Origin of the sequence: Flagellimonas oceanensis (assembly GCF_003992595.1) — a bacterium.
GTDB classification, from domain to species: Bacteria; Bacteroidota; Bacteroidia; order Flavobacteriales; family Flavobacteriaceae; genus Flagellimonas; species Flagellimonas oceanensis.
Genome location: NZ_RZNA01000013.1, coordinates 57,672 through 103,412, shown reverse-complemented (window position 1 = coordinate 103,412; position 45,741 = coordinate 57,672). Strand labels below are relative to the sequence as shown.

Annotated in this window: 41 protein-coding genes, 1 tRNA gene and 1 pseudogene (1 of these 43 cut by a window edge); 27 read left to right on the top strand and 16 right to left on the bottom strand. The window is 41.8% G+C overall.

Annotated elements, in window-relative coordinates; genetic code table 11:
- Window positions 1-49 precede the first annotated feature (49 nt).
- The 4 genes from EO132_RS04475 (at window position 50) to EO132_RS04460 (ending at window position 4,095) form a co-directional block, all read left to right on the top strand.
- Window positions 50-325 carry a transposase gene (locus EO132_RS04475; protein ID WP_072882405.1) on the top strand — a complete coding sequence of 92 codons (276 nt, stop codon included), beginning with the start codon at window positions 50-52 and terminating at the stop codon, window positions 323-325.
- 23 nt (window positions 326-348) lie between these two features.
- Complete coding sequence (locus EO132_RS04470) at window positions 349-1,167, top strand: IS3 family transposase (protein ID WP_127136440.1); 819 nt, start codon at window positions 349-351, stop codon at window positions 1,165-1,167.
- A 456-nt stretch (window positions 1,168-1,623) separates the two neighbouring features.
- A complete protein-coding gene (locus EO132_RS04465) occupies window positions 1,624-2,316 on the top strand; it encodes a hypothetical protein (RefSeq protein WP_127136776.1) in 693 nt (230 codons plus the stop codon).
- A 156-nt stretch (window positions 2,317-2,472) separates the two neighbouring features.
- Entirely contained in the window at window positions 2,473-4,095 is a 1,623-nt protein-coding gene (locus EO132_RS04460) for an RNA-directed DNA polymerase (protein WP_127136775.1), read from the top strand.
- A gap of 866 nt (window positions 4,096-4,961) precedes the next feature.
- Here EO132_RS04460 and EO132_RS04455 read toward each other — a convergent pair.
- Window positions 4,962-6,191, bottom strand: coding sequence for a site-specific integrase (locus EO132_RS04455; RefSeq protein ID WP_127136774.1), 1,230 nt, complete (start codon window positions 6,189-6,191; stop codon window positions 4,962-4,964).
- Window positions 6,192-6,442: 251 nt separating this feature from the next.
- A tRNA-Ser gene (locus EO132_RS04450) sits at window positions 6,443-6,527 on the bottom strand.
- A 153-nt stretch (window positions 6,528-6,680) separates the two neighbouring features.
- On the opposite strand from EO132_RS04450, the gene EO132_RS04445 reads away from it, so the two are divergent.
- Together EO132_RS04445 and EO132_RS04440 are read left to right on the top strand one after the other, a co-directional pair.
- The gene (locus EO132_RS04445; RefSeq protein WP_127136783.1) at window positions 6,681-7,433 is read left to right on the top strand and encodes a sulfite exporter TauE/SafE family protein; all 753 of its coding nucleotides are present in this window, start codon (window positions 6,681-6,683) and stop codon (window positions 7,431-7,433) included.
- Between the two features lie 12 nt (window positions 7,434-7,445).
- Window positions 7,446-8,639 (top strand): DegT/DnrJ/EryC1/StrS family aminotransferase, encoded by a 1,194-nt coding sequence (locus tag EO132_RS04440; RefSeq protein ID WP_127136773.1) that lies wholly within the window; start codon window positions 7,446-7,448, stop codon window positions 8,637-8,639.
- Here the strand turns inward: EO132_RS04440 and ribB are convergent.
- The 11 genes from ribB to EO132_RS04385 all read right to left on the bottom strand — a co-directional run bounded on the left by ribB (window position 8,636) and on the right by EO132_RS04385 (window position 19,709).
- On the bottom strand, window positions 8,636-9,775 hold the full coding sequence (gene ribB, locus EO132_RS04435) for a 3,4-dihydroxy-2-butanone-4-phosphate synthase (protein ID WP_127136772.1): 1,140 nt from the start codon (window positions 9,773-9,775) through the stop codon (window positions 8,636-8,638). The genes EO132_RS04440 and ribB overlap by 4 nt on opposite strands.
- Window positions 9,772-11,280, bottom strand: a complete 1,509-nt coding sequence (locus tag EO132_RS04430) for an LptF/LptG family permease (protein WP_127136771.1) — start codon at window positions 11,278-11,280, stop codon at window positions 9,772-9,774. Before EO132_RS04430 ends, ribB begins: the two co-directional genes overlap by 4 nt.
- A 3-nt stretch (window positions 11,281-11,283) precedes the next feature.
- Window positions 11,284-11,949 (bottom strand): outer membrane lipoprotein periplasmic chaperone LolA1, encoded by a 666-nt coding sequence (gene lolA1 / locus EO132_RS04425; protein WP_417935837.1) that lies wholly within the window; start codon window positions 11,947-11,949, stop codon window positions 11,284-11,286.
- On the bottom strand, window positions 11,936-14,323 hold the full coding sequence (locus EO132_RS04420; protein ID WP_127136770.1) for a DNA translocase FtsK: 2,388 nt from the start codon (window positions 14,321-14,323) through the stop codon (window positions 11,936-11,938). Before EO132_RS04420 ends, lolA1 begins: the two co-directional genes overlap by 14 nt.
- A 62-nt stretch (window positions 14,324-14,385) precedes the next feature.
- A complete protein-coding gene (locus EO132_RS04415; RefSeq protein WP_127136769.1) occupies window positions 14,386-14,751 on the bottom strand; it encodes a diacylglycerol kinase family protein in 366 nt (121 codons plus the stop codon).
- Complete coding sequence (tpx, locus tag EO132_RS04410; RefSeq protein ID WP_127136768.1) at window positions 14,744-15,250, bottom strand: thiol peroxidase; 507 nt, start codon at window positions 15,248-15,250, stop codon at window positions 14,744-14,746. The genes EO132_RS04415 and tpx overlap by 8 nt, the downstream gene beginning before the upstream one ends.
- A gap of 95 nt (window positions 15,251-15,345) precedes the next feature.
- Window positions 15,346-15,603, bottom strand: coding sequence for a DUF6952 family protein (locus EO132_RS04405; RefSeq protein WP_127136767.1), 258 nt, complete (start codon window positions 15,601-15,603; stop codon window positions 15,346-15,348).
- Window positions 15,584-15,898: a thioredoxin family protein gene (locus tag EO132_RS04400; RefSeq protein ID WP_127136766.1), complete on the bottom strand. Its 315-nt coding sequence runs from the start codon at window positions 15,896-15,898 to the stop codon at window positions 15,584-15,586. The genes EO132_RS04405 and EO132_RS04400 overlap by 20 nt, the downstream gene beginning before the upstream one ends.
- Window positions 15,899-15,903: 5 nt before the next feature.
- On the bottom strand, window positions 15,904-16,548 hold the full coding sequence (locus EO132_RS04395) for a peroxiredoxin (RefSeq protein ID WP_127136765.1): 645 nt from the start codon (window positions 16,546-16,548) through the stop codon (window positions 15,904-15,906).
- Between the two features lie 378 nt (window positions 16,549-16,926).
- Window positions 16,927-18,417 carry a Na+/H+ antiporter NhaC gene (nhaC, locus tag EO132_RS04390; protein ID WP_127136764.1) on the bottom strand — a complete coding sequence of 497 codons (1,491 nt, stop codon included), beginning with the start codon at window positions 18,415-18,417 and terminating at the stop codon, window positions 16,927-16,929.
- 71 nt (window positions 18,418-18,488) lie between these two features.
- Complete coding sequence (locus EO132_RS04385) at window positions 18,489-19,709, bottom strand: aminotransferase class I/II-fold pyridoxal phosphate-dependent enzyme (protein ID WP_127136763.1); 1,221 nt, start codon at window positions 19,707-19,709, stop codon at window positions 18,489-18,491.
- 150 nt (window positions 19,710-19,859) lie between these two features.
- Between EO132_RS04385 and EO132_RS04380 the strand changes: the two genes are divergently transcribed.
- A complete protein-coding gene (locus EO132_RS04380; protein ID WP_127136762.1) occupies window positions 19,860-20,318 on the top strand; it encodes an Lrp/AsnC family transcriptional regulator in 459 nt (152 codons plus the stop codon).
- 192 nt (window positions 20,319-20,510) lie between these two features.
- Complete coding sequence (gene lpdA, locus EO132_RS04375) at window positions 20,511-21,914, top strand: dihydrolipoyl dehydrogenase (RefSeq protein ID WP_127136761.1); 1,404 nt, start codon at window positions 20,511-20,513, stop codon at window positions 21,912-21,914.
- A 189-nt stretch (window positions 21,915-22,103) separates the two neighbouring features.
- Here the strand turns inward: lpdA and EO132_RS04370 are convergent, their stop codons facing one another.
- The gene (locus EO132_RS04370) at window positions 22,104-23,300 is read right to left on the bottom strand and encodes a heparan-alpha-glucosaminide N-acetyltransferase domain-containing protein (RefSeq protein ID WP_127136781.1); all 1,197 of its coding nucleotides are present in this window, start codon (window positions 23,298-23,300) and stop codon (window positions 22,104-22,106) included.
- Between the two features lie 130 nt (window positions 23,301-23,430).
- Between EO132_RS04370 and EO132_RS19415 the strand changes: the two genes are divergently transcribed.
- The 8 genes and pseudogenes from EO132_RS19415 to EO132_RS04335 all read left to right on the top strand — a co-directional run bounded on the left by EO132_RS19415 (window position 23,431) and on the right by EO132_RS04335 (window position 31,924).
- Entirely contained in the window at window positions 23,431-23,592 is a 162-nt protein-coding gene (locus EO132_RS19415) for a hypothetical protein (protein ID WP_205780310.1), read from the top strand.
- Window positions 23,593-23,613: 21 nt separating this feature from the next.
- A complete protein-coding gene (locus EO132_RS04365; RefSeq protein WP_127136760.1) occupies window positions 23,614-24,897 on the top strand; it encodes an anthranilate synthase component I family protein in 1,284 nt (427 codons plus the stop codon).
- A gap of 59 nt (window positions 24,898-24,956) precedes the next feature.
- Window positions 24,957-26,228 (top strand): tRNA lysidine(34) synthetase TilS, encoded by a 1,272-nt coding sequence (tilS, locus tag EO132_RS04360; RefSeq protein ID WP_313781221.1) that lies wholly within the window; start codon window positions 24,957-24,959, stop codon window positions 26,226-26,228.
- Window positions 26,225-28,204: a protein-disulfide reductase DsbD family protein gene (locus tag EO132_RS04355; protein WP_127136758.1), complete on the top strand. Its 1,980-nt coding sequence runs from the start codon at window positions 26,225-26,227 to the stop codon at window positions 28,202-28,204. Before tilS ends, EO132_RS04355 begins: the two co-directional genes overlap by 4 nt.
- An 85-nt stretch (window positions 28,205-28,289) precedes the next feature.
- Entirely contained in the window at window positions 28,290-30,677 is a 2,388-nt protein-coding gene (locus EO132_RS04350) for a penicillin acylase family protein (RefSeq protein ID WP_127136757.1), read from the top strand.
- 85 nt (window positions 30,678-30,762) lie between these two features.
- Window positions 30,763-31,232: pseudogene (locus tag EO132_RS04345) on the top strand (magnesium chelatase domain-containing protein).
- Window positions 31,189-31,353, top strand: a complete 165-nt coding sequence (locus tag EO132_RS19725) for a magnesium chelatase subunit ChlI family protein (RefSeq protein WP_235856374.1) — start codon at window positions 31,189-31,191, stop codon at window positions 31,351-31,353. Before EO132_RS04345 ends, EO132_RS19725 begins: the two are co-directional and overlap by 44 nt.
- Before the next feature lie 160 nt (window positions 31,354-31,513).
- Entirely contained in the window at window positions 31,514-31,924 is a 411-nt protein-coding gene (locus EO132_RS04335; RefSeq protein ID WP_127136756.1) for a hypothetical protein, read from the top strand.
- Here EO132_RS04335 and EO132_RS04330 read toward each other — a convergent pair.
- Window positions 31,921-32,364 (bottom strand): hypothetical protein, encoded by a 444-nt coding sequence (locus EO132_RS04330; RefSeq protein WP_127136755.1) that lies wholly within the window; start codon window positions 32,362-32,364, stop codon window positions 31,921-31,923. The genes EO132_RS04335 and EO132_RS04330 overlap by 4 nt on opposite strands.
- 182 nt (window positions 32,365-32,546) lie before the next feature.
- On the opposite strand from EO132_RS04330, the gene EO132_RS04325 reads away from it, so the two are divergent.
- From EO132_RS04325 to EO132_RS04275, 11 genes are all read left to right on the top strand, one after another.
- Entirely contained in the window at window positions 32,547-33,743 is a 1,197-nt protein-coding gene (locus tag EO132_RS04325; RefSeq protein WP_127136754.1) for an Nramp family divalent metal transporter, read from the top strand.
- The gene (gene pxpA / locus EO132_RS04320; protein ID WP_313781220.1) at window positions 33,740-34,486 is read left to right on the top strand and encodes a 5-oxoprolinase subunit PxpA; all 747 of its coding nucleotides are present in this window, start codon (window positions 33,740-33,742) and stop codon (window positions 34,484-34,486) included. Before EO132_RS04325 ends, pxpA begins: the two co-directional genes overlap by 4 nt.
- A complete protein-coding gene (pxpB, locus tag EO132_RS04315) occupies window positions 34,483-35,217 on the top strand; it encodes a 5-oxoprolinase subunit PxpB (RefSeq protein ID WP_127136753.1) in 735 nt (244 codons plus the stop codon). Before pxpA ends, pxpB begins: the two co-directional genes overlap by 4 nt.
- Window positions 35,210-36,049, top strand: coding sequence for a 5-oxoprolinase subunit C family protein (locus EO132_RS04310; RefSeq protein WP_127136752.1), 840 nt, complete (start codon window positions 35,210-35,212; stop codon window positions 36,047-36,049). Before pxpB ends, EO132_RS04310 begins: the two co-directional genes overlap by 8 nt.
- 361 nt (window positions 36,050-36,410) lie before the next feature.
- Window positions 36,411-38,087 carry a dihydroxy-acid dehydratase gene (ilvD, locus tag EO132_RS04305; protein ID WP_127136751.1) on the top strand — a complete coding sequence of 559 codons (1,677 nt, stop codon included), beginning with the start codon at window positions 36,411-36,413 and terminating at the stop codon, window positions 38,085-38,087.
- A gap of 36 nt (window positions 38,088-38,123) precedes the next feature.
- A complete protein-coding gene (gene ilvB, locus EO132_RS04300) occupies window positions 38,124-39,857 on the top strand; it encodes a biosynthetic-type acetolactate synthase large subunit (protein WP_127136750.1) in 1,734 nt (577 codons plus the stop codon).
- Window positions 39,858-40,436 carry an O-methyltransferase gene (locus tag EO132_RS04295; RefSeq protein WP_127136749.1) on the top strand — a complete coding sequence of 193 codons (579 nt, stop codon included), beginning with the start codon at window positions 39,858-39,860 and terminating at the stop codon, window positions 40,434-40,436.
- Between the two features lie 8 nt (window positions 40,437-40,444).
- Complete coding sequence (gene ilvN, locus EO132_RS04290; RefSeq protein ID WP_127136748.1) at window positions 40,445-40,972, top strand: acetolactate synthase small subunit; 528 nt, start codon at window positions 40,445-40,447, stop codon at window positions 40,970-40,972.
- Window positions 40,973-40,996: 24 nt separating this feature from the next.
- On the top strand, window positions 40,997-42,472 hold the full coding sequence (gene ilvC, locus EO132_RS04285; RefSeq protein ID WP_127136747.1) for a ketol-acid reductoisomerase: 1,476 nt from the start codon (window positions 40,997-40,999) through the stop codon (window positions 42,470-42,472).
- An 18-nt stretch (window positions 42,473-42,490) separates the two neighbouring features.
- Complete coding sequence (gene ilvA, locus EO132_RS04280) at window positions 42,491-43,756, top strand: threonine ammonia-lyase IlvA (protein ID WP_127136746.1); 1,266 nt, start codon at window positions 42,491-42,493, stop codon at window positions 43,754-43,756.
- A 158-nt stretch (window positions 43,757-43,914) separates the two neighbouring features.
- Window positions 43,915-45,507, top strand: a complete 1,593-nt coding sequence (locus EO132_RS04275; protein ID WP_127136745.1) for an NADP-dependent glyceraldehyde-3-phosphate dehydrogenase — start codon at window positions 43,915-43,917, stop codon at window positions 45,505-45,507.
- Window positions 45,508-45,579: 72 nt separating this feature from the next.
- Here the strand turns inward: EO132_RS04275 and leuB are convergent, their stop codons facing one another.
- On the bottom strand, window positions 45,580-45,741 hold the end of the coding sequence (gene leuB, locus EO132_RS04270) for a 3-isopropylmalate dehydrogenase (protein WP_127136744.1). 897 nt of this gene lie beyond the right edge of the window; 162 of the gene's 1,059 nt are visible here — the last part of the coding sequence; the start codon falls outside the window, past its right edge; its stop codon occupies window positions 45,580-45,582.

Here is a 45,741-nt window from a genome sequence, read left to right as displayed (position 1 = left end):
GATACCCCAAAAATTAGGGCAGTAAGTTTAATCATTAAATTTACTGAATATGACACGAAGAAAGTTTACCCCGAAGTTCAAGACCAAGGTGGTATTGGAAGCCTTGAAAGAGCGGCATAGCCTTGCCGAACTTGCCCAGAAGTACGAGATACACCCGACCCAGATCAGCGCATGGAAGCGCGATTTCCTCGATGGGGCCGAGCAGGTGTTCGAATCGGGCAAGAAGGATGCCCGCAGCGAGACCGAAAGGGAGAAGGACAAACTTCTAAAGGCCATAGGCCAGTTGAAGGTCGAGAACGATTTTTTAAAGGACGCCTTGCGCTGAGACCACTCTCCGAACGCAGAAAAATGATACGCAAGGGTCATTCCAAGATGAGCATTGTAAAACAATGCGAAACATTGTCGGTCCATCGTTCCGGGCTGTACTATAAGCCCAGGGGCGAGACCGAACTGAACCTGAAGCTCATGCGGGAGATGGACGAACATTATCTCCACCACCCTTTCAAAGGGGCCAAGCGGATGCACATCTGGCTGACCAAAGACAAAGGCTATAAAGTGAGCAGGAACCGGATCGAACGGCTCTATTACAAGGTAATGGGGCTTAGGGCGGTACTTCCGGGAAAGCACACCTCCCGAAGGTGCAAGGACCACAAAACGTATCCCTACCTGCTACGCAACCTGACAGTTGACAGGCCCAATCAGGTATGGGCAACCGACATCACCTATATCCCCATGCAACAGGGATATCTCTACCTGGTGGCCATCATCGACCTGCACAGCCGCTATGTCCTGAACTGGAGCGTGTCCAATTCCATGGATGCCCAATGGTGCAGGGAAACATTGGAAGAGGCCATAGGTGAGCACGGGACACCTGAGATCCTCAATACGGACCAGGGGAGCCAGTTCACCGCCGAGGAGTTCGCCAATTATGTTTTGGGCCAGGGAATACGCCTGAGCATGGACGGTAAGGGAAGGGCCACGGACAATGCCTTTATCGAAAGGCTATGGAGGAATGTAAAATACGAGAAGATATACCTGAACCCTCCAAGGGACGGTATGGACCTTTATCTGTTATTGGCAGAGTACTTTGATTATTACAACCATGAAAGAAGACACCAGTCCATCGACTATGAAAGACCTATCGATCTATTTAAGAGAGCGGCTTGAATTATATTAGTTTTGTAGAGAAACTGTCCTAAAGATCGGGGTATCTACAGATATAAAACATCGAATGATAAAGTAAATAATCTAATTGGTTGTTTCTTATCCAAACTCGATGATTTTACTGATTACAGTTCTAAAAGAGTTTATGGGCGTGGAGATTGGCTAATACCTTTTAAAGAAAATCCAGAAGTTCACCCGCGTGAAAGAATCAAAAAGGAAACCGAACATATGAATGAGTTGGCTAAAAATTGTTTTGTGGAACTTGAAAAATTAATGGAATTTTTAAGAAACAAAGAATATGTTTAAAGCATTTTTTACAACACTAAACAGAATTAATTGGTTGTTCTCGTCTGTTTCTGAAAATACTCGCATGCCTGCCGACATGCAGGTTTGGTATGTCTCACTAAGTTAAATGCTAAACTAGGTAACTATTCATAACCTAGACGTTAAAACAACAAAATGGAATCAGATAATAAATCGGAAAAATCAATTGAAAAAGTAGTTCGAGACGGTCTAACTTCGCCTGCTTTGGACTTGACGGTTGACTATGCTGAATTGGCCTTAGATTCGTTTTTAGACAACGATGCCATTAAGGAAATACCTGTTGTTAAATCAATAGTGGGAATTCTGAAAGGCGGAATGAAAATAAGAGAAATACATTTTGCCAAAAAGCTCCTAACCTTTTTAAAGGAATTTCATTCTTCCAAACTTGATGATACTACAGTTAAAGGTTTTCAAAAAAAATTTGACAGCGAAAAAAAATATCGAGACTCTGTTGTAGAACAAATTATGATTCTAAATGAACGAGTTTTAGAAATCGAGAAATCCAAAATTTTAGCTAATCTATTTGCATCCCATATAAACGGAAAATTTGATTGGGTAGGATTTTTAAGTCTATGTCATTGTGTTGAAAGGTTAAACTTAACAGTAATATCTTTCCTTGACGAAATATCAGAAGAAAAAGAACCCTTCTATCGTGGATACTCTCAATTTGATGATAATGTAGCATTTCTCATTTCAGCAGGTATCGCTCAGCAATGGGGAACTCACCTACAAATAACTGCTCACGGGCAATATTTATATTTCTATGGAATCAAAGGAGACGTTAACTATGAATTTCCGAAGAAAGATGATGTAAAAAATGAGAAATAGCAAGTGGTGATAAAAAATATAAGGCATAGACCAGACAGTGGTTTCCAAAAGTTTTCGTATCATAACAATTATGGTTTCGCTCTGGTAGTTGAGTGCTTCATAGAGTCCAACGTTTCATACCCAATACCATTCCCCACAATTTGAAAGACAAAAATTATGACCGAAAAAGAACTGCTTAAATCAGGATATTTTCCAAAAGAGCTACCTCCACCTTTTGAAAGCAAAACTTTTTCCGACAAAATAGATGCTATTAACACTCAATGGAATTCTATTTCGAGTTCATTTGGAAGACCGGAAAAGCTAAAATATTCGGAATCGAAATGGGTTTTGTTCTCTATTCCCAAAGTTCAGTTGTCACGGAGAATTATCAACATTCCCAATCCTTTACATCAATCGAAATTATCTAAAACAATTGCCGATAGGTGGACTGAAATCGAAGACATATTTAAGAAATCAACAATTTCATCTAGTTCTCCAATAAAAGACCCAAGTAACAAAAGGGCTTTAATTTCAAAAAAGGATTTTGGTGAATTTAAAAGAAGACGTTTAAGAGAATCATTCGATAATCTTTATGAAGTAAAAACTGATGTTTCAAGATTCTATGGGACAGTTTACACTCATTCAATTCCTTGGTTAGTTCATACGAAGTCCGTAGCCAAAGCTAATAGAACTGATATAACAATGCTTGGAAACGCGTTGGATAAAGATTTAAGAAGTCTTAATTCAGGACAAACGGTAGGAATTCCTGTTGGACCTGACACATCTTTGGTAATTGCAGAAATTATTACCTGCTTGATGGATGAACAAATTCAATTAAAGCTTAAAAATCTAAAAGCATTTAGATTCATAGATGATTATTTCCTGTACTGCGATAGTTACGCAGAAGCGGAAAAAGCATTTAAGTTTATTCAATCGCTTTTGACTGAATACCAGCTTGATATAAATGAAGAAAAAACAAAAATTTCCAAAGCACCTTTTGCATTCGACAGCAGATGGTCAATTGAATTAGGCTCGTTTACATTTAGAAAAAAGGCTAAATCACAATTAACAGACATAGAAAGATTTGTTAGTCTTTCTCTAATTCATTCAAATGAAAATCCAAAAGACTCTGTGCTGCTCTTCTCAATTCAAGTTTTAAAATACTTAAAACTATTTGATGAAAATTGGGATACCTACGAATCGTTGATTTTGAAAATCGGAATATCTGAACCTCGAACCTTACCAGTAGTAACGGAGATTTTGGCATCGAATATTAGCAGAATATCCAAAAGAAAAATTAAGAGCATAGTTGAGAAAATAATTGAGAACCATTTACCCAAAGGAAATAACTACGAGGTAGCTTGGGCATTGTGGATGTGCGTTGAATTCTCAATTAAATTAAAAAACATGATGGCAGAAAAGATTTTTGCCTCAAACGACTATGTCTCTATGCTAATTGCAATGGATTTAAAAAATAGGAACTTGATAAATGCGACTGTGAGTACGGATGGACTTTTACCTGAACTTACAGAAGAATCTTTAATGAACGAAAATTGGTTGTTCACATATGAATCGATAAAAAAAGGGTGGCTAAGTCCAACAGATAATCCAATTGACGAAAACAAGTATTTTAAAATACTGTTTGACAATGGAATTTACTTCTATCGAGAAAATGCAAAGGTGGAAACATTTACAGTCAAAAAACCTTTAGAAAAGATTAGTGAAACTGTCAAGACACCCGAAGCAGAAGATGCTAAAACGATTGTTTCTGGTGGTGGTGGCGGAGGAAGCTCATACTAAAAAATTGTGGACAAGAAATTGTATTTTTAGGTAAGGTTACAGTTACACCGAGAAAAAGAACTAATCCTTAGTAGGGATTTAATTGTTTAAGTTAGGAAATCATTTTCTTGATAGGTTGATGCACCCTATTCCAATTTTAATAAACGCTTATCTACCCGAACACTATAAAATTGAAATAGGATCCGTGTGCAAAAGTTTTGGTAAGATTGGGGCAAAAAGTAGGGCATTTTATTCTAAACGCTTTGTTGAATAGATAATTTAAATTCAAAAGAACCAGACCTTGTCTTTAATGTCCCAGTACATTGTCAAGGTTTTTGGGGTGTCCGAGATGGTATTGTCCCATTAGGGTTTCTTTAAATAGGTAACTGTAAAACGTAAATAATTCAAGGTCAATAAATTAAATGAAACAACGCTGCTTTAGCATGTTGTCGTCTTGCTCTTCGATTTTCCAAAAATGGAAATTCGTGGCGACCTTCGGCCATTATATCAGAGTTGTGAATCATTGTTTTTCCAATAAAGTTTGTCATGTTTTATTGTAACTAGAATTGTTGTGAAATCACATGAAATAAAAAGTGGACAGAGATATGTAATACCCAATAAAAATAGGTATTTCAGGTAGTCGGGATACATTTCGAACCAGAATTTTAAAGTGGGGCGGCTACACATTTTTGAGTATACAATTGCGCCATAACATTTAACTTTTTCACCACTCCTTAGTCATACCAATACAATCTTTGGGTTCCTTAAAAAATAGGACATTGACTGTCCCAGTGAATTGAATGAAAAAGTCAGGAAATCAGCATTAGCAGGCAGTTGAGGGTGTCCCAACGGTATGGGACATCAAAAATGGCAACTTAAAAAGTATTTTAGATATTTTTGGCTTTAACTTTCTCTTGGAAACTCAGTTTCTTTTTCAGTAGCTGCATATCCTCACTTACTTTACGATTCAAGATTTTTGCGTAGTGCTGTGTAGTTCGAAGGGATTTGTGACCTAACATCTTACTAACGGATTCAATTGAGACACCATTGGACAACGTTACGGTAGTCGCAAAAGTATGTCTGGCCAAGTGGGTGGTCAAATGTTTTTTAATGCCACTAAGGTCAGCTATTTCTTTGAGATAGGCGTTCATCTTTTGATTGGTCAATACTGGGAGAACCTTTTTGTCGACAAGTAAGGGGCTATGCTCATATTTTTCAAGAATCATCAATGCAGTTGGCAAAACAGGAATATTGCTTTTGGTTTTTGTCTTGGTTCGTTTCGTATTTATCCAAAGATCTCCATCAATCCCAATAACAAAATCGTCATGTGTCAGCTTTTTTACATCGGCATAGGCCAGTCCGGTAAAGCAACAAAAAACGAAACAATCCCTAACGTGCTCCAATCGTTCATTTATGAAAGGATGATCCATTAAACGTTGAAGTTCTTCATCGGTCAAAAATTCCCTGTCCACAATTTTTAATCGTGCTTTCCAATTGCTGAAGGGGTCTTTTACTATCCAACCATTGGCATAGGCAATCCGTATGATTTTTTTGAAATTCACAACATATTTGATTGCAGTATTGTGGCTGCATTTTCTTTTGGTCTTTAAGTAGTATTCAAAACCTGAAATAAAAGAGTGATCCACATCCATTACGGGAATATCTTTTTTACGAAGTTCATTCTGTAAGTACTCTGCCAAATGATTTTTTGCTGTTCTGTACCGTTCTGCTGTGCCGGCAGCGAAATCTTGTCCAACCAGTTTATCAACCCTGTCATTATGCTCTTGAAAGATTTCCAGTAGCATCTTGCAAGGCTTATCCAGACCTAAGTATGATTCCTTAAGGGATACTGCGGTCAATGGCTTCCCTTGATCTTTTAATCTATCTGCATGCCGAAATAGGTCAGTGCGTATTTTCATCAAATGGGAATTCAATTGGCGAACCTCTTGGGAGAATCCCAATACCTTGCCATTGGAAGCATCCCATGAATTGGGGTGAATTTTACGTCCAGTGCTAAATTCTGAACGCTTTCCATTTACCGTGATTCTGATATAGATCATTGCCCGACCTACTTTGTCGGTTTTGTGCTTTTTGATATAGAATAAGAGAGATAGCATAAAAGGGACACCTATTTTAACATTATTTTCCTTGAAATTAGAAAAAAAATATCAAATAGTAATCCTTGTAAAACTCTGATTAACAATATTTTAATTGTTATTAGGTGTCCCTTTTTGGAAAGATTGGAGGGGACACCGAATTAGACACCTATCAGGTTGATTCCAAATGATACCATTTGATATCAAAAAAAATAAAAACCCTGTAAATCAATAATTTACAGGGTTCCTTGTTTTGAGATAATGTCTCTCAGCGGAGGAAGAGGGATTCGAACCCCCGGAGGTGTGACCCTCAACAGTTTTCAAGACTGCCGCATTCGACCACTCTGCCATTCCTCCTAAGCGGGTGCAAATATATAAAGCTTTTTCTTATCCCAAAAGACCTTTTTGCATTATTGTCCAATTCACTGGTCCAATTCATTTTACATCAACCAAATAAAAGTTTGTAAAATCAGTATGCCCTTTCGAAACAATGGTCATACCTTTGTTTTTATGCTCGAATGGTACCATTATTTACTGCTGATCACTGTTGGTTTTGCAGTGGGATTTATTAATACAGTGGCGGGAGGTGGTTCTCTTTTGTCATTACCGACACTTATTTTTTTGGGGTTGCCGCCTGCTGTGGCCAACGGGACCAATCGGGTGGCCATTGTGATTCAGACCGCCATGGCGACCGCAGGTTTTAAGAGCAAGGGCATTTCTACCTATCCTTTTAATGTGTATTTGGGTATTTCGGCATTTTTGGGAGCCATCATCGGGGCCTTCATTGCGGTGGACATTGATGGTGAAACTTTCAATAGGATTTTGGCTATAGTCATGATCGCGGTGGTGCTCATCATTATCTTTAAACCTAAAATGCGGATAGAGGAGATACAGGAACGGCTCACAGGCAAATATCTTTGGGTAGCGTTGATCGTGTTCTTCTTTTTTGGTATCTACGGAGGTTTTATCAATGCTGGACTTGGTTTTTTAATGATGTTGTTCTTGCATTATTTTAATCAAATGAACCTAGTAAGGTCCAACGCCACTAAAGTAGCCGTGGTTTTCATCTATATGCTGGCCGCCTTGGCCGTTTTCGCGTTCAACGATAAAATTGATTGGAAATTGGGCTTTGTTCTAGCCATAGGCAATGGTTCTGGAGCTTGGTTTGCTAGTAGGTTCTCCGTGAAAAAGGGAGACGGATTTATAAAGACATTTTTAGTCATCGCCGTGGTTTTGATGGCCATCAAACTATGGTTCTTTTAAATAGAATTAAATATGCCAGGATTTGAACTTTTTGGAGATAAGGAAAGAAAAGAGGTACAAGATGTTATGGACTCCGGGGTCCTGATGCGATATGGGTTCGACGGTATGCGCAACGGACATTGGAAAACCAAGGAGCTTGAAGCGCGATTGTCCCATCGTATGCAGTCCAGATATACCCATGCGGTGAGTAGTGGTACCGCAGCGTTAACGGTAGCCTTGGCCAGTGCTGGTGTTGGGGCGGGGGACGAGGTAATCATGCCCACTTTTACCTTTGTGGCCAGTTTTGAATCCATCTTGGCACTGGGCGCAGTTCCTATTTTAGTTGATATTGATGACACCCTTACTTTAAAACCTGAAGCGGTCGAAAAAGCCATTACCCCAAAAACAAAAGTGGTCATGCCTGTCCATATGTGTGGCTCTATGGCTGATTTGGACGCCCTCAAAAGAATTTGTGAAGCACATGGGTTGTTGTTGCTCGAAGATGCTTGCCAAGCCATTGGAGGTACCTACAAAGGGAAACCATTGGGTAGTATCGGAGACTTAGGGTGCTTTTCTTTTGATTATGTAAAAACCATAACCTGTGGAGAAGGTGGGGCCATGATTACCAATAATCAGGATTATTACGAAAACGCCCATAAATATTCCGATCACGGTCACGATCATGTGGGAAATAATCGGGGAGCGGAAGAGCATCCGTTTTTAGGATATAATTTTCGAATCTCCGAAATGAACGCTGCGGTTGGGGTGGCTCAACTCGCTCGCTTGGATGAATTTTTAGCGATTCAAAAACGAAACTATACCATTTTAAGGGAAGCCTTATCCAAAATTCCCGAGGTGGTTTTTAGAAAGGTTCCGGATGGGGGAGCGGAGAACTATTCCTTTTTAAACTTTTTTCTACCGGATGAAACCATTGCCCAAAAAGCGCATCAAGCATTAAGTGATGCCGGTGTCGACGGGTGTTTTTATTGGTACAACAACAATTGGCACTACTATAAAAAATGGGAGCATCTGACTACCATGAAATCCTTGGGAAAACTTCCTAAAGATGTACAAGAGTCACTGCCCGATTATAGCAAAGCCGATTTCTCTGAATCGGACCAATGGATGTCGAGAAATATTTCTTGCCTCATTAAATTGGGGTGGTCGGAAGAGGAAGTAGTGGAGCGTGCCAAGAAAATGGCACAAGCTATCAAGTCGGTACTCTAATAATTCACATATTCCACAATCTCAAGTCCGTAACCCACCATACCCACACGTCGGGTTTGACCGGAATTGGTCAATAAACGGATTTTGGAGATGTTGATGTCGTGTAGAATCTGCGCACCAATACCAAAGTCCTTGTTGTCCATCTCCACTTTGGGGGCTTTGGTTACTCCTTCGCCCTGAAGCTTTTTGAACTCAGACAATCTGCTCAGCAAGTTCATGGATTGGTTACCCTGGTTGATAAAGATCATGGCGCTTTTTTCCTCTTTGTTCAAGGCATCGAACATGCGCTGCAAACCTTCATCGGGATTGTTGGTCAAAGTTCCCAGCATATCATTGTTTACTAAGGTGGAGTTAATACGAGTGAGTACGGGTTCCCCAGTTTTCCAGTTTCCTTTCAATAGCGCGATATGGACTTGGTCGTTGGTGGTCTGTTGGTAGGCTCTCAATCTGAATTCCCCAAATCGGGTGTTGATGGTAAATGCTTCCTTGAGCTCAATCAAACTATCGTGTTCCATGCGATAAGCAATCAAATCTTCTATGGAAACGATTTTTAAGTCAAACTTTTTGGCAACCTCCAATAATTGGGGCAAGCGCGCCATAGAACCATCTTCGTTCATGATTTCCACAATAACTCCGGCAGGTTCCAGTCCAGCTAGTCGTGCAAAATCAATAGCTGCTTCGGTATGTCCTGTACGGCGAAGCACACCACCTTCTTTGGCAATCAAAGGAAAAATGTGACCTGGTCGAGCCAGTTCATGTGCTTTGGTCGACTTATCCGTGAGGGCTAGCACCGTTTTTGCCCTGTCGCCAGCCGAAATCCCCGTAGTAACTCCTTTACCTCTTAAATCTACAGAAACCGTAAAAGCAGTTTCAAGGGGGTCGGTATTGTGATTTACCATTTTATGGAGACCTAGATCTTTACATCTACCTTCGGTAAGCGGGGCACAGATAAGTCCTCGACCATGAGTAGCCATAAAATTGATGGTCTCTGGTGTTATCAGTTCTGCGGCAGCCAAAAAATCCCCTTCGTTCTCCCTATTTTCATCATCCACTACAATAATTACCTTACCATCTCTAATGTCGGCAATGGCTTCTTCTATGGCGTTCAGTTGTATTTTTTTATCCTTGGCGATCATTGGCCCTCAGCTTCTTTATCTTTCTTTTTAAATAATAATTTGATACGGTCTATAAAATGACCAAACCCTACTAATCCTTTATCGGCAGTGGCTCTTCTTGTCAGTGAAATACCCAAGGGCAACATGATCATCGTGGGAAGCCATGCTCCAATTGCTGGATGAATGTTTCCTTCCTTGGCGTAGTTACCCGCAAATACCCCAATGAAGTAATAAGTCAAAAACAGAATAATGGCAACTACCATGGGCAATCCCAGTCCTCCTTTACGGATAATGGCCCCCAATGGTGCCCCCACAAAAAACAAAATAATGCAAGAAAGCGCAAGTGCATATTTTTGATGCAATGATAAAATGTGACTGTTATAGAACTTGTACCTGCTCTGAAGTTCTTGCTTTTTGGAGGTAACGGTATTCATAATGCTGGAAACTTCGTTCTGGGCTTTCTTCATGACCTGAATCTGTTCCCATTGTTCCAGACTTTCCAAAAACTGGTCTATGGTTTTTATGGAATCCCGTTGGATGGTATCAGTATTTTTTAAGTTATCGGCTTTAATGAGTTCTAAACCCTGCCTGGTGGTATCTTTTGGCACCTTTACAGGGAAAGCCCCCATGCGACTTACCACATTCTTGGAAAATGCAGCTACTTTTTCGAGGTTGTTTTCGCGAAGCGAATCGATATCCTTGATGAGTCGCCCTACATTTTTCATTTTGTTGGTCGTGATATTTTGGTCCTCTTCCAAGTCTTGATTGTTGAGTTCCGAAATATCAATATTGATGGTGTAGGTTTCAAAATTGGACTTGGCGAAGGGTTGTTTTCGTCGTTCCCTGGCGTCTTTTTTTACGATATCCTCATAATAGTGACCATCTTTCAGGACCAATTGGATAATATCCGATTCCTCGCTACTGATCAATTCGCCTGATTTGGCCTTGATCACGGTATTGTTGATGTTCTGTTTTGTTTTTTTATGGATGATGACATTGTCCAAAAAACGATCTTGCTCCCCGTACTTTTTGTCCACTTTGATGTTCATACCTTGCCCAGTTCCTTCAAAATCACTGAAAACACCTTCGGTAATGGCAGCGGCGGGCTTTACTTTGGCAATGTTCCGCCTGAGGTTGAACATTTTTTGTTCGGATTTCGGAATCACATCATTGGCAAAAAAGAAAGTGACCACTCCCAGAAATAGTACAAATACGATCAAGCTACGCATCCCACGCTGTAGGGATATCCCGGAGGCTTTCATGGCGGCGAACTCATAATTTTCAGCAAATGTACCAAAGGTAAGGATGGAGGAGAGGAGTACCGTTAGTGGCAATACCTTGTCCACTAGGGTAGGGATGAAGTAGAAAATAAACTTGCCAATAATGACCATGCCCAGTCCTTTTCCCGCCAAATCATCGATAAACAGCCATATCCCTTGGAAGATGAATATGACAATCAGGATGAAAAAGGAACTGAAGAAGTTGTAAAGGAATCTTCTTAGTATATACTGATCAAGTATTTTCAATGCCTAGTTTCTTATAATGTAGTACCCTTTGTCCTCGTACTTTTTCTCGTCAAAGGTAAACAGAGTACTTGATATGGGCTGATTGGTTTTGAAAGAATTAACGGTAATGGTTGTTTTGGTACCATTGTTTCCCGCTTGAATCAGCTTGTAGATATGTTTTGTTTGCGTATCAATCCCCAGTAAAACAGATTTAATCTCCGTATTGGAATCAATCGGGATTAATTTGACATATTGAATTTTTCTCCCGCCCACATTTTGAAGAATGTCCCACTGGTAATTGTGCCCAGTTTTGTAGAAAGTCAACATTTTTGATGGACTCACATTGTCGTTATCTTCGTTAACCTCTTCGATGGTCACTTCTTCGTTCTCAGGAACTATGGTGTATACTTTGTTGCCATCATAAAGTTGTGTAGCTCCAAAATAGTTCAGCAGGTATTTTTCACCATCCAAGGTCACATTCCCGTTGGTTTCCTGTTTTAAATCTGCCTCAGTGTTTTCCAAAGTGGATTGGAAGTCAATATAAATATTGTCGTAGCTCTGTACTTTGTTGTACACTTCGTCCAAAAGTGCTTTGGCCTTATCCGAGTTTTGTGCGTAGGAAGATAATCCAACGGCGAACAATGCTATTAAAAGAATACTTTTCTTGATCATGGTCTTATTTTGCTTCATTTTCTAATAGTTGATCTAGGGAATACATATCGGGAACCAAAACCTGTCGTGCTTTACTTCCTTCAAATGGTCCTACAATTCCGGCTGCTTCCAACTGATCAATAATTCGACCAGCCCTATTGTACCCCAGTTTTAATTTTCGTTGAATCAAAGAGGCCGACCCTTGCTGTGCGGTAACAATTACCTCGGCAGCTTCCCGGAACATGGCATCTCTGTCAGCGATATCATTATCAAGACTTGTGCCAGATTCTTCACCTACATACTCTGGCAGTTCATGTGCTTCAGGGTAAGCGCGTTGCGATCCAATATAATCGGTGATTTTGGCAACTTCCGGTGTGTCCACAAAGGCACATTGCAGCCTCGTCACATCGTTTCCTTGTGTATAGAGCATATCACCGCGACCAATAAGCTGGTCAGCTCCCTGGGCATCCAAAATGGTTCTGGAGTCTATTTTAGAGGTTACCCTAAAGGCAATCCTTGCGGGGAAGTTGGCTTTGATGATACCTGTAATCACATTCACCGATGGTCTTTGCGTGGCAATGATCAAGTGAATTCCGATGGCACGCGCCAATTGTGCCAATCTGGCAATGGGTGTTTCCACTTCCTTGCCAGCCGTCATGATCAAATCGGCAAACTCATCAATAACCAAGACAATATAGGGCAAGAATTTGTGCCCATCGTTCGGGTTCAACTTTCTAGCCTTGAACTTGGTGTTGTATTCCTTTACATTACGTACCATCGCAGATTTGAGCAATTCGTATCGGTTGTCCATCTCAATACAAAGCGAGTTCAGCGTATTGATCACTTTGGTATTGTCTGTAATGATGGCTTCATCGGAATCTGGCAACTTGGCTAAAAAGTGACGCTCAATTTTGTTGTATAGGGTCAATTCCACCTTTTTGGGGTCCACCAAGATGAATTTGACCTCAGCGGGATGTTTTTTGTAGAGTAGGGAAGTTATGACCGCATTCAACCCTACCGATTTACCCTGCCCTGTTGCACCTGCCATAAGCATATGGGGCATTTTTGCAAGGTCCACTACAAATGTTTCGTTGCTAATGGTCTTTCCGAAGGCAATCGGCAATTCCATCTCCGCTTTTTGAAATTTATTCGAGGCGATTACCGAACGCATGGAAACAATCGTTGCATTCTTGTTCGGCACCTCAATACCTACGGTTCCTTTACCTGGTATAGGAGCGATGATACGGATACCCAGTGCCGCTAAGGACAAAGCAATGTCATCTTCCAGGTTTTTGATCTTGGAGATACGGATACCTGCTTCTGGTACGATTTCGTACAGGGTTACGGTTGGCCCGATGGTCGCTTTGATCTGGGCAATCCCGATTTTATAGTTTTTGAGGGTGCTTACGATTCGATTTTTGTTTTCCTCAAGCTCTTCTTGATTGATGGTGATGCCTCCTGAAGCACCATGTGCCTCCAATAGGTCCAACGTTGGGAATTTATAGTTGCCCAATTCCAATTTCGGATCAAATTCCCCAAAATCTTCTACAAGTTTCGCAGCCTTGGCATCGGTTTCCTCTTCTTCAACGGGAGTTTCTTCTACTTTAAGGGCGATATCAGATTCCTCTTCCTCAGGAATATTCACATCGAGTCCAGCCTCATCCAAAGGTGGAATATCTTTTTTATGGGTATAGGTGTCTACTTTTTCGGGAACATTGTCCTCCGTGGTCAACACCACTGTGTCTTCTTCACCTTCAACAGGGCTTTCTTTGGTTTTTGTTGATGGTTCTTCATTAAAGTCCGACTTGATTTTCTGCTTCTGTTTTTTGAAGAAATTGGCAAATCCTTCTGGTGTAAAGTTGAAGAGTCGTACCAAAATAACCATTAAAACAAATATCAGAATCAAGAACACACCAATTTTACCCGTGTAGTCCTGAAGAAAGTCGTTCATCTCATAACCGATAAGTCCACCCAACAATGGAAAATCAGCGGCGAAGAAACCTAGGGCCACAGATCCCCAGATAACACCGACCAAGCCCCAAATCCATTTGGAGATCAATCGTTTGCCATTTAAACCAAGAAACAGGTAAAGTCCGGTAACCGCCAACAAAAATGGAAATACAAAGGAGGCGAGCCCAAAGCCCTTGTACATAAAAAAGTGGCTTACATTGGCCCCGAATTTATTGAGCAAATTACTGGCTTCGGCATTACGGTCCCCAAATTGGGACAGCATACTTTGATCTTCCTGCCAGGTAAAATAAAATGACATAAAAGAGAAGAAAAGCGCGATGCTGAGAACAATCAAAAGGCTACCAAAAATAATCTTGTTCTGCTTGGAGGGCTTGAAAGAAACCTTCTTTTTAGCAGAATTGGTAGTTTTTTTTGATTTGGATTTTGTTCGTTTTTTGGCCATCAATCAATTTTAAGCGGGGCTAAGTTACAAATTTACGTTGCTACTCGGGGTCTTGGATTTTACTAAAAGATCTTGGGCAGGTAGATGATCAAACCAACGATGCTTGCCAAGACGGATACTATCATAACGGCTCCCGCGGAAATATCTTTTATCAAACCGATTTTGGGATCCTGATTAGGTTGGATATAGTCGCAGATTTTTTCAATGGCCGTGTTTACACCCTCTATGCCCATAACCAAACCAATGGCCAAAAGTTGCAGTAACCATTCGGTATGGGAAATTTGAAAGTAGAAGCCGAAAGCCGTAACGATCAATGCGATAAAAAACTGGATTTTGATGCTGGGCTCCGTACGCAACAGCAGAAACATACCCTTCAGGGCATATCCCACACTTTTGATCCTGTTCCTTAAAAAAGATTCTTTAGGCATCCATCAATGCTTCAAGGGCTGCTTTGTAATTGGGCTCGTCCACGGTTTCCGACACCTGTTCGGAATAGATGACCTCCCCATTTTCGTTGACCACTGCAACCGATCGTGACAGTAACCCTTGCAACGGACCATCGGTAAACTCCACCTGGTAGGATTTGCCAAAGTTACCATCCCTAAAGTCGGATAGGGTTTCTACTTTATCGATACCCTCTGCGCCACAAAAGCGTGCTTGTGCGAAAGGCAGGTCTTTGGAGATGCATAATATTACGGTGTTGTCCAGTTCCGCCGCTTCTTGGTTAAATTGACGTACGGATTGTGCACAAGTGCCTGTATCGATGCTTGGAAAAATATTAAGGACGACCTTTTGACCTTTGTAGTCTGATAGACTGCTAGTGGACAGATCGTTTTTTACTAAAGTAAAGCTTGGCGCTTGGGTGCCATTTTCAGGAAGGTTTCCGAGTGTATGGATTTCATTTCCTTTTAGTGTAACAGTTGCCATAGTAGTAGTTTTGATTCGGAACCAAAAATACTAAAAAAACCTTCCCGAAGTCTGCTATGGGAAGGTTCTTATGTTAACGTTTACAACAATGTTAGTTACTTGTCTATGGAGCCGAGCACCCTTGACATAAAACCGTTAAGGGCTTCTTTTTTGGGTGTTCCGTTTTTGATTTCCCCGGATACTTCGAGAGCTCCATAAATATTGGAAATCAATTCTCCGATCATATCCAGTTCCTCATCCTTTAAACTGGAAACCTCGCAAACACTTTCCAACGTATCCGCAGTCTCCTGCAGATAGTCTTCGTCGTGTTCCTCGGCAAAATTGACCAATTGTTTAATTATGGGCAACTTCATGAATCAAGTCTTTTAAAACATCATATTTATTGGTCTGCACTTGATTTTTCAAAGATCCATTTGAAAATGCGGCGAAAGTGGGCAAATTGTCCACGTTGGCCAGCTTTCTGGATTCCGGAAATTTCTCGGCATCGACCATTACAAAGGTTATGTTCTCGTTCAAAGAGGCTTCCTTTTTGAACTTTGGCTTCATGATTCTGCAGTTACCGCACCAAGATGCGCTGTACTGCACCACTACGTTGTCATTGTTGGCAATGACCTCGCTTAAATTGTCTTTGTCCAATTCTACAACCATAGTGTTTAGTTTACGTGATTAGCCAAGTAATCGGAAACACCTGCTCTGTCAGCATTCATTGCTTCTTTTCCTTCTTCCCAGTTTGCTGGACAAACCTCTCCTTTTTCCTGTACGTGTGTGTAGGCATCCACCAAACGCAAAAATTCCTTTACGTTTCTACCCAATGGCATGTGGTTGATGCTCTCGTGGAATACAGTTCCTTCCTCATCGATCAAGTAAGTGGCTCTGTAGGTTACGTTGTCACCTTCAACTACAACAGAATTTGTTTCTTCGTTGTAGTCTTCCTTCATGATATCCAAGATACCCAAAGCAGTGGCCAGATTTCTGTTGCTATCAGAAACGATAGGATAGGTTACCCCTTCAATTCCACCGTTGTCCTTCTCAGTGTTCAACCACGCAAAATGTACTTCGGCAGTATCACAAGAAGCTCCGATAACAATGGTATTTCTCTTTTCAAACTCACTTAGATTTTGCTGAAAGGCAAAAAGCTCCGTTGGACACACAAAAGTGAAATCTTTGGGGTACCAGAACAACAATACTTTCTTGTTTTCTGCTTTGGATTTCTCTAAAATGTTGATTTTGAACGTATCGCCCAATTCGTCGATGGCGTTTACTTCAATGCTTGGAAATTTTCTTCCTACTAAAGTCATTTATTGGATGTTTTTTAATTTTCGAGTAGCAAAAATAGGGTGGTTTTATGGCTTTTACCAGCTTAAAAATTAGTATTTCTTATGGTCGGATAAGCTGTGACTATGCCATAAAAAAGCCTTGTCAATATTGACGTTATCGCAAAATCGACCATTAAATTTTAACAACTTCTCAAGAAGCTCGAATATTGAAAAAAGTAAAATGAAAATTTATTTGACTAAACCTACCAATCCCATAAACAAAAGATGTCAGGTTGAGTCTTTCGACTTCGCTCAAGATAAACTTAAGTCGAGGCCTAATTTAAAGATCAAATTGTCCGATAACTTCTCGACTGTGCTCGAAGAGACAGGGCGTGATGATTGGTTGTGGTTCCAAAAAAGTTATTCAGCCGTTGTTGAGGCAAGTTGTTTGATTTTGATTCGGAATGCGGCAAAAAGCAATGTCATAAACGGACTTAGCCAATTGAAAACGGCGTAAAGTGCATACTCTCCGACACCGACACCCAAAACTCCGCTGTGGTAAGCTCCACAAGTGTTCCATGGAACCAAAACAGAGGTTACCGTTCCTGAATCTTCAAGTGATCGACTTAGGTTTTCCGGAGCGAGTCCGCGCTCTTCATAGGCTTTGGCAAACATTTTCCCTGGAACCACAATAGCCAAATACTGGTCGGATGCAGTCACGTTCAACGCCAAACAACTACCAACTGTACTGGCAAACAAACCAAAAGTGGTCTTGGCCAATTTTAAAAGGGATTCCGTGATGCGTTCCAAAGCTCCGATACCGTCCATGATACCTCCAAATACCATGGCACAAACAATCAGCCAAATGGTACCGAGCATTCCCGACATTCCACCAGAGGAGAACAAATCGTTAAGGGCTGGGTCATCAGTGGCAATCGAAGTATCCACCGTGATGGCATTTAAAATTCCTTTGTAACCGGATTCAAAATTCAAAGCGGTTCCCCCTCCAATGTTGGCAACAATGTCCGGCTGAAAAATAAGAGCAAACACGCCCCCCAACAATGTCCCGATCAAGAGAGCCATTAGGGGTGGTGCTTTTTTAACAATCAATCCGATGACCACCAAGGGTACAATAAATAGCCAACCATTGATATTAAAGGTAGACCCAATATTTTCAAGAAGTGAACTTGTATCCGCGACTCCAGATGTATCTATGGTAAAACCAAGAATGATGAATACAATCAAGGTCACAACAATAGTCGGAACCGTGGTATAGGTCATATAACGAATATGGGAGAACAAATCCCCACCAGCCATGGCAGGTGCCAAGTTCGTGGTGTCACTCAAAGGGGACATTTTATCTCCAAAATAAGCCCCGGAAAGCACGGCACCAGCCGTCATTCCCAATGAAATGCCCAAGGCATCACCGATACCGATTAAAGCAATACCTACGGTTGCAGCGGTTGTCCAGCTACTTCCTGTTGCTATGGATATAATGGCGCATATAATAACGCTGGCCGCCAAAAATATGGTTGGATTCAATATTTGAAGTCCGTAATAGATCATTGCAGGTATGATTCCACTAATCAACCAAGTCCCAGATAACGCACCGACCATTAAAAGAATAAGCAAAGCCCCTGTAGTTGATTTCACGTTTTCGGCCACTTCGGCAATCATACGTTTGTAGGATACCTTATTAAAAATACCGACAATGGCAGCTACGGCACCGCCCATCAATAAAATAAATTGGTTGGAACCACTTAGGGCATCATCACCAAAAACATACACATTATAAGCAAGCATGACGACCAAAGCAAAAACAGGTATAAGCGCTTCTGCAATGGTTAAATCTTTATTCTCTACAATGTGTTCATCTTCCCTAAACTTTGGTTTTTCCTTTTTGTTCGGCATCTGGTCTGAGTTTGTTAGAAGGTAATATTACGATTTTGCACCATGTTGTGCAAACCTCATGGACCTATCAATTAAGCCAAACTTGCATCGGGAGATAAAATATCCAGCATCTCCATACACTTGCGCATCGTGGTATAGGTTTTATGGATATCGTTGTCCAGACCTATGGAAAAACGAATAAGTCCTTGGGACAGACCCAACTCTTTTTGTTCTTCTTCAGGTATTTCGGAAGAGGTAGAGGTTCCCGATGCACTGAACAAGGTTTTATAGAACCCAAGACTAACGGCCAAATACCCCAACTTTTCTTTTTGCATGAGTTCCATCAAGGCGTTCGCACGCTCTACGGAACCCACATCAAGGGTCAACATACCGCCAAAACCATATTCGTGGTTCATTTGGGATTTCATCAAATTGTGTCCAGAATGACTTTCCAATCCAGGATACACCACTGTTAAACCGTCCTTTTCGAACTGTTTTGCCAGATAATGGGCGTTTTCACTATGTTTTTTGATACGGATATGAAGTGTTCGCATATTTTTCAAAATGGAAGCTGCACGCAGACTGTCCAATGTGCTGCCCAAGAGCATCCCTGCACCATTGTTGACATCTTTTAGGCTCAAGCAGAAATCAGTGGAAGCGCAAACGGCACCTGCAACACAGTCACTACTTCCATTGATGAATTTGGTAAGGCTGTGCACCACGATATCGGCACCCAGCTTTGCTGCATTGATGGTCAATGGGGAAAAGGTATTGTCCACCACCAAGGGCATATCGTTTTTTTGGGATATTTTGGAAAGTGAAGGAATATCGGCAATTTCCAACAAGGGGTTACTGACAGCCTCGCAGTAAATCATTTTGGTTTTGGATGTGATGGATTTTTCAACAGTTTCCAAATCGGTAATGTCCACAAAAGAGACATCGATATGGAATTTCTTCACGAAATTTTTCAAGAAGGCGTAAGTTCCGCCATATATTGTTCGGCTACAGACAATATGGTCACATGAATCGCACAACTGAAGAATTACCGCGGTAATCGCACCCATTCCGCTAGCATATACGTTGGCGGATTCCGTTCCTTCCAATTGCGCCATGGCCTCACCTAAATATAGATTGGATGGAGAGGAGTGGCGACTGTACAAGTAGCAGCCCTCAGTGTTTCCTTCGAAGGTGTCGAACATGGTTTTTGCCGACAAAAAGGTATAGGTTGATGAGTCTGAAATAGAGGGGTTTACACCTCCGAATTCACCGAAGTATTGAAGGTCTTGAATATGTTCTGAAGCTTTGTAGTCCATAATGTACCGTTTTTGATAAAATTAAGAATACATAGACGTAAAATCAATAGATATGTTTAAATGAAGATTATTTGACATTTAAATAAGAATAATTAGGAAAATAATCTATAAAATATAATTTTAGCCCTATGGACTAGAAAATTCGTCGGTATGAAACTGGATAACGTTGACATTGAGTTGATCAGATTGCTCCAAGAGGACAGCAAAAAAACTACCAAACAATACGCGGATGCACTGCATTTGTCCAAAACTGCCGTTTACGAGCGTATCCGAAGGTTGGAGCGCAATGGCGTGGTTACACAATACACCGCATTGGTGGACAAAATAAAAGTAGGGCGTGATTTTATGGTACTCTGCCAGATTCGATTGGTACAGCATACCAAAGAAAATGTCCTAAAGTTTGAACGCGAAGTATTGCAACTTAAAGAAGTATCCGAATGTTTTCACGTGGGAGGGGACTACGACTATATTTTAAAAATATATGTGAAGGATATGAAGAGTTATCGGGAGTTCATGGTCACCAAACTCACTGCCATAGCCAACATAGGCAATACCCAAAGCTCTTTTGTGATCAATGAGGTTAAGAATAGTCCATCGGTGCATATTTAGAGGTCAGAAGTCAGAAATTAGTGGGTTATCGTCAATAAACCGTCTATGGATTGTCAATTGTCAGTTCGAGCGGAGTCGAGAACCTTTTTTCCCACAGCATTCATTGGGGTTGTCCCGAAAAACATTTGTATTTTTACACTTGTTTCAACGAAACACAGTTTTTAAGAAAATTATCCTTACAAATACTACAATATGAATCAATATGATGTAGCCATCATCGGCTCTGGACCAGGAGGCTATGTGGCGGCCATTCGATGTGCCCAATTGGGAATGAAAACGGCAATAATAGAAAAGTATTCAACACTTGGCGGAACCTGCTTAAATGTAGGTTGTATCCCATCCAAAGCACTTTTGGACTCATCACACCATTACGAAGATGCCGTAAAGCACTTTGAGGAGCACGGTATCGATATTCCTGGAGAGGTAAAGGTGAACCTGAAGCAAATGATCGACCGTAAACAAGGCGTGGTCGACCAAACAACAAAGGGTATCGAGTTTTTGATGGACAAGAACAAAATCGATGTCTATCATGGAGTGGGAAGCTTTAAGGATGCCACGCATGTAACTATTGCGAAAGAAGATGGGGAAGAGACCATTGAAGCTAAGAACATCATCATAGCAACAGGTTCCAAGCCATCATCTTTGCCATTTATAGAAATTGATAAAGAACGAGTCATCACATCAACAGAGGCATTGAAATTGAAGGAAGTTCCCAAACACTTGATCGTAATCGGGGGTGGGGTCATTGGATTGGAACTTGGCCAGGTTTACAAACGTTTGGGTGCCGATGTGACCGTAGTGGAATACATGGACCGCATTATCCCGGGAATGGATGGCGCTTTGTCCAAAGAACTTACCAAAGTGTTGAAAAAGCAAAAGGTAAAGTTCAATCTTTCCCACAAAGTAAAATCAGTGGAGCGCAAAGGAGATGAAGTGATTGTAAAGGCTGATGACAAAAAGGACAAGGAAGTAACCATTAAAGGGGACTACTGTTTGGTAAGTGTTGGCCGTAAACCTTACACCGATGGATTAAATGCCGAAGCTGCTGGAGTCAAATTGGATGATAGGGGCAGAGTAGAGGTCAATGAACATCTACAGACCAATGTTTCCAATATTTACGCCATTGGCGATGTGGTAAAAGGAGCTATGTTGGCGCACAAAGCCGAGGAAGAAGGAACGATGGTTGCCGAAATCTTGGCAGGTCAAAAGCCACATATCGATTATAATTTGATTCCCGGTGTGGTTTATACTTGGCCAGAAGTTGCGGCCGTTGGAAAAACGGAAGAGCAATTGAAGGAAGAAGGTGTGGAATACAAATCAGGTCAGTTTCCCATGCGTGCCTTGGGTAGAGCCCGTGCCAGTATGGATATTGATGGTTTCGTAAAAATCTTAGCAGACAAGAATACCGATGAAGTATTGGGCGTTCACATGATTGGAGCACGTTGTGCCGATTTGATTGCTGAAGGTGTTACGGCAATGGAATTTAGGGCATCTGCGGAGGATATTTCCCGCATGAGCCATGCACACCCAACCTATGCAGAAGCTGTTAAGGAAGCTGCTTTGGCAGCAACTGACGATAGGGCGCTGCATGTTTAGGTATGAAAGGCACTATTTAATTTGAGATTTTCGTCAACCTGAACTTGATTCAGGTTCTAACAATGCTACTTTTATGGGGTTGATGGGATTCTGAAATAAACCTGCGTGCCGACAGGCAGGTTCAGAATGACGAATTTCAGCAATTTTCTAAAAATACAAAGCATTCAGTCTTAGGGTTGGATGCTTTTTTTAGCTTCGAACCGTACGCAGTACCCGACGCAGAAAAAGACGGAATCTAATTAAACCCTCACGAAGAACGGGTACGGAAATATCCTTTAATTCAATGGCCTGTGTTCGGATAAAAACAAGGCTTGAAGAAATTTGTGATTTGATGCTCGTTTCGTATTTGTTGTATTGCAAGGCCAAAATTGTACATGCAATCATAAAAGCGAGAGCGCCTGGAATCGCAATTTCCGGAGCAAGTGAATGATTGAAGAATCGGTATAAGCCCAATCCCGTAAAACTTCCGTAAAGAATGATGAAGTGAATCACATAAATGGAAAGTGTGCTGGCCCCAATCTTTAAAACTGTTTTGTTCGTCATCAATTGGCGAAGTATCATGAATACAGCAAAGACCACAAAAACATTCCCCAATCGTATGAAAAGGTAATTGTTGGACAAAATCAATTTGAGGAATTCAAAACCTGTCCAATCATACAGTACACCAAAAGCCGCAGTTGACTGGTAAATAAGTAAATAACCAACTACCGAGGCTATGGAAATGGCAGCAGGGTACAAATACCTGTAATTTTTGAATCTAGTGAACAGCACCGATATAAAAGCGCCGATCGTAGTGTACCCAAACCAAGGGATTATGGTAAATACCGACCCGTTGGCTTTGGTGAAGTAATTCGCCAAGAAATTAGGTAAAAAGGCGAAGGACCAATCTTTATACGCCCTTTCGAACAAGAAAAGCACTAAAGTAATGATGACGAGAGCGGTCGGGAAAACATATTTTTTCTTTTTGGCCGTTAGCACATAAACGCCTACTAGTTCCAAAATGGAAAGTCCTATGCAATGCAGCACATCAACCAAGTAGAACCCATTATAGATTTCGCCCTTTAAAAGTCCGCCAAAGTTCAACCGAAGTAAATAACCAATGGCCAAAAGTTGCAATCCCCGACGAATTCCTTTGGAAACCCTGGGATTGCCCAATCCATTTTGTGGGACTCGAATCAATAAATAAGTGAAAATAAAGCCTGAAACCGTAAAAAAGACGGGAGCGGTAATCCCGCGGAAATAAAGCCAAACAGAATAAACAGTATTGCTGGAATCCCTGAAAACAGGGTCCAACAATCCATCGATGAAGTGTCCTTGTAGCATCATCAAGATGGCCCATGCCCGCATGGCATCGATAAAAAACAGTCTATTGCTTTTGGCTGTCATCTGGTTCACGTTCACCCTATATACTTGTTTTGCAGGTGGTTTGGATGTTTCTTGCGCCAAAAATATACAAAATAGTCGCACCTATCTTTTTATTGGGGTATTTTAGCGAAACAATCAATTATTTTAAGGTATGGCTGCAATTTTAGCATTTGCTGGTAGTAATTCTTCCACTTCCATCAATTATAAATTGATGGCATATATAAATTCTTTGGTGCAAAGGTTTGATATTCAGGTTTCCAACCGGATAAATCCTTTTCTTTTACGTGCCGAAGGACCATCGAAAGCGAAATAACAAATCATAGAAACTTACGTATTGCGAACACAACGTTCTTTTAAGATTGATTCCCTTTTACAAAGTAAAAAGGCCCTGTTTGAGTGGTCCAGAGGTTTTGACGACCTAGTTTGGTTGGATAGCAATTCGCACCAAGACGCCTATTCCAGTTTTGAAGCCTGTTTAGCTGTTGGAGTATCACAACGACTACAAACAGCAGAAGGGTTGAGCATATTTTTGGACAATGAAAAAGATTGGTTGTTCGGTTATTTTTCCTATGATTTTAAAAATGAACTGGAAAATCTGTTTTCCCATAATGCGGATGCTTTGAACTTTCCTACCATTCAGTTTTTTCAACCCAATAAATTGATCATTCTTGTCAATGGCCACCTTCACTTTAACTATTTAGAAGCTTTTACCGATGAAATTGAAGCTGATTATGAGGAAATCATCAATGGCCAGCACAAGGGGTCATCCATCAAGTCGAGCGATTCCATCAAGATAAAAATGCGCATCCATAAAGATGACTATTTTGACAAAGCCAACCGTTTTCTCGAACATATTTATAAGGGAGACATTTATGAGGCCAATTTTTGCCAAGAGTTTTATGCAGAGAAAGTTGATATTGATCCATGGACCACTTATCGGAAACTGAACGCTATATCGGAACCACCTTTTGCGGCTTTTGCAAAGCTGGAAGACAACTACTTATTGTGCGCATCGCCCGAACGGTATATTAAAAAAATAGCTCAGAAAGTAATCTCCCAACCCATAAAAGGCACGGCACGACGGGGAACAGATGAATTGGAGGATGAAAAAATCAAAAAAACACTGTCTCAAGACCCAAAAGAACGCTCGGAAAACATCATGATCACGGATTTGGTGCGTAACGACTTATCCAAAAGTGCATTAAAAGGTTCCATTGCGGTTGAGGAGCTTTGTAAACCATACACCTTTAAGCAAGTACATCAATTGATCTCAACGATAATTTCAAGAGTGCCGCTAGACAAAAGTCCCTTGGAATTGATCAAAGAAACCTTTCCGATGGGCAGTATGACGGGTGCTCCAAAGATTTCAGCAATGAACATTATCGAAGACTTGGAAGAGACCAAGCGTGGTCTCTACAGCGGAGCGGTCGGGTATTTTACTCCAGCTGGCGATTTTGATTTCAACGTGGTTATTCGAAGTATTCTGTACAATGCCTCCAAAAAATATGTTTCCTTTTCCGTAGGCAGTGCCATTACTTCAAAATCTGACCCTGAACAGGAATATGCGGAATGTTTGCTCAAGGCTAAAGCTATGCGAACAGTTTTGGAGGAAGGCTAAGGTTTATTTGTAAATTCGCGGACATGTTTCCAAAGTTCAAACAGCACATAAACAGCAAGATGCCCTTTTTGAAGGGGAAGCGGCTCCTTCTGGCCTGTAGTGGAGGAATGGATAGTGTTGTGCTTACCCATTTATCTGCTGATACGGAACTGGATGTATCCCTCGCCCATTGCAACTTCAACCTTAGAGACGAAGAAAGTGATGGGGATGAGATATTTGTGCGTGAGATGGCCACGAAGCTAGGAATAAAGGTCTTTGTGGAACAATTCAAAACCGAACAGTATGCGGGGAAACACCGGTTGTCCGTGCAAATGGCAGCTAGGGAACTACGCTATCAATGGTTTGATGAACTTTTACAAACCAAAGATTTTGATTATGTGCTCACGGCCCACCATGCAGGTGACAGTTTGGAAACCTTTCTGATTAATTTATCCCGTGGAACAGGAATTGATGGACTTTCTGGTATTCCCGAAGTGAATGAAAAAGTAGTGCGCCCCTTATTGCCATTTTCACAAGAGGAAATTCTGGAGTATGCCCAATCCAATAAGATGGAGTGGCGGGAAGATAGTAGTAACGCCAGCACCAAATACCTTCGAAATAAGATTCGTCACGAGATTGTCCCCAAGTTAAAGGAATTGCACCCAACCTTTTTGCAGAATTTTGGCAATACACAACATCATTTACAGCAAACCAAGGATTTGGTCAACAGTTATTTGGATGATTTAAAAAACAAATTGTTTGAGCAAAGCGAAGGTGTCATCAAAATACAAATAGTTGAACTCCAAAAACTTCAACCTTTGGAGTCCTATCTCTACGGATTGTTCAAGGATTATGGGTTTACGGAATGGAATGATGTGAAAAACCTTTTGACGGCCATGAGCGGTAAACAGCTGTTTTCCCAAACCCATCAGTTGCTCAAGGATAGGGATTGCCTTATACTTTCTGAAATAAAAAATAGGGTCAATGAGACCTATACTGTCTTTTTAGATGTAGACACGTCCGAATTGCCTGTTCAATTAAAAATGGAAGAGGTAGAAACCCTTGATAAACAGGGTAAAAATGTCGTATTTTTGGATAAGGAAAAGTTAAACTTTCCGTTAGTGTTAAGGAATTGGGAAAAAGGCGACTATTTTTATCCCTTTGGGATGCAAGGCAAAAAAAAGTTGTCCAAATTCTTCAAAGACGAGAAGTTGGATGTGCTGTCCAAAGAAAAACAATGGCTACTCTGCTCGGACAACGAGATTGTTTGGGTTGTGGGAAAAAGGGCCGACGAACGATTCAAGGTCGAGGGATCGACCAAGCAAATACTTAAGATTACACAGCTTACATGAGATTATTGGTACTCTTTTTAGGATTATTCTTCATTAATCTAATCACATTCGCCCAAACGGATGAAAACCCAGCAGTTTGGAGTCACGAAGTACATAAATTGTCCGATACCGAATACGAATTGGTGTTCAAGGGCAAAATTATGGACGGATGGCATGTGTATTCACAATACACCGCTGAAGGGGGGTCCCTGCCCAGCGAATTTACCTTTGAAAAAGCAGGGGAGGATTATGAGCTCGTCGGGAAAACAGAGGAGAGCGAAACCATAAAAGAGTACAGCGATATCTTTGAGGTGGAGGAGACTTTCTTTAAAGGAGAGGCCATTTTCACTCAGAAAATTAAATTATTGGATCCAGAGGTCAACCAGATTTCGGTTAACCTTTTTTATCAGATCTGTAAGGAGGTTTGTCTTCCTGTGGATGAATATTTCCAAATTTCGTTGGATGGAAGCGGTTTTGCCGCCGAAGAAGCAGCTCTGGATGAACGAAGTGTAGCACTGGGGGAATCGCTTAAAGTCGATTTAAAGAACAAACAACTCCTCAACCAGGATGGTGTAACCGATTCAGAAGGAAAATCCAATCTATGGGTTATTTTTGGACTGGGTTTTATTGGGGGATTGATTGCCTTATTGACTCCTTGTGTCTTTCCGATGATTCCTTTGACCGTTTCGTTTTTCACCAAACAAACACAAAATAAATCGAAAGGGGTTGGTAATGCATTGCTCTACGGATTCTTTATTGTGTTGATTTATTTCTTGTTGAGTTTACCGTTCCATTTGTTCAACTCGGTGGACTCACAGATATTGAACACCATAGCCACCAACATTTGGCTGAATGTGTTCTTCTTCGTCATTTTTGTATTCTTTGCCTTTTCGTTCTTTGGGTACTACGAATTGACGCTGCCCAGCTCTTGGGCCAATAAGATGGATTCCGCCTCGTCCAAAGTAGGAGGGGGGCTTGGAATCTTTTTTATGGCGTTGACCCTGGCCATTGTGTCTTTCTCTTGTACGGGCCCTATTTTGGGTGGGCTTTTGGGAAGTACCACATTGGCAGAAGGTAACGTAGCTACCAATTTGACTTCTGGAATGGTCGGTTTTGGTTTGGCCTTGGCCTTGCCATTTGCCTTGTTCGCCATGTTCCCAGCTTGGTTGAACTCTTTGCCCAAGTCCGGAGGTTGGATGACCACCGTGAAAGTAGTGCTAGGTTTCTTGGAATTGGCCTTGGCCTTCAAATTCTTGTCAAATGCGGATTTGGTAGGTAACTGGGGTATTTTCAAACGAGAGATTTTTGTTGGTATTTGGGTGGTGCTCTTTATTTTGATGACACTTTACCTTTTTGGAATATTCAGGTTTCCACACGACGGACCTAAGAAAAATTTATCACCCGCCAGAAAGTTGGTAGGCCTGTTGAGCTTTGCTTTTACAGTGTATTTGGTCCTTGGGCTGTTCAATGTCAGTAACCTAAAGCTGTTGAGTGGTTTTCCTCCGCCAAGTTTTTACAGCGTAGTGGAAACAGAGAGCAATTGCCCATTGGGATTGGATTGTTACAAGGACTTTGGAGAAGGTGTGGCCTACGCTCAAGAAGTGAACAAACCCATTCTGCTCGATTTTACAGGTTGGGCCTGTGTTAACTGCAGAAAAATGGAAGAGAACGTTTGGAGCGATTCCAAAGTGTACCCTATCCTCAAAGAGGATTATGTACTGATTTCGCTCTATGTTGATGATAGGAAGGAACTTCCTGAATCCGAGCAATTCGATTTTAAATACGATTCAGGTCGCGTGAAATCCATTGAGACCATTGGTCAAAAATGGGGGACATTCCAGACCATCAATTTCAACGCTGCATCACAACCATACTATGTATTGCTGTCCCCGAACTTGGAAATTCTTAACCAAGCCGTGCAATATGTTGATGTTGAAACGTATGAGCAATGGTTGAAATCAGGATTGGAAAAACACCATCTTTCCATGAACAAATAGTTGATATTTGTCAATGATTTTGTTTAATCATCCAAAAAAATAGTTATACCTTAGGATGGACTAATTGACCTAACCCATCATCTTCGTGAAAAAGTATAAAAAGATTCTCCTTGCATTTGCAGGATTGCTTTTACTTGTAGTTATAGGCATTGCTATCTTTATAAATAGTCTCAAACCTGATTACAGTGGCAAAAAATCTTTGCCCGGAATCCAAAATGAAGTCACTACATACTTTGATTCTTACGGGATTCCTCACATTTATGCCCAAAATGAAACCGACGCTATAAAGGCATTGGGTTATGTACATGCTCAGGACAGGTTATGGCAGATGGAACTCCTGCGAAGGGTGGCGAAAGGAAGACTTTCAGAGGTTTTTGGAGAGGACATGGTCAAAACGGACAAGTTTTTCCTTTCATTGGGTATCGATGACCATACCAAAGAAACCATATCCCATCTTGATGACCAAAGCGAAACCATTGTACTTTCTCAAGCATATCTAGATGGTATTAACGAGTTCATCAAACAAGGACCAACACCCATTGAATTTTATTTGACCGGTATTGACAAGGAACCTTTTACCATTGAAGATGTTTACAATGCCGTTGGTTATATGGCCTTCAGTTTTGCCATGGCCCATAAAACAGATCCATTGTTAACGAGTATGCGGGATAAACTGGGAGAAGAATATATAAGTGACCTGACCATAAGTTCTGATACCTCCACCGTATGGATTAAAAACTTCAAGGGGGAACGAGCGGATACTTTGGGTACCAACATTGCCGCTAGTGTTACTTCAGCTCTTAAAGGACTTCCCATTCCGCAGTTCGAAGGGAGTAATAGCTGGGTAGTGGCACCACTGAAAACAAAAAACGGAAAAGTAATATTTGCCAACGATCCACATATTGGTTTTGCACAACCATCGGTATGGTATGAAGCTCATGTTAATACTCCCACCTATGAGAAATACGGTTACCATCTTGCGGGAGTGCCTTTTCCTTTACTGGGACATGACAGGAATTTGGCCTATGGCCTCACGATGTTCGAAAATGATGATATTGATTTTTACTATGAGGAAACCAATCCATCTGACAGTACCCAATACAAAACCATTGATGGCTGGAAGGATTATGAATTCGTCAATAAAACCATCAAAGTAAAAGATGGTAAGGATGTTACGTTTACCTACAAGAAAACACACCATGGCCCTGTTTTAAACAACATTGCCGATCAAATATCGGGCGAACGACCCGTTGCCATGTCTTGGATCTATACCAAGCCCAAGAATATGGTCATGCATGCCCTGTATCGTATGAGCCATGCATCAGGTATGGAAGAGTTTAAAAGTGCCTTGCCCAATATTCATGCACCAGGACTCAATGTCATGTATGGCGATGCCCAAGGAAACGTCGCATGGTGGGCCACGGCAAAATTATATGAAATGCCCGATAGTCTATCCACTAAATTTATTCTGGATGGAGCATCAGGGAACGAAGAACCATTACGTTATCTGGATTTCTCGGAAAATCCCATGGCAGAGAACCCACCTTGGAACTATGTGTATTCGGCCAACAACCAGCCCGATTCCATTGCGGGAATGTTGTACCCTGGCTATTATTTGCCAGAGAATAGGGCAAAGCGCATAGTTTCTTTACTGGATGCCAAGGATGACTGGGATAAGGAATCCATATCCGAAATGATATTGGATGTTACCTCCCCAGTCAATACAGAAGTGGTTACGGAGTTGATTAAATTATTTGATGTTACCCATTTAAATAGTGAGCAATTGGTGCTTTTGGATTCGCTAAAGAATTGGAATGGGGAATACAAACTCAATTCAACAAGTCCAGTAATTTACCATAGAACCCTTTATTATATGGTAAAGAATACGATGGAAGACGAATTGGGGCCAGAGATGTTCAAGCAATTCTTGTCCACACATTTGTTCAAGAGGCAGATTGCATGGGGTTCAAGAATGAAGAGCGGAATATGGTGGGATAACATCAATACGCCTGATGTGGTCGAAACCAGAGAGGATATCGTGATGATGTCCTTTGCCCAAACTTGGGAATCTTTGGTCAAGGATTTTGGCGAGGACACGAGCCAATGGACTTGGGACAAAGTACATACCTTGGAGCACGAGCACCCATTCGGTCAGGTGGCATCGCTCCGGGAGTATTTTAATGTGGGCCCGTTTCCTGTGGAAGGAACTCGAGAGGTTATCAACAACCTTGCTTTTCCATATGATAGCACAGGTTTTTATAAAGTAAACTCCGGTCCATCAACACGAAGAGTCATCGACTTTTCCGATGTGGAGAACAGTATCAGTATATTGCCCACAGGTCAATCTGGGAATCCGTTAAGCAAGCATTATGACGATCAAGCCCAAATGTATGTCAAGGGCGAGTTTCGTAAAATGATGATGAACAAGCAGGAAATAGAGGAAACCGCCGAATCCATTTTAATCTTCCGTTAACTCAAAAGGGGCATTCGTCAATAGGGGAATCTTTTTTGTATAGGGATTGGCTATTTTTTCAGTCTTTTTCAATTAGAAAACCCTTATGCTCATAAAAGTTTACGGAAGTGCTGTTTTTGGTATTGAAGCCACCACTATTGTTGTTGAAGTCAACGTAGATAAAGGAATAGGCTATCATTTGGTGGGTTCGCCCGATAATGCCATCAAAGAAAGCAACTATCGCATTGCCGCTGCACTACAGAACAACGGATATCGAATTCCAGGGAAGAAAATAACGATCAACATGGCACCTGCCGATTTGAGAAAGGAAGGGTCTGCCTACGACCTAACCTTGGCCATAGTGATATTGACCGCATCTTACCAGATTCGTTCAGATAATATCGAAAAATATTTGATTATGGGAGAGCTTTCCTTGATGGCAGCCTACAGCCCATTAAAGGAGCTTTGCCTATTGCCATAAAAGCACAGGAAGAAGGTTTCGAAAGGTTTATTCTTCCCAAAGAAAATGCTAATGAAGCAATGCAGCGTTTTGAATCTTTCGGCACGTGCCTATGACCGTATCTTAAAGGTGTCACGGACCATTGCCGATTTGGAACAATCCGAAGCGGTGGTGGAAAATCATATTTCCGAAGCTATCCAGTACCGTAGTTTGGATTGCGAGGGTTGGTTGGGCTAAATAGGATTTAAAGTAGTTTAACACGCTTTTATTGAACAATTTAGCAATTAAGCAGTCTTAAGTGGTAGGATTCACAAGGAATTCGTTAAATGTTTCGTAACCCGCTGTAATATAGAATTTTGCGACTTAAATTTGCGGGATTTACAGAAAACTAGAGAACATGCAATTTGTGGAGTTGAACCCAACAGGCCATTTTGACCCTTGGGAGCAGGAGAAAATTGATGAGTTGCTACATCAAAACATTAAGGAATCGTTGAGCAATAGATTGGTTTTTGAAGATGAGAGTGTCAAACTCTGGGACCTTCATCTTCTTCCAGGAGAACGACTCAATTTCAGAAAGCACAATACCAATTATGCTTGGGTCTGCACAACTGGAGGCTTATTGATAACTCGATACGGGAACGGTAAAATCGATATGGTCAAGTTGAATCAAGGTGATACCGAATATTTTGAAAATCGGGGCAAAAACTATGTCAACGATTTGGAGAATATCGGTCAAAAACCTGTCGTCATCAATATTTTGGAATATAAAGAGACCAAAATGAAGAGCAGTGTTCAGTTCTGTAACTAAATTGCCTTGATGTTCGCTTTTAAACCAGAAATGATACCCAATACATTTTCCACGGTTTCATCCAAGTAATATTTAATGGCCAAATGTGGAATCCTGATGGTGGTAAAGCCATTTTTAAAGGAATGCATGGCCTCTTCCAAGTCATTTATAGCTTGTTCGTGGGTAATCATGTTATCGTTCTTGTCAATCTCGATATTGAGTTTGACACGGGAAATGGCAATATCAACGGATTTTTTTCCATCCCACCATTCCAGCATGGGATGAACACCAGCTTCTTTTAATGCATAAAATAAATGGATGGCTTCAATCGGAGTGTTGTTGTCCAGTATCACTTTTTTGATGAGGCGTGTATGTCGTTCGCAAAGCGCTACACCTAAAGATTCTTTCGAATCCTTAATCTGTTGGGGGTTAATGTCTTTGCCGCAATCCTTACATATCATAAGTTTTGTTAGGTTTAAGGTCTAAGTATGATTTGGGACTATTATAACTTTGAGATTTTTGAAATAGTATAAAAATTCGACGTACAGCATCCCACTTTTAGACGAAATTCACTTTTTCGGATGAAACGCATGTTTTGTCCATTTATCCTATTAATTTAATTCCATCAAAAACCAACGAACCGATGTTCAAAAAGATAGGACCTGGGGTATTAATTGCGGCAGCCTTTGTAGGACCTGGGACCATTACCATGTGTACCTTGGCAGGGGCACGATTCGGCTATACTTTAATCTGGGCCTTGTTGGTCTCCATTATCGCAACTATAGTGCTACAGGGCATGGCGGGGAGAATTGGCCTTGTGACCCAAGCTGGGCTTTTGGATGTGGTTCGAACCGAACTTAAAACCGCATGGGTCAGAAACGTCGTAATAGCCATAGTTTTGGGAGCTATTTTGGTGGGCAATGCAGCCTACGAAGCAGGAAATATCGGAGGAGCAACCTTGGGTCTCGAGCAATTATTGCCCCACTCCCAATTAAGGCCTATTTTGCCCACAATCATCGGAGGCATCATATTTCTCTTATTATGGTTCAGTAGCTACAAGATTTTAGAGAAGATTTTCGTTGGTCTCGTTGGTATTATGGGGGTTAGTTTTGTGATTTGCGCCATTATTACCCAACCATCAATTGTTGAGATATTGAAAGGAATGTTTATTCCGAAGTTGCCCGAAAATGGACTGTTGACGGTAATCGCCTTGGTAGGAACCACAGTAGTCCCATACAATCTGTTTTTACACGCATCCTTGGTCAAGGAAAAATGGAACTCCAAAAGGGATTTAAAAGCAGTGAATTGGGACACCATGATCTCCATTGGATTGGGAGGATTGGTCTCCATGGCGATATTGATTACCGCTTCTGCCGCACCTATTTCGGAAATCAATAATGCGTTTGACATGGCTAAGGCATTGGAGCCTTTATTTGGTAAATTGGCGTTCCTGTTTATGGCAATAGGACTTTTGGCAGCAGGAATCACATCCGCCATCACGGCACCTTTGGCTGGAGCTTACGTGGCCAGCAGTTGTTTTGGTTGGGAAGGGGGCATGCAGAACAAAAAATTTAAAATGATCTGGACCATGGTGCTTTTGTGCGGCGTAGTGTTTCTCTCTTTTGATATTAAACCGATTCAAGTGATACAGTTTGCACAAATGGCCAACGGTATATTGCTTCCTGTGATGGCCTTGTTGCTGCTGTGGGTGGTGAACAAGAAATCGGTAATGGGCGATAACAAAAACTCCGTGGTTCAGAATGTGTTTGGAATCGCTATTGTGGCTTTTGCCATATTTCTTGGTGCAAAAAGTATTTTTAAGGTAATTGGATTGTTATGATGAATCAGTTTGAAATAGATATTAATTGTGATGTTGGTGAGGGAGTTGGAAATGAAGCCGATATTTTCCCATTTATAAGCTCTTGCAATATTGCATGTGGCGGCCATGCCGGTGATAAGAAAACCATGATGAAGATAGCATCACTCGCTAAGCAACACAATATAAAGGTGGGGTCTCATCCTTCATACCCTGATAAAGCCAATTTTGGCCGTGAAGTGATGGACATTTCCCACCAAGATTTAATACAAAGTATTAAACAGCAATTATCGGATTTTGATGCGATCCTAGAACGGGAAGACATTCCATTGCACCATATTAAAGCGCATGGAGCGCTGTACAATCAAACGGCAAAGGACGAAAAGTTGGCAAAGGTCTATTTGGATGCCATTGAAGAATATAAGGAGAAGGCCATGCTCTATGTTCCTTTTGGTTCCGTAATCGCAAGAATGGCAAAAGAGCGCGGATTTAGAATTTGGTTTGAGGCCTTTGCGGACCGAAATTACAATGCTGACCTATCCCTTGTTTCCAGAAAGGAGGAAAACGCCTTGATTGAAGAACCCGTAGCGGTTTCAAAACACATATTGCCCATCATTAAAAAAGGTGAGGTTATGACTATTGATGGTAATAAGATCAACATTCAAGCCGATACACTTTGTATTCATGGCGATACGGTTTCTGCATTAAAAATATTAACGTATCTTTCTAGAGCATTACCCCAAAATCAGGTGCAATTAGCAAAGTGAAAAGTTACCCCATTAGCATCAAGCCTTTCGGAGAACGAGCTGTTTTAATAGAATGGCCTGAGAAGGTAAGTGAATCCATTTTGGCGGATATCCTTGATTTTATGGATGCTTTTAAAGCACTGAAGATTCCTGGTTGGGAAATGTCGGTTGCCTATAATTCCCTTACCATGGTCTACAATCAAGATCATATCGATTTTGAAGAGACCAAGAACATGATTTTGGAATGTCAGGAAAAGCAGGCCAAATCAAAAAAGGAGCGTGTCCAACACCTATGGACATTGCCCGTATGCTACGATCTCGAATTTGGTATGGATATCGAAGAAGCTTCCAAAACATTGGGTTTGTCGGTTGAAGAACTTATCAAGCAACACACATCCCATCAATATGTGGTGTACGGTATTGGTTTCTTGCCAGGCTTTATGTATTTGGGTGGACTTCCATCATCATTGGAGATTCCCCGTAGAGCCGAGCCGCGATTAAAGGTTCAAAAAGGTTCAGTGGGCTTGGCCAGCAAGCAAACTGGTATTTATCCGCAGGATTCTCCAGGAGGGTGGAACATTATTGGCAATTGTCCGGTTGATTTGTTCAACCCAAGTAAAGAAAACCCTTGCTTTGTGAAAGTAGGGGACAAAATACAGTTCGAGAGCATTTCCAAAGCCGAATATAAACTTCATAAGATTGAAGGTGAAGTAGGTATTTACGAACCCGAAAAAGTTGTGCTGAATGCTTAAGGTATTGAAAGCCGGTCTCTATTTAAGTATCCAAGACCTTGGACGGTTTGGACATCGGGATATTGGTGTGCCCATCGCTGGCGCCATGGATGTGGAATCGGTAAAAAAAGCCAATCTTTTATTGGAAAATGATGAGAACGATGCTGTTCTTGAAATAACCATGACAGGGCCAACACTACAGTTTTATACCGATACGTATATTAGTCTGTCGGGAGCCCATATTGTGGCAACGCTGAACAATGAGCCTATTGATAACTATACCGTAATCAAAATTGGCAAGGGGGATATCCTATCTTATGGCCGTTTGGAAAAAGGCTTTAGGGGGTACTTGGCCATCAAGGGTGGTTTTCAGTCAAAAAAGGTACTCGATAGTCGTTCACAGTTTTATCCCGTAACCCAATCCCCCCGACTTAAAGATGGCGATGAGGTGCCGTATGAAGAAACATCGGATTATGAACCCAAAATTTCGGAAGTAAAGATTGATGAACATTTTGAAAATACCAGTTTAAAGGTATACAAGGGGCCCGAGTTTTCCTTATTGTCAGATAGTCAGCTGATGGAAATCTTTGCAAAACCCTATAGTGTTTCGAAGGAGAATAACCGAATGGCCTATCAGATTAGTGAATTGATTGCTGGACATTCACATTCCATGTTGACATCCGGAACTCTTCCAGGCACCATACAATTGACCCCCGCAGGCCGTATGATCATTTTAATGAAGGATGGCCAAACCACTGGGGGTTATCCCCGAATACTTCAATTGAGTGAGGAATCCATCGCTGTGCTTGCACAGAAAAAATATGGTGATGAGCTCGTGTTTAAACTGGTCTAAAAAATATCTTTTTGCTTCAACGCTGAATTCATCACATTTTTTTGTACCATTGAACTATGAAAGTAAATAAACAAGTCATTGTCGAGGTCGCGATTATTCCAGAAATGGAGTGATACAGACTTTCTATTGACTTAAAAAGGCCTGTATCCCGCAAGATACAGGCCTTTTTTATTGTAATAAAATTAATTGAATATTGGAATTTTAATCAATATAAAAAACTGAAATACAGTAAGTTGTGTTTATTATGTTTCCAGTGGATTTAAACAGCGAACAACTGTTAAAAATCTAGGGCTTTTTAAACATATATCTTTGAATTACGGTATATATTCAGAAGAATACTGTATTTGAATGAAATTTGATAATGGAATTGAACAAGTTTAGTAAGAAAGTAACCCAAGACCCAACGTTGCCAGCCGCTCAGGCCATGTTGCATGCAATTGGGCTAACAGACGAAGATCTACAAAAACCTTTAATCGGAATAGCAAGCACGGGGTACGAGGGCAATCCCTGCAATATGCACCTTAATGATTTGGCTCTCGAAGTAAAGAAAGGAGTGGAGTCCTCCAATCTGGTAGGGCTTATCTTCAACACAATCGGGGTAAGTGATGGAATTTCAAACGGAACCCCAGGAATGCGCTACTCGCTGCCATCAAGGGATATTATCGCGGATTCCATAGAAACAGTGATTCATGCTATGAGTTACGATGGTTTGGTAACCGTGGTGGGATGCGATAAGAATATGCCGGGTGCCTTAATGGCTCAGTTGCGATTGAACCGTCCATCCATTTTGGTATATGGCGGAACCATTGCGCCAGGATGCCACAACAACAAAAAACTCGATATCATTTCAGCATTTGAGGCTTACGGACAAAAAGTGGCCGGAGCTATTGATGAGAAAGAATATAAAGAAGTAATTCACAAAGCCTGCCCTGGAGCGGGAGCCTGTGGAGGTATGTATACCGCCAACACAATGGCCTCTGCCATAGAAGCTATGGGAATGTCCATGCCTTTCAACTCTTCCATTCCGGCTGTAAATGATAAAAAACAAGCAGATTGCGAAGCGTCGGGTGCCGCATTGTACCATTTGCTGAAAGAAGACATCAAACCAAGGGACATTGTGACCAAAAAGGCCTTGGAAAATGCATTTAGGTTGGTGACCGTACTCGGTGGGTCGACCAATGCAGTACTTCACTTTATGGCCATAGCACACGCCGCTGAGGTAGATTTTACATTGGAAGATATTACAAGAATTAGTGAGTCGACGCCATTATTGGCTGATTTAAAGCCAAGTGGAAAGTATCTGATGGAAGACTTGCATAAAGTAGGAGGAGTTCCTGCGGTATTGAAATATATGCTGAAGGAAGGCATGCTTCATGGTGATTGCATGACCGTTACAGGAAAAACCTTGGCCGAAAACTTGTTGGATGCCCCGGATTTGGTCGAAGGTCAGGATATCATCAGAAAGAAGGAGCAGCCTATTAAAGATACAGGTCATATTCGTATATTATACGGAAACCTAGCCTCCGAAGGTGCTGTGGCAAAAATCACAGGAAAGGAAGGACTTGAATTTACAGGAACAGCCCGTGTTTTTGATAGTGAAGCGGCTGTTAATGAAGGAATTCACACAGGCAAGGTCCAAAAGGGCGACGTGGTGGTCATTCGTTACGAAGGCCCAAAAGGAGCGCCAGGAATGCCCGAAATGTTGAAACCCACTTCTGCCATTATGGGTGCAGGCCTCGGAAAGGATGTTGCCCTGATTACAGATGGTAGGTTCTCCGGTGGTTCACACGGATTTGTTGTGGGCCATGTTTCCCCCGAAGCTCAAGTAGGGGGTGGAATAGCCTTGGTGAAAGATGGTGATGAAATTACCATTGATGCCGTCAAGAACACCATCAACATTAATATTACGGACGAAGAGTTCGAACAGAGAAGAAAAGAATGGAAGCAACCTGAATTGAAAATAAAATCAGGAAGCTTGTACAAATATGCCAAAACGGTATCGTCGGCAGCGAAAGGCTGTGTTACCGATTTGTTTTAACAATTATGATAGGGGTATCTCCCTAAATACCGGCTTATGGAGACATTAAAAGCACAAAAAAAAGATAGTAAAAGTCAAAAAGCCATCAGGATTACTGGTGCAGAGGCGATTATTCATTGTTTGCTCGCAGAAGGAGTGGACCTGATTTACGGTTATCCAGGAGGAGCCATTATGCCCGTGTATGACGAATTATATAAGTTCCAAGACAAGTTGACTCATATTCTGACACGTCATGAGCAAGGAGCTACGCATGCCGCTCAAGGCTACGCCAGGGTTACTGGAAGGGTAGGGGTTGCCATGGCAACTTCTGGGCCAGGAGCCACCAACTTGGTAACGGGGATTGCAGATGCCCAGATAGACTCCACTCCCATGGTTTGTATCACAGGGCAGGTAACCAGAAGCCTTTTAGGTTCTGATGCATTCCAAGAAACGGATATCGTAGGGATTTCCACACCCGTAACCAAGTGGAACTACCAGATTACTAAAGTGGAGGAGATTCCTGAAATCATGGCAAAGGCATTTTATATTGCCAAATCAGGAAGGCCAGGACCTGTATTGGTGGATATTACAAAAAACGCCCAGTTTGATGAGCTTGACTTTGTGTATGAAAAATGTACGGCTGTACGGAGTTATAAACCCGTTCCAAAGCCGAAATCAAGCAGTATAGAAAAAGCGGCGGAACTCATCAACAGTGCTAAAAAACCTTTTATTGTTTTTGGTCAGGGTGTGATTTTGGGGGAGGCCGAGGCCGAGCTCAAAGCCCTGGTAGAAAAAGCGGGAATTCCTGCGGCATGGACAATTCTTGGTCTTTCCGCCATGGATACCGACCATCCGCTGAACGTGGGTATGGTGGGTATGCACGGAAATTATGGTCCCAACATGTTGACGAACGAGTGCGATGTGCTCATTGCCATTGGAATGCGTTTCGATGATCGTGTAACGGGGGATTTGAACACTTACGCAAAACAAGCCAAGATTATTCATTTTGAAATTGACCCTGCTGAGGTCAACAAAAACGTAAAAGTGGATGTTGCTGTCTTGGGGAATGCCAAGGAAACATTGGGTCAAATACTGCCAATGCTTGATAAGAAGGAGCACAAGGAATGGAGGGCTGAGTTTGACAAAATGTATCAAATCGAATACGATACCTTAATCAATAAGGATATTTATCCAACCAAAGAAGGATTGACCATGGGCGAGGTGATTGAGCAAATCAATGTAGCTTCCGATCAAAAAGCTGTGATTGTTTCCGATGTGGGACAACACCAAATGATTGCCTGTCGCTATGCCAAGTTCAAGCAATCGAAGAGCAATATCACTTCAGGAGGTTTGGGAACCATGGGATTTGGGCTTCCAGCAGCCATCGGTGCCAAAATGGGCGCTATGGACCGCGAAGTGGTCGCTATTATCGGCGATGGAGGGTATCAAATGACCATTCAGGAGCTAGGTGTTATTTTCCAGCACAATGTGCCGGTAAAAATAGTGGTACTGAACAACGACCACTTAGGTATGGTTCGTCAATGGCAAGAACTGTTCTTTGATAGACGCTATGCTTCTACGGTAATGACCAACCCAGATTTTGTGAAAATCGCGGAAGGATACCATATCAAATCAAGAAGAGTGACCGAAAGAGGTGATCTTCAGGAGGCGGTAGAAGAAATGATGGCATCCAAAGACCCTTACTTTTTGGAAGTGAAAGTGGAAAAAGAGGATAATGTTTTCCCTATGATTCCATCAGGAGCATCCGTTTCAGACATCAGATTAAAATAAATGAATCAATCCGTCATCCTGGAAAAACCTGAGCAGTACGATAGTCTGCTCAACAAGTCAAAGGAAATGGGCTTTACCATGCCCTCTGATATCTATATCGGTACTTTGCTCAAAACATTGGTGGCATCAAAGCCTGCCGGAAATTTTTTGGAGCTGGGTACGGGAATCGGCTTGTCCTTGGCATGGATGGTACAAGGGATGGATAAAGATTCAAGAATTATAAGCATAGATAACGACCCTGAACTTGTTGAAGTCGCCAAACTGTTTTTTGATGGCGAGGATAGATTGAAGTTGGTATGTGCAGAAGGAGGCGATTGGCTGGATAAATACAACGGAAATTCTTTTGATTTGATTTTCGCAGATGCATGGCCAGGAAAATATAGTCATTTGGACACTGCATTGGCGTTATTGAACAAGGGTGGATATTATGTAATCGATGATATGCAAAAACAGCCCAATTGGCCTGAAAGCCATGAAGAAAAAGCCAAAGAATTGGTCAGGGTGCTTGATGCAAGAAAAGACATAACAATTACAAAAATGAACTGGTCCACAGGACTTATAGTTGCAGTAAAAAAATAAAAGCGAACATGGAAAAACAATGGTATACCATCTCGGTGTATTCCGAAAATCATGTGGGATTGCTCAATAGGATATCGGGGATATTCTTAAAGCGACATATCAACATAGAAAGTCTAAATGTTTCAAAGTCAGAGATTGAAGGCGTCTCTAAATTTACAATAGTGGTCTTTACCACGGAGGATTGGACGCGAAAAATCGTTGGTCAAATCGAGAAACAGATAGAGGTCATCAAGGCATATTATCATACCGATGATGAAACCATTTATCAAGAATCCGCTTTGTTCAAGATTGCCTCGCATTTGTTGTTCGATGAGCGTCAGATTCAAAACATTATAAAAGAACACAATGCACAGATAGTTACCGTGAACCGTGAGTTTTTTGCCTTGGCCAAAACAGGTCGTAGGCACGAAATCGACGAAATGCATGATGCACTTTTACCTTATGGTATTATGCAATTTGTGCGTTCGGGCCGGATTACGGTGACCAAGGCAGCAATGCCCATTAGCGAAATATTACAGGAATTTCAAGAAAACTAAATAGCGTAAAATCAAATATTAAAAATGGCAAATTACTTTAACACACTATCACTTCGCGAACAACTGACACAGTTGGGGAAATGCAGATTTATGGATTCCAGCGAGTTTGCTGATGGTGTTACCGCACTAAAAGGAAAGAAAATCGTAATTGTTGGGTGTGGTGCCCAAGGGTTGAACCAAGGGTTGAACATGCGTGACTCAGGATTGGACATTTCGTATGCCCTGCGTCCAGCAGCTATCAAGGAGGAAAGACAATCCTTTAAAAACGCCAAAGAGAACAACTTTGTGGTGGGTACTTATGAGGAGTTGATTCCAGATGCTGACTTGGTCATTAACCTGACACCGGATAAGCAGCACTCCAATGTGGTAAGCACAGTAATGCCTTTGATGAAGCAAGGAGCTACCTTATCCTACTCCCACGGATTCAATATTGTGGAAGAAGGTATGCAAGTACGTGATGACCTTACCGTAATCATGGTGGCGCCAAAAAGCCCGGGTTCTGAGGTGCGTGAAGAGTACAAAAGAGGTTTCGGTGTACCAACTTTGATTGCCGTACACCCAGAAAACGATCCAGAAGGTAAAGGTTTGGAACAAGCCAAAACCTATGCTGCAGGTACGGGAGGAGACAAGGCGGGAGTTCTTGAATCATCGTTTGTGGCGGAAGTAAAGTCGGATTTGATGGGAGAACAGACCATTCTTTGTGGTTTGTTACAAACAGGATCTATTCTTTCTTTCAATAAAATGGTTGAAAAAGGAATCGATGAAGCATACGCCTCCAAATTGATTCAATATGGATGGGAAACCATTACCGAAGGGTTAAAGCAAGGAGGGATTACGAATATGATGGACCGTTTGTCCAACCCTGCTAAAATCAAAGCCTTTGATTTGGCCGAAGAGTTGAAAGAAATCATGCGTCCATTGTTCCAAAAGCATATGGATGATATTATGAGCGGACATTTCTCCAAAACCATGATGGAAGACTGGGACAACGGCGATAAAAATCTATTGGATTGGAGAGCTGCCACTGGCGAAACTGCTTTCGAAAAGACTCCAGCTGGGGACATGGAAATCTCTGAACAGGAATACTATGACAACGGGGTTTTGATGGTCGCTTTTGTGAAATCCGGGGTGGAACTGGCCTATGAGACCATGACCGAATCCGGAATCATTGGCGAGTCGGCCTATTATGAGTCATTGCACGAGACACCATTGATTGCAAATACGATTGCGAGAAAGAAATTGTTCGAAATGAACCGTGTCATCTCCGATACGGCAGAGTATGGTTGTTATTTGTTCGACCATGCGTGTAAGCCTTTGTTGACCGATTTCATGAAAACCGTGGAGACTGACATTATAGGTAAGCACTTTGGAGAAGGTAAAGACACTGGCGTGGACAACGTAAGGTTGATTGCCGTGAACAAGGCCATCCGTGAGCACGATGTAGAGGTTGTTGGTGCTAGATTGCGTGCATCCATGACAGCAATGAAGCCAATCGGATAATACAAAACCATTGGCCCTATGAGTGAAACTGTGGAAATCTATTTTCCGCAAATAGCGGATATTTATCAAGCAGCAAAGACCATTGCCCAAGTGGCAGAGGAAACGCCGCTGCAGCAAAGTATCCGCTATTCTAAAGCTTATGGGGCCAATATTCTTCTTAAACGGGAAGACCTTCATAGGGTACGTAGTTACAAAATCCGTGGTGCTTACAATAAAATTAGCTCCCTAAGTCAAAAACAACTGGATAACGGTGTGGTCTGTGCGAGTGCAGGGAACCACGCCCAGGGTGTTGCCTTTGCCTGTAGTCATTTGCAGGTAAAAGGCACCATTTACATGCCCGTAGTGACCCCTAAACAGAAAATAGACCAGACCAATATGTTTGGAGGGGAATGGGTGGATGTGGTTTTGGAGGGCGATACTTTTGACGATTCCAAAAAAGCAGCAGAATTGTTCTGTGAGCAGAAAGGCAAAACCTTTGTGCATCCGTTTGATGATGAAAAAACCATCGAAGGTCAAGCAACTGTTGGTTTGGAGATACTGCAGCAATCCACTGAGCCTATCGATTATGTTTTTGTGGCCGTTGGCGGTGGCGGATTGGCATCGGGACTGTGCGGTACTTTCCAGGCATTATCCCCTAACATTAAAATAATAGGAGTGGAGCCTGAAGGTGCGCCATCCATGCTTGAATCTATTGAAAAAGGGAAATTGGTGGAACTGGAAAACATCGATAAGTTTATCGATGGGGCAGCGGTCCAGAAAGTTGGTTCCTTGACCTATCCCATTTGCAAAGAATACCTGCACAAAATGGTAACCGTTCCCGAAGGGAAAGTATGCCAAACAATTTTGGACCTGTACAACAGGGATGCCATTGTAGTAGAGCCCGCAGGTGCCTTGACGATTGCTGCTTTGGACTATTTCAAAGACGAAATCAGGGGCAAGAATGTGGTCTGTGTGGTCAGCGGGAGTAATAACGACATAACCCGCACGGCCGAAATTAAGGAAAGGGCCCTGCTGTATGCCCAACTGAAGCACTATTTTATAGTGAGGTTCCCACAACGCCCAGGCGCATTAAAGGAATTTGTGGTCGATATTTTGGGTCCGAATGACGACATTACCCATTTTGAATACTCCAAAAAATCGAGCAGGGAAAATGCCCCTGCCATTGTAGGGGTGGAATTGAAATCGCCCGACGACTTGGCACCTTTGATCCAACGGATGAAGGACAACAATTTCTATGGGGATTATCTCAACAATAAACCCGATTTATTCCAGTATTTGGTGTGATGGCTCCAACATTTTCAGGCATCTTTATGAAAGAGTTTGATTTTTGATCTACCGAAAGCGTTTGCGTAAAAACAACGTGATTTTCAATGGTTTTTGTGTTAGCTTTGTGTAACACTGGTGACCATTTAACAACACTAATCAAAGTAAAACAACAACTAATGGCAACAACTACAACGGCAATACCGGAAGCTTTTCAGATTAAAGAAGAGATTCATCAAAAAACATATTTGGTCAATGGAGAACTACGGAAATGGGATGGCGATACCAGTCCTGTGATTTCCACGATATCCTCCACGGAAGAGTATGCTCCAACTACTTTGGGAAGTGTACCCGATATGGGCGAGACGGAAGCTTTGGAGGCCTTGGACTCGGCTTTAGCGGCATATGATAAAGGACAGGGGCTCTGGCCTACGATGAAGGTCAAGGATCGTGTGGAGTGCATGGAATCCTTCGTGAAGAAAATGGAGCAAAAGCGCGAACAAGTCGTAAAGCTTTTGATGTGGGAGATAGGGAAATCCAAACCGGATTCGTACAAGGAGTTTGATCGTACCGTAGAGTACATTTATGATACCATTGAAGATTACAAGAAGTTGGACCGCGATAGTGCCAAGTTTGAGAAACATGATGGAGTATATGCGCATATTCGAAGAGGTCCACTTGGGGTCGTTTTGTGCCTTGGGCCTTATAATTACCCATTGAACGAAACCTTTGCCTTGTTGATTCCCGCCATTATTATGGGGAATACCACCATATTTAAACCAGCTAAGCATGGAGTTTTACTTATTACGCCGCTTTTGGAGGCTTTTCAGAGTAGTTTTCCAAAAGGAGTTGTAAATATACTTTTCGGTCGCGGAAGAGCCGTGGCGGCACCAATAATGCAGACAGGTAAGGTGGATGTTTTGGCTTTGATAGGAAACAGTAAGTCGGCGAATGCTTTACAAGAGCAGCATCCCAAAAGCAACAGATTGCGATTGGTTTTGGGCTTGGAGGCAAAGAATCCGGCCATTGTTCTTCCTGATGCCGAGTTGGATTTGACCATCAACGAGTGTATTTCGGGTACGTTGTCCTTTAATGGGCAGCGCTGTACCGCTTTAAAAGTGGTTTATGTACATGACGAAGTGAAAGATGATTTCCTGAAACGCTTTGCCGAGAAAGTGGATGGACTAAAATTCGGTAATCCTTGGGATGATGGTGTGAATCTGACGCCGCTTCCTGAACCTGACAAGCCCGAATACATTCAGGAGTTGTTGGATGACGCCTTGGCAAAAGGTGCCAAAATCATCAACAAAAAAGGAGGAAAACATTTCGATAATTATATCTGGCCAGCAGTGCTTTATCCTGTAACCAAGGATATGCGAGTGTATCAAGAAGAACAGTTCGGGCCGATAATTCCTGTGCTCTCTTTTCAGGATATTGAAGAGCCTTTAGATGATATGGCGGAATCCAACTACGGGCAGCAGGTAAGTTTGTTCGGTAAGGATGTGTATACCCTTTCGCCGCTTATAGACACTTTGGCGAACTTGGTGTGCCGTGTGAACCTGAACAGCTCGTGCCAGCGTGGACCGGATGTGTATCCATTTACGGGAAGAAAAGATTCGGCTCAGTCTACATTAAGCGTGCATGATGCATTGCGTTCGTTCTCTATACGAACCTTTGTAGCGTTTAAGGATAACAATTTGAACGTTCAAACGGTGGAGCAATTGATGGAGGCTAAGGTGAGCAACTTTTTGAGTACGGACTACATTTTGTAAGCTGAAAAACGTTTAAAAAATAAAAAGCCCCGAAATTCGGGGCTTTCTTTTTGGTTTTTATGTGGGGGTTGATTAAATATTTTCGGCCAACCAGTTCCCAACCTCACTGGTTTTGTATGCTTTTCCGCCATCGGCAAGATCTTCGGTCACCACACCTTCGGCCAATGAATTGTTCACTACCTCGCGAATCGCTTCGGCTTCATCCTTGAGACCAAATGCGGTTTCAAACATCAT

Bases quoted from the DNA above. Each gene is read 5' to 3' on its own strand.
- EO132_RS04475 (WP_072882405.1), top strand. From the start codon at position 50: ATGACACGAAGAAAGTTTACCCCGAAGTTCAAGACCAAGGTGGTATTG.
- EO132_RS04470 (WP_127136440.1), top strand. From the start codon at position 349: ATGATACGCAAGGGTCATTCCAAGATGAGCATTGTAAAACAATGCGAA.
- EO132_RS04465 (WP_127136776.1), top strand. From the start codon at position 1,624: ATGGAATCAGATAATAAATCGGAAAAATCAATTGAAAAAGTAGTTCGA.
- EO132_RS04460 (WP_127136775.1), top strand. From the start codon at position 2,473: ATGACCGAAAAAGAACTGCTTAAATCAGGATATTTTCCAAAAGAGCTA.
- EO132_RS04455 (WP_127136774.1), bottom strand. From the start codon at position 6,191: ATGCTATCTCTCTTATTCTATATCAAAAAGCACAAAACCGACAAAGTA.
- EO132_RS04445 (WP_127136783.1), top strand. From the start codon at position 6,681: ATGCTCGAATGGTACCATTATTTACTGCTGATCACTGTTGGTTTTGCA.
- EO132_RS04440 (WP_127136773.1), top strand. From the start codon at position 7,446: ATGCCAGGATTTGAACTTTTTGGAGATAAGGAAAGAAAAGAGGTACAA.
- ribB (WP_127136772.1), bottom strand. From the start codon at position 9,775: ATGATCGCCAAGGATAAAAAAATACAACTGAACGCCATAGAAGAAGCC.
- lolA1 (WP_417935837.1), bottom strand. From the start codon at position 11,949: ATGAAGCAAAATAAGACCATGATCAAGAAAAGTATTCTTTTAATAGCA.
- EO132_RS04420 (WP_127136770.1), bottom strand. From the start codon at position 14,323: ATGGCCAAAAAACGAACAAAATCCAAATCAAAAAAAACTACCAATTCT.
- EO132_RS04415 (WP_127136769.1), bottom strand. From the start codon at position 14,751: ATGCCTAAAGAATCTTTTTTAAGGAACAGGATCAAAAGTGTGGGATAT.
- tpx (WP_127136768.1), bottom strand. From the start codon at position 15,250: ATGGCAACTGTTACACTAAAAGGAAATGAAATCCATACACTCGGAAAC.
- EO132_RS04405 (WP_127136767.1), bottom strand. From the start codon at position 15,603: ATGAAGTTGCCCATAATTAAACAATTGGTCAATTTTGCCGAGGAACAC.
- EO132_RS04400 (WP_127136766.1), bottom strand. From the start codon at position 15,898: ATGGTTGTAGAATTGGACAAAGACAATTTAAGCGAGGTCATTGCCAAC.
- EO132_RS04395 (WP_127136765.1), bottom strand. From the start codon at position 16,548: ATGACTTTAGTAGGAAGAAAATTTCCAAGCATTGAAGTAAACGCCATC.
- nhaC (WP_127136764.1), bottom strand. From the start codon at position 18,417: ATGCCGAACAAAAAGGAAAAACCAAAGTTTAGGGAAGATGAACACATT.
- EO132_RS04385 (WP_127136763.1), bottom strand. From the start codon at position 19,709: ATGGACTACAAAGCTTCAGAACATATTCAAGACCTTCAATACTTCGGT.
- EO132_RS04380 (WP_127136762.1), top strand. From the start codon at position 19,860: ATGAAACTGGATAACGTTGACATTGAGTTGATCAGATTGCTCCAAGAG.
- lpdA (WP_127136761.1), top strand. From the start codon at position 20,511: ATGAATCAATATGATGTAGCCATCATCGGCTCTGGACCAGGAGGCTAT.
- EO132_RS04370 (WP_127136781.1), bottom strand. From the start codon at position 23,300: ATGACAGCCAAAAGCAATAGACTGTTTTTTATCGATGCCATGCGGGCA.
- EO132_RS19415 (WP_205780310.1), top strand. From the start codon at position 23,431: ATGGCTGCAATTTTAGCATTTGCTGGTAGTAATTCTTCCACTTCCATC.
- tilS (WP_313781221.1), top strand. From the start codon at position 24,957: ATGCCCTTTTTGAAGGGGAAGCGGCTCCTTCTGGCCTGTAGTGGAGGA.
- EO132_RS04355 (WP_127136758.1), top strand. From the start codon at position 26,225: ATGAGATTATTGGTACTCTTTTTAGGATTATTCTTCATTAATCTAATC.
- EO132_RS19725 (WP_235856374.1), top strand. From the start codon at position 31,189: ATGAAGCAATGCAGCGTTTTGAATCTTTCGGCACGTGCCTATGACCGT.
- EO132_RS04335 (WP_127136756.1), top strand. From the start codon at position 31,514: ATGCAATTTGTGGAGTTGAACCCAACAGGCCATTTTGACCCTTGGGAG.
- EO132_RS04330 (WP_127136755.1), bottom strand. From the start codon at position 32,364: ATGATATGTAAGGATTGCGGCAAAGACATTAACCCCCAACAGATTAAG.
- EO132_RS04325 (WP_127136754.1), top strand. From the start codon at position 32,547: ATGTTCAAAAAGATAGGACCTGGGGTATTAATTGCGGCAGCCTTTGTA.
- pxpA (WP_313781220.1), top strand. From the start codon at position 33,740: ATGATGAATCAGTTTGAAATAGATATTAATTGTGATGTTGGTGAGGGA.
- EO132_RS04310 (WP_127136752.1), top strand. From the start codon at position 35,210: ATGCTTAAGGTATTGAAAGCCGGTCTCTATTTAAGTATCCAAGACCTT.
- ilvD (WP_127136751.1), top strand. From the start codon at position 36,411: ATGGAATTGAACAAGTTTAGTAAGAAAGTAACCCAAGACCCAACGTTG.
- ilvB (WP_127136750.1), top strand. From the start codon at position 38,124: ATGGAGACATTAAAAGCACAAAAAAAAGATAGTAAAAGTCAAAAAGCC.
- EO132_RS04295 (WP_127136749.1), top strand. From the start codon at position 39,858: ATGAATCAATCCGTCATCCTGGAAAAACCTGAGCAGTACGATAGTCTG.
- ilvN (WP_127136748.1), top strand. From the start codon at position 40,445: ATGGAAAAACAATGGTATACCATCTCGGTGTATTCCGAAAATCATGTG.
- ilvC (WP_127136747.1), top strand. From the start codon at position 40,997: ATGGCAAATTACTTTAACACACTATCACTTCGCGAACAACTGACACAG.
- ilvA (WP_127136746.1), top strand. From the start codon at position 42,491: ATGAGTGAAACTGTGGAAATCTATTTTCCGCAAATAGCGGATATTTAT.
- EO132_RS04275 (WP_127136745.1), top strand. From the start codon at position 43,915: ATGGCAACAACTACAACGGCAATACCGGAAGCTTTTCAGATTAAAGAA.